The organism is Robinsoniella sp. KNHs210 (genome assembly GCF_000686105.1).
GTDB classification, from domain to species: domain Bacteria; phylum Bacillota; class Clostridia; order Lachnospirales; family Lachnospiraceae; genus Robinsoniella; species Robinsoniella peoriensis.
In genome coordinates this window covers 3,921,100-3,978,770 of sequence record NZ_JMLZ01000002.1, presented here as the reverse complement: position 1 = coordinate 3,978,770, position 57,671 = coordinate 3,921,100, and the positions used below count along the sequence as shown (strand labels likewise).

Annotated in this window: 41 protein-coding genes and 3 pseudogenes; 5 read left to right on the top strand and 39 right to left on the bottom strand. The window is 39.0% G+C overall.

Features of this window, described 5'->3' with window-relative positions; translation table 11 throughout:
• Nucleotides 1–2 precede the first annotated feature (2 nt).
• The 4 genes from CD03_RS0123750 to CD03_RS0123735 form a co-directional block, all read right to left on the bottom strand.
• A complete protein-coding gene (locus CD03_RS0123750; protein ID WP_027295755.1) occupies nucleotides 3–6,197 on the bottom strand; it encodes a glycoside hydrolase family 2 in 6,195 nt (2,064 codons plus the stop codon).
• A 34-nt stretch (nucleotides 6,198–6,231) separates the two neighbouring features.
• Complete coding sequence (locus CD03_RS0123745) at nucleotides 6,232–7,065, bottom strand: carbohydrate ABC transporter permease (RefSeq protein ID WP_052377947.1); 834 nt, start codon at nucleotides 7,063–7,065, stop codon at nucleotides 6,232–6,234.
• A 2-nt stretch (nucleotides 7,066–7,067) separates the two neighbouring features.
• Nucleotides 7,068–7,958 (bottom strand): carbohydrate ABC transporter permease, encoded by an 891-nt coding sequence (locus tag CD03_RS34610; protein ID WP_052377946.1) that lies wholly within the window; start codon nucleotides 7,956–7,958, stop codon nucleotides 7,068–7,070.
• Nucleotides 7,959–8,107: 149 nt separating this feature from the next.
• Nucleotides 8,108–9,445, bottom strand: a complete 1,338-nt coding sequence (locus CD03_RS0123735) for an ABC transporter substrate-binding protein (RefSeq protein ID WP_027295753.1) — start codon at nucleotides 9,443–9,445, stop codon at nucleotides 8,108–8,110.
• A 169-nt stretch (nucleotides 9,446–9,614) separates the two neighbouring features.
• Here CD03_RS0123735 and CD03_RS0123730 point away from each other — a divergent pair, with 169 nt between their 5' ends.
• Both CD03_RS0123730 and CD03_RS0123725 read left to right on the top strand, forming a co-directional pair.
• Nucleotides 9,615–11,327 (top strand): cache domain-containing sensor histidine kinase, encoded by a 1,713-nt coding sequence (locus CD03_RS0123730; protein ID WP_027295752.1) that lies wholly within the window; start codon nucleotides 9,615–9,617, stop codon nucleotides 11,325–11,327.
• 110 nt (nucleotides 11,328–11,437) lie between these two features.
• Nucleotides 11,438–12,955 (top strand): response regulator transcription factor, encoded by a 1,518-nt coding sequence (locus CD03_RS0123725; protein ID WP_027295751.1) that lies wholly within the window; start codon nucleotides 11,438–11,440, stop codon nucleotides 12,953–12,955.
• 949 nt (nucleotides 12,956–13,904) lie between these two features.
• Here the strand turns inward: CD03_RS0123725 and tnpC are convergent.
• From tnpC to tnpA, 3 genes are all read right to left on the bottom strand, one after another.
• Nucleotides 13,905–15,521 carry an IS66 family transposase gene (tnpC, locus tag CD03_RS0123720; RefSeq protein ID WP_027292110.1) on the bottom strand — a complete coding sequence of 539 codons (1,617 nt, stop codon included), beginning with the start codon at nucleotides 15,519–15,521 and terminating at the stop codon, nucleotides 13,905–13,907.
• A gap of 152 nt (nucleotides 15,522–15,673) precedes the next feature.
• On the bottom strand, nucleotides 15,674–16,018 hold the full coding sequence (gene tnpB, locus CD03_RS0123715; RefSeq protein WP_027292109.1) for an IS66 family insertion sequence element accessory protein TnpB: 345 nt from the start codon (nucleotides 16,016–16,018) through the stop codon (nucleotides 15,674–15,676).
• Entirely contained in the window at nucleotides 16,012–16,419 is a 408-nt protein-coding gene (tnpA, locus tag CD03_RS0123710; RefSeq protein ID WP_027292108.1) for an IS66 family insertion sequence element accessory protein TnpA, read from the bottom strand. The genes tnpB and tnpA overlap by 7 nt, the downstream gene beginning before the upstream one ends.
• A 686-nt stretch (nucleotides 16,420–17,105) precedes the next feature.
• Between tnpA and CD03_RS0123705 the strand changes: the two genes are divergently transcribed.
• Nucleotides 17,106–17,420, top strand: coding sequence for a plasmid mobilization protein (locus CD03_RS0123705; protein WP_027295750.1), 315 nt, complete (start codon nucleotides 17,106–17,108; stop codon nucleotides 17,418–17,420).
• Nucleotides 17,399–17,950, top strand: a complete 552-nt coding sequence (locus tag CD03_RS0123700) for a relaxase/mobilization nuclease domain-containing protein (RefSeq protein ID WP_027295749.1) — start codon at nucleotides 17,399–17,401, stop codon at nucleotides 17,948–17,950. Before CD03_RS0123705 ends, CD03_RS0123700 begins: the two co-directional genes overlap by 22 nt.
• 236 nt (nucleotides 17,951–18,186) lie before the next feature.
• Here CD03_RS0123700 and CD03_RS0123695 read toward each other — a convergent pair whose 3' ends face one another.
• The 12 genes and pseudogenes from CD03_RS0123695 to CD03_RS0123635 form a co-directional block, all read right to left on the bottom strand.
• Entirely contained in the window at nucleotides 18,187–18,504 is a 318-nt protein-coding gene (locus CD03_RS0123695) for a type II toxin-antitoxin system RelE/ParE family toxin (RefSeq protein ID WP_027295748.1), read from the bottom strand.
• A complete protein-coding gene (locus tag CD03_RS0123690; RefSeq protein ID WP_027295747.1) occupies nucleotides 18,482–18,772 on the bottom strand; it encodes a type II toxin-antitoxin system Phd/YefM family antitoxin in 291 nt (96 codons plus the stop codon). The genes CD03_RS0123695 and CD03_RS0123690 overlap by 23 nt, the downstream gene beginning before the upstream one ends.
• Before the next feature lie 452 nt (nucleotides 18,773–19,224).
• Nucleotides 19,225–19,443 carry a recombinase family protein gene (locus CD03_RS37405; RefSeq protein WP_027295746.1) on the bottom strand — a complete coding sequence of 73 codons (219 nt, stop codon included), beginning with the start codon at nucleotides 19,441–19,443 and terminating at the stop codon, nucleotides 19,225–19,227.
• A gap of 200 nt (nucleotides 19,444–19,643) precedes the next feature.
• Nucleotides 19,644–20,132, bottom strand: coding sequence for a recombinase family protein (locus CD03_RS34600; RefSeq protein ID WP_081820359.1), 489 nt, complete (start codon nucleotides 20,130–20,132; stop codon nucleotides 19,644–19,646).
• Between the two features lie 13 nt (nucleotides 20,133–20,145).
• Nucleotides 20,146–20,910: pseudogene (locus CD03_RS37400) on the bottom strand (IS5 family transposase).
• Nucleotides 20,911–20,984: 74 nt separating this feature from the next.
• Nucleotides 20,985–21,164, bottom strand: a complete 180-nt coding sequence (locus CD03_RS0123665) for a recombinase family protein (RefSeq protein ID WP_027295743.1) — start codon at nucleotides 21,162–21,164, stop codon at nucleotides 20,985–20,987.
• 34 nt (nucleotides 21,165–21,198) lie between these two features.
• Nucleotides 21,199–22,071: a DUF5688 family protein gene (locus tag CD03_RS0123660; RefSeq protein ID WP_027295742.1), complete on the bottom strand. Its 873-nt coding sequence runs from the start codon at nucleotides 22,069–22,071 to the stop codon at nucleotides 21,199–21,201.
• 99 nt (nucleotides 22,072–22,170) lie between these two features.
• The gene (locus tag CD03_RS0123655; protein ID WP_027295741.1) at nucleotides 22,171–22,983 is read right to left on the bottom strand and encodes a recombinase RecT; all 813 of its coding nucleotides are present in this window, start codon (nucleotides 22,981–22,983) and stop codon (nucleotides 22,171–22,173) included.
• 92 nt (nucleotides 22,984–23,075) lie between these two features.
• On the bottom strand, nucleotides 23,076–24,002 hold the full coding sequence (locus tag CD03_RS0123650) for a YqaJ viral recombinase family nuclease (RefSeq protein WP_027295740.1): 927 nt from the start codon (nucleotides 24,000–24,002) through the stop codon (nucleotides 23,076–23,078).
• Between the two features lie 197 nt (nucleotides 24,003–24,199).
• Nucleotides 24,200–25,135 carry a DUF932 domain-containing protein gene (locus CD03_RS0123645; protein ID WP_027295739.1) on the bottom strand — a complete coding sequence of 312 codons (936 nt, stop codon included), beginning with the start codon at nucleotides 25,133–25,135 and terminating at the stop codon, nucleotides 24,200–24,202.
• A 216-nt stretch (nucleotides 25,136–25,351) separates the two neighbouring features.
• Nucleotides 25,352–27,526: a DUF4234 domain-containing protein gene (locus CD03_RS36430; protein ID WP_052377944.1), complete on the bottom strand. Its 2,175-nt coding sequence runs from the start codon at nucleotides 27,524–27,526 to the stop codon at nucleotides 25,352–25,354.
• Nucleotides 27,527–27,678: 152 nt separating this feature from the next.
• Nucleotides 27,679–28,332: a zinc ribbon domain-containing protein gene (locus tag CD03_RS0123635; protein ID WP_027295738.1), complete on the bottom strand. Its 654-nt coding sequence runs from the start codon at nucleotides 28,330–28,332 to the stop codon at nucleotides 27,679–27,681.
• Between the two features lie 239 nt (nucleotides 28,333–28,571).
• Here CD03_RS0123635 and CD03_RS0123630 point away from each other — a divergent pair, with 239 nt between their 5' ends.
• Nucleotides 28,572–28,856, top strand: a complete 285-nt coding sequence (locus CD03_RS0123630; RefSeq protein WP_027295737.1) for a helix-turn-helix transcriptional regulator — start codon at nucleotides 28,572–28,574, stop codon at nucleotides 28,854–28,856.
• 117 nt (nucleotides 28,857–28,973) lie between these two features.
• Here the strand turns inward: CD03_RS0123630 and CD03_RS0123625 are convergent, their stop codons facing one another.
• From CD03_RS0123625 to CD03_RS39025, 20 genes and pseudogenes are all read right to left on the bottom strand, one after another.
• Nucleotides 28,974–29,159: a hypothetical protein gene (locus tag CD03_RS0123625; RefSeq protein ID WP_027295736.1), complete on the bottom strand. Its 186-nt coding sequence runs from the start codon at nucleotides 29,157–29,159 to the stop codon at nucleotides 28,974–28,976.
• A 204-nt stretch (nucleotides 29,160–29,363) separates the two neighbouring features.
• A pseudogene (locus CD03_RS40170) lies at nucleotides 29,364–29,907 on the bottom strand (transposase); the annotation flags it as partial.
• 184 nt (nucleotides 29,908–30,091) lie between these two features.
• Nucleotides 30,092–30,196, bottom strand: a pseudogene (locus CD03_RS38645) (IS200/IS605 family transposase); the annotation flags it as partial.
• A gap of 162 nt (nucleotides 30,197–30,358) precedes the next feature.
• A complete protein-coding gene (locus CD03_RS36425) occupies nucleotides 30,359–31,384 on the bottom strand; it encodes a uroporphyrinogen decarboxylase family protein (protein WP_052377943.1) in 1,026 nt (341 codons plus the stop codon).
• Nucleotides 31,385–31,524: 140 nt separating this feature from the next.
• Nucleotides 31,525–32,175 (bottom strand): uroporphyrinogen decarboxylase family protein, encoded by a 651-nt coding sequence (locus tag CD03_RS34580; RefSeq protein WP_442969729.1) that lies wholly within the window; start codon nucleotides 32,173–32,175, stop codon nucleotides 31,525–31,527.
• Nucleotides 32,176–32,253: 78 nt separating this feature from the next.
• Nucleotides 32,254–32,535 (bottom strand): hypothetical protein, encoded by a 282-nt coding sequence (locus CD03_RS38340; RefSeq protein ID WP_197041693.1) that lies wholly within the window; start codon nucleotides 32,533–32,535, stop codon nucleotides 32,254–32,256.
• A 170-nt stretch (nucleotides 32,536–32,705) separates the two neighbouring features.
• Entirely contained in the window at nucleotides 32,706–35,459 is a 2,754-nt protein-coding gene (galA, locus tag CD03_RS34575; protein ID WP_156043015.1) for a beta-galactosidase GalA, read from the bottom strand.
• Nucleotides 35,460–35,474: 15 nt separating this feature from the next.
• Nucleotides 35,475–36,416 (bottom strand): hypothetical protein, encoded by a 942-nt coding sequence (locus tag CD03_RS0123600; RefSeq protein ID WP_027295734.1) that lies wholly within the window; start codon nucleotides 36,414–36,416, stop codon nucleotides 35,475–35,477.
• A 97-nt stretch (nucleotides 36,417–36,513) separates the two neighbouring features.
• A complete protein-coding gene (locus CD03_RS0123590; RefSeq protein WP_027295733.1) occupies nucleotides 36,514–37,443 on the bottom strand; it encodes a type I phosphomannose isomerase catalytic subunit in 930 nt (309 codons plus the stop codon).
• Complete coding sequence (locus tag CD03_RS0123585; protein WP_027295732.1) at nucleotides 37,440–40,289, bottom strand: alpha-mannosidase; 2,850 nt, start codon at nucleotides 40,287–40,289, stop codon at nucleotides 37,440–37,442. The genes CD03_RS0123590 and CD03_RS0123585 overlap by 4 nt, the downstream gene beginning before the upstream one ends.
• A gap of 12 nt (nucleotides 40,290–40,301) precedes the next feature.
• Nucleotides 40,302–41,285 carry an HAD family hydrolase gene (locus tag CD03_RS0123580; RefSeq protein WP_242849144.1) on the bottom strand — a complete coding sequence of 328 codons (984 nt, stop codon included), beginning with the start codon at nucleotides 41,283–41,285 and terminating at the stop codon, nucleotides 40,302–40,304.
• Nucleotides 41,286–41,561: 276 nt separating this feature from the next.
• A complete protein-coding gene (locus CD03_RS0123575) occupies nucleotides 41,562–43,481 on the bottom strand; it encodes a DUF5054 domain-containing protein (protein WP_027295730.1) in 1,920 nt (639 codons plus the stop codon).
• Nucleotides 43,474–45,849: an AraC family transcriptional regulator gene (locus CD03_RS0123570; protein WP_027295729.1), complete on the bottom strand. Its 2,376-nt coding sequence runs from the start codon at nucleotides 45,847–45,849 to the stop codon at nucleotides 43,474–43,476. Before CD03_RS0123570 ends, CD03_RS0123575 begins: the two co-directional genes overlap by 8 nt.
• Nucleotides 45,850–46,028: 179 nt before the next feature.
• Complete coding sequence (locus tag CD03_RS0123565) at nucleotides 46,029–47,567, bottom strand: ABC transporter substrate-binding protein (protein WP_027295728.1); 1,539 nt, start codon at nucleotides 47,565–47,567, stop codon at nucleotides 46,029–46,031.
• Between the two features lie 76 nt (nucleotides 47,568–47,643).
• Nucleotides 47,644–48,531 (bottom strand): carbohydrate ABC transporter permease, encoded by an 888-nt coding sequence (locus CD03_RS0123560; protein ID WP_027295727.1) that lies wholly within the window; start codon nucleotides 48,529–48,531, stop codon nucleotides 47,644–47,646.
• Nucleotides 48,532–48,543: 12 nt separating this feature from the next.
• Nucleotides 48,544–49,458: an ABC transporter permease gene (locus CD03_RS0123555; RefSeq protein WP_027295726.1), complete on the bottom strand. Its 915-nt coding sequence runs from the start codon at nucleotides 49,456–49,458 to the stop codon at nucleotides 48,544–48,546.
• Between the two features lie 260 nt (nucleotides 49,459–49,718).
• The gene (locus CD03_RS0123550) at nucleotides 49,719–56,306 is read right to left on the bottom strand and encodes a discoidin domain-containing protein (RefSeq protein ID WP_027295725.1); all 6,588 of its coding nucleotides are present in this window, start codon (nucleotides 56,304–56,306) and stop codon (nucleotides 49,719–49,721) included.
• A 264-nt stretch (nucleotides 56,307–56,570) separates the two neighbouring features.
• Nucleotides 56,571–57,089, bottom strand: a complete 519-nt coding sequence (locus CD03_RS36420) for a DUF4982 domain-containing protein (protein ID WP_304413416.1) — start codon at nucleotides 57,087–57,089, stop codon at nucleotides 56,571–56,573.
• 80 nt (nucleotides 57,090–57,169) lie between these two features.
• Nucleotides 57,170–57,340, bottom strand: coding sequence for a hypothetical protein (locus CD03_RS38045; RefSeq protein WP_156043012.1), 171 nt, complete (start codon nucleotides 57,338–57,340; stop codon nucleotides 57,170–57,172).
• A complete protein-coding gene (locus tag CD03_RS39025) occupies nucleotides 57,321–57,452 on the bottom strand; it encodes a hypothetical protein (RefSeq protein ID WP_255348113.1) in 132 nt (43 codons plus the stop codon). The genes CD03_RS38045 and CD03_RS39025 overlap by 20 nt, the downstream gene beginning before the upstream one ends.
• Nucleotides 57,453–57,671 lie beyond the last annotated feature (219 nt).

Sequence of the window (57,671 nt, the reverse complement as noted above, 5' to 3'; positions counted from 1 at the left end):
ATCTACTTGATTTTTACAGCCTTTCCCTGGCCTTTGTTTTTAAAGATTTTTTGGTATGTTCTTTTCCTAGATGAGGGGACATCAATTACTGCTTCTTTAGAAATCCCCTTGTATGCCTGACTTCCCACTTTTTTTAACTGTTTTGTCTTTACTGTAATGAGTTTTAATTTTGCATCATCATAAAACGCCTGCTTTCCAATACTGGTTACATTAGAACCGATTGTTATTTTCTGAAGTGATTTAAATTTATAGAAAGCTTTTGTCCCGATATCTGTGACTTTACATTTCAACCCCTTTAAAATTACAGTAGATGGGATTGTGATACTCCTATATGTTTTCCTTTTTGCTCCAACTACGGAAACAGTCGCTTTTCCCGGTGTTGCGTTCAAGACTTTGTATTTTAGCCCTTTAAAAGAAATGATATCACCCTTTTTTATTATTGGTGTGACTGGCTTTGGTGCCGGTTTTAGTTCCAAAGCAGTTGCTGCCGATATTAACCTTGCCACTGCGCTGTCTACCTTATCCTGTGACACATTTTTATTCTCTGCAATCCTTGCAACTTCCGCCAGCGCATCTGCAAAAATCCGTACACTTGTTTCGGTATACCTGCCTGTGTTCAGATCTCGATACGCTTTATAGATTACCTCTGCCATAGAGTAATCTACTTCTTTTTCTGCCGGCTTCTTCTCAAGGCCTGCAAGGGCAGTTAACAGTTCTGCCTGGGCCAGGGCGATTTCCTTTTTCGCTGAGTTTTCCTTTTCTAACGCTTCCTTGGCCATCGACAGTGCTTTCTGTATTCTGGCTGCGCTTTCCTTCGTATATATATTCAAGTCCATGCCATGGATAGATTCATAAAGTGCGGACAGAAGCTGCCTGTCTGCTGGAATTTCCACTAAAGCACCTGCCGCTTCTCTAAGGTTTGCTAAGCAATCGTCTACCTGTTGTTGGGTAGCTGTAACCTCACGAAGAATATCACCGGCAGCACAGAGCGCTTCAGTAAACTTACTCCATGTATTATCCATATAGTTATCCTGATCAAAATCTTTGCATTCATCATAGAATTGCTGCAATAGGCTTTTGTCTACATCTTGTTCCGATTCATCTTCCAAAGAATACGTTCTATTATAATTATTTTTTGTATCAGCAAGTTGAACTACAATTTTATTAGTATACCCAGGAGTCACTTTTACTACCTTGTTGCCAATACCTGCCAACCCATTAACTGGATATCCCCATCTATTATTAATATTCAGCCGTACTGTTGAATCCTTATTGAGATTAGCGCGCACTGACCCGTCTCCGTCCCCAAACACAGAAACAACTGTATTAGATCCTGATATCCCCATTTCAGCATAGTAGATACCAATCTTAGATGATCTGAAATCATTGGTTCCCAGCCCGCTTCCATCTTCAGGCCAGAAATTGTAAAAATCTTTGTCATCATCCTTCCATTCCATAGTTGGTTTTACACCATATTCACGTTTCCAGTTATTTTCCTTTACGGCTGTTCCTTCCAGCCTCCCCATCTGAATTTCAGGGTAATAGCTTAAATATCCCTGACGCATCCAGGATAGGGTGTCTGCATTGCTTGAAAGGTCATAGGCGATACCAAGCTCATAAGCATCTATATTAGAAGTATTTTTAATACTATACACTGTCTCCATTCTTGCTTCTGAATCAATGCTTATCTTAAAATTGCATCCCATAGTGCCATAAGCTCCATCAATCGTGACTATAGCCTGATTGTCTTTTATTTCTCCTGAAATTTTGTTAAGGCTCCAGGTCCCCAGGTTGTTCATTCCCATATTTAAGTGAGGTCCGCCAGTCAGGACCGTCTCTTCTTTATAGGTTCCAATGGTGATTTTACCAGTCGTCTTACTGAATGTAACTGCAAAATCCTTACCCTTTACCTGAATTATACTATCATTCTGCTCTATCTGCGGAGCAGCTCCTGTGGGTTCTGCAAATGAATAGCAGGCTTTTCCAACAGTTACTACATTGGTGTATACATTTCGGCGGATACCAGATGTTGTCTTATAAAATTCAAGCATAATCTTGTCTCCTGCTTTCCAGCCCTCTTTAGGTGCCGGCACAGATATATTATCTGTCTGTTTCGGAGCAATGTTACTTGTAAGATTACCTTCTGAACCTCCATTTATAGTATATATAATCTCAAAATCATCATCGCTAAAGCTTACCGTTTCATAACGGTTCTCGTATGGCAAAAGCAATGAGCCCTTCATCTGCAACTTCGTTATCTCATTTTCACCTTTATATTGCACTGGAGAATATATATTTTTAGTTGCCCAGATTTCTGGTTTATCTCGTCCCCATACATCAATCTGCCCCCAGTTCGTATTTCCCAACATACGGTTTTTACCCTCGTAGGTATTATCTGTAAAATCCCAGATTGCTCCTCCCAAGCATCTTGGATCTTTATAAATCTCCTCCCAATTTTGTTTGATTACCTGATAGTAATGTTCCCTAAATCCAGGGTCAAAACGCATATCTCCTTCATTTCCATGACTGTATGAATGTGCGTATTCATCCCAAACGGTTGGTCTCCCATTCCGTCCTATTCCATCCATTTTATAGTGATTACTGTGAATATCGATCTTCGCATCATCCGGTACATTACCTCCCCATGAGAATTTTATAGGAATAGATGGATTGACTGCCTTGATGTAACGGCTTGTCTTATCGTGATTCGATCCCCATCCAGATTCATTGGAAATCGACCACATCACAATACTTGGATGGCTGCGATCTTTTTCAACCATTTCACTAACTGCATTCAGAAGATATCCCCTGTAAAACTCATGATGTTCTGTCCATGGTCTTTGAGAACCCAAGGGTCCTCCAGAAAAACAGATGGAGTTTTCTTGTTCTACAAAGATACCCAGTTCATCACAAAGATCCAGCGTCTTATCCGAAAGTGGATAGTGAGCCGCACGTATGTAATTAAAATTATTTTTCTTTATTGTTTCTAAAAGTTGTTTTTCTTCCTCAAGCCCATAAGCAAGAGAATCTGTCCCATAAACGGTATGATAGTTAACACCTCTAAGTTTTATTGGAACTCCATTGATCATATAAGTAGTACCATCAATCGTTATCTCTCGGAAACCGATCTTTTTGCTTACTGTCTCCACAGACTTACCATTTACTATAAGATATGCAGTCAATTCGTATAGATTCGGATGCTCCGCATCCCATTTTTCAGGATTCTTTATTGGAAGTTCTACGCTGTAGTCTTGGAATGATTCTGTAATCTGGATTTTGTCTTGGGATAGCTCTACATTTTCACCGTTCATATCCTTTAATTCCAACTTTATCTCGGCAGTTTTTCCATCTTCAAGAAACGCATTGCCCATCACAGTAAGAGTAGCATCCTCATACTGATCATCCAGATCTACTTCTGCATGCAGACGGTTTAAATAACTCTTCGATGCCGCATACATTGTAATATCACTTAAAATTCCTCTGAATGATTGCAGCTCTACAAACCCAAGGTTATCACTCCACTCATCTACTAGTGACACCGTAATCCAATTATTTTCTCCCGGATTTACATAATCTGTAATATCTGCATCCCATGCGGTATATCCCCCCCTGTGCTCACGGACATATTGACCATTTACCCATATACGTGAGAAGTTAAATGACTTATCAACTCGAAGGAAGACTTTTTTATCCTTATAATCTTCTGGAACCAAGACCTGCTTCTTATAGGCGTATTCCATATTGGTACCATTACGGAAATGTACTGCACTGCCATATGTTCCCGTCCAGTCTGGATCTTCCGGATTAAATACGGGATACCCCTGTGCATCTAATTCTCCTGGAATACTCGCCTGATCCCATCCTGAGACATCAACAGAATCTCTCCAAAAACCATTCTGCGGATACATTGTAAAATTCCATTTTCCGTTAAGTGTCACCTGCGGATTAGCAACTCCCTCAACTTCAGTCGGCAGTGGATTGACCACCACCCTGTCATAAAGATCAGTGTCTGGTTCATCATACATTGGAATTTCTGGAACCTCCTTGCTTTTCCCCCCCATCAATTCTATTTCCCTAATGCCATAGGTTTTGCCAGTTGCCGCTTCCAAAACCTTAATTCTAAAATATCTGCGATGATTTTCCAAATTCGGTATTACATGCTCCTTGGTAGGAGTTACTCCGCCTTTATTTGAAAAATAAGTATACCACATATAAGTATCTGAAGATGTTTCTATCACATATTTATAATTCGCATCATCATCTGCCCAGATAATTTTCATGCAATCAAAATCATAGTAATTTCCCAGATCAATTTTAATCCATTCACCGGATTTATTATTGGATGCCTGCCACATTGTATTCGGATCACCATCTATTGCTTTGGACGCTTCGAAATTTGGTTTCGCAGAAGATGCCTCAATCTTTTTTCCTTCCACAAGATTTTCAGTGGCATACAAGAAACGATATACCTGAGATCCCTGAGAACCATCGTTGAGCTTGCAATATGCATAAATATCCGTATACCCTTCTACCGTAATGGGCTGTGTATACTCTTTAGCGGTTATTGATGATACTGGATCACTTCCATCTGTAGTAAAATAAATTCTCGAATTCTCTAAATGATTGGTCAATGCAATCTCTGTACCAGCAGATACAATTCCTGACATAGGCGAGGCATCTATGTACCGCACCTGATAATCATAAACTATCACGTCCGAATCACGCATTCCTTCTTTTGCCGCATATGCCTTAATCGAAATATCCTGATTCACTTCTATTGGTTGACTGTAAATCTTTTTTGTCCCCGAAGTAATCGGATCACTTCCATCATCTGTATAATAGATAGCCGCATCAAAAGGCACCGTCAAAAAAATCTTATCCCCTTTTCCCAGCAAACTACCGCTTGCATAATTACTCTTTACCACAGGGAGTTTCGAAGTGTCGTAAATCTCCAGTTCATTAACCGCCATCCACTCTTCTGCTTCTATCATTTCAAATTTTACATAAGCTGCTTCCACCGGTTCAAATACTGCTGCTATATCACTATGTAACTCATTGTCCCCAACCTTGCGTTGACCGGCTTCCGTCCAGTTCTCTCCATCCTCAGAGACTCCTATTTTAAAGTGCCTGATACGCTGCGGTTGAGTGCCACTGCCAAACCCATAATATTTCATAATTAAGGTATTAATGGTGGTTTTTTCTTTTAACTTTAAAACCAGGTCAAATTTCTGCCCATTGCTAGCCTGTGCATAGGTATCAAGCTTTCCATCTATCGCCTGCTCAGCAGGACGTCCGTTGTATGATGGCTCATTCATGGATGCTTTTGCCCCTTTTGCAAGATTCTTGTATTCACTCAAGTCCGGGACTTCCGGTATTTCCTCTGTTCCTCCATCGTTTTTTTTCTGATAAGCTTCAAGTTCGGCTGCAACAGCCCAATTACTTGCCTGCGGAAGCGTCAGTTTAACATATCTGGCCTGACAGGCAACATCGGGTACAAAATACATATCATCAAAGCTTGGTTCTGCTTCTTGTACCATTTCCCCTAATTGACACCAGTTATTGTTATCCTGTGATATAGAGATTCCATATATGGCAGCATTATTATTGTCATTCCCGCCGATATTAAGTTTACGGAATACTAGCATATCGATGGACTGCGGCTCTAGTAAATCTATCACTAGCTCCCAGTCATTTTTTCCACTTACAACCTCTCCATTAACCTGTACAAAACTATCAAGCTTTCCATCTGTTAGATTTTTCTCACGGTGGTCAGCCTTATTATATGTTTCCAGGTTTGACCATACAGGTCTATTTAAAGATATATTGTTATATTTTGATAGGTCAAGAAAATCTTCTGGAAGTTCTTCCTCCTTGTAGATATTTGCTTTTATTACTTCAGGTTCTTTTTCTTCCTGAATTAATTCTGCCTTATTATCATGGCTTTTTACTTCATACTGATCTATAGATTCCGTTTCAAACTGCTCCGTTACTATTGTTTCATCTTCACCTTGCTCCGTTACTATTGTCTCATCTTCACCTTGCCTAGTTGCATTCGTTTCCTCCTGCTCCGTTACTATTGTTTTTTCTGGCTCTAAATTTTCCGTCGTAACCTGCTGTGCTGATACCGGAATAGACGAAAATATCATAGTGATTGCCATAACAAATGCACATACTTGTTTACAAAAATTTCTTCTCATTTTTCTTCCCCCTGCCTAAATTTCTTCTTTTGTTTTATCCTTTAACCCCTGATTGTGTTATACTCTCTACAAACTGCTTTTGAAAAAGAACAAAAAGGATAATTACTGGTATCATTGCAATAACAGATGCTGCAAGCAGCTCTGAAATCTTTATCTCATTTGTTGAACTTATTGAAAGTGTAGTAAGCATAATTGGTATACTTAATTTGTCCGGAGTGTTCAATACCAGCTTAGACCAGGCAAATTCATCCCATATAAACGAAAAGGCTAATATTGTTAATGCTGCAACTGCTGACTTTAGTAGTGGTACTGCAATCTTTATAAATGCTTTGAAATTACCACATCCATCTATTCTGGCCGCTTCCAGGATTTCTTGCGGCACATAAGCAGAAAACTGCCTCATAAAAAAAATACCGAATCCACTGATACAAAAAGGAAATACAACTCCAATATACCGATTTAATATTTTCATGTTTTTGGCAAGTCCATATACAGGGAAGAAAGTTAATTCTTGTGGTATCATCATTGTCAAGAGTACCAGCATAAATAAAATATTTTTTCCCTTAAAATTAAATTTAGCAAACACATATCCAATCAAAGTACAGCATGATACATGTAACACAATATACAACACTGAAATACATATACTGGATATAAATGCACTACCCATATTACCCAATTTCCAAGCTGTCACATAATTACTGAATAACAAATTCTTCGGAATCCACTGGAAGGGAATTTGATAGATTTCACCCGGCCCCTGGAACGATGCCGAGACAAGCCATATCAGAGGAAGCACCATTGCTATCGCTATTAATGAAATAACAATATATTTTGAAACACTCAACAAAACTCTTTTCTTTTTCATCGTCAGACCTCACTTTCACCTTTTAATGCACCTGAAAACCTCATCTGAATTGCGGTCAGAACCAGAATAATAATAATTAGGGCAATAGAAATAACAGACGCATAACCCACATTACGGGACTTAAATCCCTGTTCAAACATATACATCATAACAGTCTGTGTGGAACTGTAAGGACCTCCCTGCGTCAATACCAATACAGTAGGATATGAGCGTAAGAATGTAATTGTGGCAATAATCGAAGAATATATAATTGTTGGCATCAGCTGCGGTATTGTAATTGAAAAGAAACGCTGTACCCCATTTGCTCCATCGATCTGCGCCGCTTCATACAAATCTGTATTTATATTAGAAAAACCTGCCAGAAATACCACCACATAATAACCGATATATTTCCACACAGACAATACAATAACTGCCAACATTGCAGTACCCGGTTGTGAAAGCCACGGAACTTTTTCCATTCCAAATTGTACCAACAAACCATTTAGGAATCCCAGTTCAGAGCCGAACCAACTTTTAAAGACAATAGCTGCCACCACCAAAGAAGTTAAATAAGTTGCAAAAATCGTACTTCGAAAAAAACCACTGAACTTGGTAATGCTAAATAGAATCATGGATATAAGCATTGCAATAATGATCACTAGAGGTACACTGACAATTGTTATAATAAAGGTATTTTGGAAAGCTCCCAGTGCAATGCTGTCATTAAAAAACCTCATGATATTTTTAAGCCCTACAAAAGTTGGTTTTTTAATCAAGTTATAATCACAGAACATATAATACACATTCATAATTGTAGGATAATAATATACCATAGCAAAATATAACATAGCGGGAGTGAGCACCACTGCCACGAACCCTATATCCGAATTTTTCCTCTTTTTGAGTTTCATAATACCACCTGTTTCTTCCTATATTACTATAAGACTGCTGCATTAAGTATTGTACTTTACAAGTTTTAGCATGCAGCAGCCCCATACGTTTGATCTTGGCGATCCATGTAATACACGACCACCATCAAAAATTATATAAACAGCCTAATTTAGTTAGCTTCCGCAAGACCTGCGTTAATTTCGGCCGCTGCTGCTTTCATGGTCTCTTCTACTGGATCCATTCTTACAAGAACTTTTTCCAATGCATCGGAATATATTTTAGATGCATCCGGAAATTTATAAGGTGCTTCCAAGAAGTTATATTTTGTATGTTTGAGTTGATCTCTTTGAACTAATTTAGCATCTAGAACACCTTCTTCTTCCCACACTTTCTGTCTTTCAGGATCGTCATAAAACGACAAATTTGTCACTCCTCTTCCAGCCTCATAGGCAAATTCTTTTGATACCATGACATTGATAAAGTCCAGTGATTCCTGTTTATGTTCACTGCCTTCAAAAATTCCCCATTCGACACCGCCAATACTTACCGTATTTTCCCCCGTTGAACCAACAGGTGTCGTTGCTATACCATAGCTGATTCCCGCATCTTTGGTCCCTTCAAGATCCCATTCACCGCTAAATAGGAGTGCCTGTTGACCATTCAGCCAAAGTTGGCTTCCAGTGCCATCTATTTTAGGAACACTTCCATTTTTCACAAGGTCCTGCATATAGGTAAAAGCTTTAATGGATTCTGGTGAATCAATAAGGGTTTTAGAATAGTCTTCATTCATCTGTTCTCCTCCGTTTGCCCATAACCAGTAATCCGTAGCCCAGTTTCCACCTTCAAAGTTGGTCAAATAGATTGACTTACCATCAATGGTCTTTAAGTCTTTTTCTTTAATGTCTTTGGCTAGCTTTGTTACCTCATCAATTGTTGTTGGCGGTTTTTCCCATCCAGCATCTTTCAAAATATCTTTATTGTAATACATATAAATACAATTATTTCCAAAGGTCATGCCAAAGTTCTTTCCATCATAGGTCATACGTTCCAGCTGTCCCTCGGATAATTCTGGATAAATCTCCATCTGCTTAATTTCATTCGTCACGTCCATCAAAAGTCCTTCTCTGGCAAATTCCTTTCCCCAAACCATCTTTCCAATGTCAGGAATGTCACCGCTGTTAAGCAAAACTAATTCTTTTTCACGTGTTTCACTTCCACCATCACCCCAGGGACTTGTGATAATTTCAAATTCGGCATTTGGATATTTTTCTTTATAGATACGCATCGCAACATCAATACTATCTTCCTTTTCTCCAGCCCCAACAATTTTCAACGTAAACTTTTTGTTGTAATCCACCTCTTCACTAACATTACTAGCAGATGAAACTTCACTTGATTTTTCTTCTTTCACTTCACTATCAATTGTCTCCTTACTCTGTCCACATCCTGCCAACAAAGTCATTCCCATAGTACCAAATAAAAGAGCTGCCAAAACTTTCTTCCTCATATTGATATCCTCCTTTTTTCTAATAATTGGATTATATCGTACATTTCTAAAATACGATATAGTCAGATATTCAGATTATGTTCTAATCACCCTGTTTATGTTGAATTCTACCATCTCCTATATTATAATACAATTTAAGTAATTACTAAGTATTGTGAGGGACCGCTTTATGCGTAAAATAAAATTAAGCATTTCTACTATATTAATTCTTGTATTGACAACTTTTAATACCTTGGCTTTTCTTTGGCTCGGCTTCATTATCAGTCAACACATGGAAACATCCATAGAGGAAACATCCATGAGCTACAGCCACCAGATTATAAACCAGGTACAATACAATCTAAATACTTTTTTTGATGGAATAAATAATACTTTATATAATTTTGCTACTACAGATTCATTAATAGACATTCTTAAAAACCACGATAAAGTGGATGATTACACCCGGCTTCTTAATCATAAATCCATCAACCAGCTGATCTCTTCTAATATTAAAGCAAAAGAAGAGATTTCTAGTATTTTCGTGTTCAACCAGGATACATTCTTTACGGTTCCTTCTATTCAGTTTACTCCCGATGAATTTATACATCAGTTATTGAATAACTATCCTGACTTTGAACATATTAAACCCCAATATTACCCAATAGACTATCCAAACTATTATAATCAACTATCAAAAAGTAAAGAAATTATGGTTGCACTTCCCATTAGAGATTATAAAAACCACAGCAAAAATAATTGCGGTGTACTACTTATGAGTATCCAGACAGTTAAACTTGACCAGTTATTCACCCCTTTAAAAAAAGAGGGGTTCGAGGTTTATATATTGGATAAAAGTAACAATATTTACTATAGTTCGGATTTATCCACTTTAAAAGAACCTTTTAAATTCAACAAGACACTGCTTGAAGTCTCTCTGCCCTTATCTTTTAATGATTGGCAGGTTGTAATTACTTCTGATATGTCAGACATGCAAATTCGCATGGAGAATGTTCACAAGACAATTTATACAATTATTACATCTGCTGTCATTATAACCATCTTAATTATTATGTATCTTTCAGCAAAAATCACTTATCCGCTGAAGTTCATGGCAAACCAGATGGAAAACATTAACTATGATAATCTAACTAAAAAAATCCACCCTGCGGATTCCTACAAAGAAATTAACCAACTATACAATGGATACAACCAGATGCTAAATCGAATTGAAAATCTTATTGATTCCGTTTATTTTGAACGTCTCCGTCAAAAAGAAGCGCATTTCGAGGCACTGCAATCAAAAATAAATCCTCATTTTTTATATAATACGCTTCAATCAATTTACTCATTGGCTATCCTGGAAAGACATTCTGATGTTCAAATAGTGACAATAGCACTTAGCGACATGCTAGAATATATTACTTACGATAATTCAGATCAAATTCCTTTTTCAGAAGAACTAGCTTACATACACAATTATCTTGAGATACAGAAAAGACGTTATAGTAATAAATTTATTATAGAATATCATATTGAAAAGGATGCCGAACTCTGTCTAATTAATAAACTTTTGATACAACCAATAGTCGAAAATGCAATAAACCATGGATTTTCTCAGCTGACTGCTAATGGACAGCTCATTATTTCTGCTAATATCCTTAATGGCATGTTGACTATTGAAATAACCGACAATGGAAAAGGTATTGATTCAGATATTTTGGAATTGCTGACTAAACAAATGAATGCGCCACAAAAAGATGAGAAACATAAAAGCATTGGCCTGTCTAATATCCAGGAACGTATCCATTTGAAATATGGACCTGGTTATGGAGTAACTGTACATAGTAAAAAGGGGTTTGGCACTAAGGTAATCCTAAAAATTCCGGCACACATTTTTTGAGGCTTCTCTAGCCGTTGTGTTTGCATTTTCAGATTATGGCTTAACCTCTATTGAGCGATGCAGATGCAGAACACGAAAAATATCGGCATAATGCCAGAAGGAGAAATATAATGAGAATTAAGATTTTATTAGTTGATGACGAAGAACTGACCACATTAGCGCTGAAAAAGATTTTAAGCCACTACCCAGATTTATATGAAGTTATTGGCACTGCATCAAATGGGGCAGAAGCCTTAACAATTCTTGAAACCGACCATCCCCACATTGTTGTGGTAGATATCCGTATGCCTGTCCTCGATGGAATTGGCTTTCTAAAAGAAATAGAAGTAAAAAACATACCGCTCTATACCATTGTTCTTAGTGCCTACCGCGATTTTGAGTATGCACAGCAGGCTCTGCATTATGGCGCAAGTGACTATCTTTTGAAGCCTATTTCTCAGGAAAAACTATTGGGGGCCCTTCAAAAAGCTACTGAAAAAATAGAGGAAAGGGATGTACTCGCAAAAGTATCCGTCGAAAACATTCAACAAAAACGCCAAAGAGTGCTTCACCGCTTTCTACAAAAAGGAACCATTTCTTCTGATTATAGTCCGGCTACCGAACTACAGATAAACGGTTCTTATCAAGTGCTGCTGATGTATTGTCCCGAGGAACTTCCTCATGCATTTGTGGAAGACTGTACTGACTTTAGATGGATGCCCTGCACGGTTGATAGAATGATCATCCTTATCTCCAAGAATTCTAAACCGGATGATATAGTAGAACTCATAAAAAAAACAAATGACAAATCAAGGGAATATTTCCTTCCCTATCTCATTTTTTCTCTCAGCAATGAGCGCTATTCATGGGAATACTTACCTGATGCCTTTAAAGAATGCACTTTTTCACTAGATTATTACTTCTATCTTTCTAGGCAGTCGTACATTCCCTATTCAATGATACAAAATATTAAAAAGATTACATTTAAATCCTTGCAACCTCATTTTGACCACTTGCACGAATACCTGAAATTGGGTGCCGAACAGAAAACTTTTGAACAGTTAAAACAAATTTACAAAATGCTCTCCAAAAACATGAATGCTAACCCTCATGTTATTCATCAGTTGTTTTATGAATTTCTTCTTCTAACACTTGATACCCTACAATCTGCAAATAAAGATAGTGGTATTACGGATTATGTAAAGAACATCACGTTACGTAATATGCAAAACCTTCCAACCCTGGATTCACTGTATCAATATATACTTACACAATTGAATCACTACTTCAATCACATCGAATCTCTTTACCTACAGAGTAATGAGCGTATTGTGGAACGTGCTAAAAAATTCTGTGAGCAGAACTACAACACAGACTGCAGCTTGGATGATATCGCAAACAGCGTTTATATCTCTAAAAACTATCTAGCTCAAGTATTTAAAGAAAAAACCGGAATCAGCCTTTGGAATTATTTCACAGACTTACGTATGGAAAAAGCCAAAGACCTGCTTGCGTCCAAACATATTAAGGCAACTATAGTAGGTGAGATGGTTGGCTATAAAAACCCTAGCCACTTTGGGCGTGTCTTTAAAGAGCGCGTGGGGTTGACTCCCAAGGAATACCAGCAAAGAGTCGTTCAATCCACATAGCACAAGTATGTTACTGGTAATTACACATTAATAGAGATTTCCTCAGGAGCACATTATTTTTATTCAGTAAGCTGCCTATTCACGAAAAATAACACACCACCTTTTTAGACTCTGTATTGTGTAATCTTTTCTATATAGTAATATGGTTAGTAAACCTTTACCATTACAACCTAATATTAGTTCAAATCATTCCCATCACGCATCTGCAACTAATATAAAATGACCTTTACTTCATTATTATTATAATAGAGACTATTCGATAATATTTCTTCAGGCTCCACAACTGTAGCATTAATTTCCTTAACCATTTAGATTTAATTGTTCTTCAGTATACTTAACTGCCATAACCGAACCTCACTTTCCTGAGTGGTATTATAGCAGAAACCGCAGATTTTAGCCATTTTTGATTTGTGTCATCTTCGTCATTTTGACGGTGGATAACAGTCATGAAAACCTGAAAAGAAACGCTGAAAATTCAGATATTTATGACTGTTATCCACAATCCGAAAAGTTTTTGAATCATGTAAATATAAAAACTCACATGAAACTTTTATAATGTGAATAACTTCAAATTTTAATTGCACAGAATAAATCAATATGAATAAAAATGATTTTATTTTCGCTTTTTTGCACAAATTACATGGAAAACGCCGGATCCGGAACTTCCTCAATCGGACTTCTGGAAATGATTTCCAAGCCCTGCATCAACATTTGATACTGGTCTGCGGTAATCTCCAGTGCTTCGTCTTTTGTGCGCGGCCATCGAAAGTTACCAAGCTATCAAAAATCGCATGTAATTATAGTGAATTACTCCAACTCGCAAAGGGCTGGGGTAATTTTAAATTTTACCGCATTATTATTTGGCGCTTACATTGTAAGCGCAAAATAGTCTTACGCTATTAATAAATATCGCTTGCACCAAAGATAGATGCAAGCATTTTACTCTATTTTAGTTTTGACAGCTAGCTTTGGCAGCTTCGCTCCATGGAGCAAGTTGCTCTAACTGCTCATCTGACATGGTTTCAGTTGGCCGCCCGGCCAATAGATAAGTCAGATATTTATAGATGTTCAGATCATTCGCTTTCGCCATCTCAACCATGGTATATACCATAGAACTGGCGGCTGCACCTTTGGGACTGGTACTGAACAGCCAGTTCCGGCGCCCCACTGTGAATGGGCGGATGGCATTTTCGCTGAGATTATTAGAAAGACTGCAGTGTCCATCTTCAAGATAGGTAATAAGCGTATCTTTCCGGTTTTGGGCATAGTTCACCGCTCTATCAAGGCGGGTACCCTTGTTTGGTTTCTGCTGATCCAGCCATTTCCAGAATGCTTCCAGTACTGGCTTTTCTTTTGCGAGCCGGAATTCTTTTCGCTGCTCAGCTGAATGGTTTTTGGCTTTTGAATACCGTTCGCATTCAAAAAGTTTCGAGCAGAATTGGACGCCCTGTACTGCAGGATTGCTGTAATCATATTCCTTGCCTTTTGGTACAGCATCTATAAAGTAGCGTCTCGTATGAGACCAACAGGAGCATCGCTTGATACCGGGAAGATTATTATATCCCTGATATCCATCCGTTTCCAGATACCCGGCAAAACCATTCAGGAATCTCTCAGCATTATACTTGGCTCTTGTTTCTGTATAATGATAGAGCACAATCGGCGGCAGTTCATCTTCCCCACTGCGGAACAGCCACATCCAGGAGTCTGTTTCTGGATTCCGTTCCGGCTCTCTTAATACCTGCACCCGAGTTTCATCTGCCATAAGATACTGTCTCTTAAGCAACTGGCGATGAAAGTAATCATATACAGGGCTAAAATAGTGCTCCGCACAGTAAATGACCCAGTTCGCAAGTGTTGTACGATTTAAGGCAACCCCAAGCTGCGCCCAGTCCTGCTCCTGCCTTTTCAGCGGCATACCATTCTGGTATTTCTGGTTCATTACCCAGGCAACTACAGATTCCGATGCATAGCTTCCAGGAATCAATGCATCTGCGACAGGCGCTTTCACAAAGACCTGTTCATCCGGATTTTCCTCTGATATAACACACTCTGGACATTTGTAGGTCTCCCGGTAAATATTTACAACTTTACCCTTTGCAGGTGAAAAACGAAATTCGTGACGAACGAATTCTTTGCCGATATATTCCATCTGTGCACCGCAGGAAGGACAGTTTTTCTCTTCCTCTGGCAGAGGGATAATCTCATCACAGGATGGGATATTTTTAAAGAGCTCTGCATGCGTGCGTTTTGCTTTACGTTTATGCGTTGGAACAGTGATATCATCTGGCAGTTCGGGATTCCAGTTATTGTCAGCTTCCTGCTCAGCTTCATCAAAAAGATTCAGCTGACCCTCCACATCCTTGCGTTTTTCACTGGAAGTGCCAAAGAGTTTCTTCGTTAGATATTCAATCTGCTGACGAAGATTTTCTTTCTCAAGACGGTCTGCCTCTAAGGTCTTTTGCAAAGACTTGATGAGTTCTGTCTGTGCAGCAAGAGTTGTATTCAATTGACTGATGGTATCCTTATATGCAAGGATTTTTGAATCTTTTGAATTGCCAGCCATAGGTTTTCTGCTCCTTTTTCTATGCTTTTATTTTACCATAAAAAGCATAGAAAAAGAAGCGGAAAATCCAGTATTTACAAGGGTTTGAAGCCTATCCCGAGTAGTGGAAAATGATCCACTTCCCGACAAAAAAATGTGGATATTTTCCACCGTTAGTCAGTAGGTTTGAATGCTTTGGGCTGTTCGATTTCAAGACCAGACATGAGCCAGTCGAATTGCTGCCAGGTAAGCTGTCTTACTTCAAGCTGATTTCTTGGCCAGCGGAACCTGCCCTGTACTTCCATTCTTTTGTAAAGAAGTACAAAACCGTCAGTTTCCCACAGTAATGCTTTGATTCTATCACAGCGTTTGCCACAGAAAAGATAAAGTGCACTCCGTCTGGGATCCATATGCAGCTGTTGTTCCACGATTGCACACAGACCATCGATGGATTTTCTCATGTCCGTACGGCCGGTAACAATAAAGATTTCATCGGCAGCTGTGATATCCCCTAGCATTCAAACTCCTTCAGTACGTTGAATACCTGTGCGAGAAGAAGCGGATCGGCTCCATTGGGGATGGATAAAGTGCATCTGCCTATCGAAAGATTCATGGATGGTATATCTGGAACTGATACGCGGGTGCATGAAGTATCAAGCATAAGATCATTCTGGCTACATGAAGCTTGATTTTTAAAATCGACTTTTACTACTTCCTGTTTTTCAGGAGCGTTACAGCTGCGTCCGGTAGCTGGTGGAAGATCAGAGCAGCCTTTTTGGCGAAGTCTTTTCACCCAGTTGTAAAATGTCCCTGGTTTAATATCATGTTCCACACACCATTGGTGATCAGTGAGACCACTGCTGCGGCATTCCATAATTAAGCGATATTGTTCGTGTGCTGGTATTCTGGTACTTCTCATGAGCAATCCTCCATAAATGTAAGTAGAGTAAAATGCTCGCATCTATCATTTCTATCAATAGAAAAATGAAGTAAAATGCTTGCATTCTCTAACTATAATTATGGACTGGGTTTTAGGACAAAACAATCCGTGGAATTATTTTGCGCTTACCTTACATTATATCATTCAGATCAATAACTGAACTTCAAATTTTATAATTTAAAATGTTAGGAAATGGAAACTCCTCTCGTGATACACAGTTAGAAATAAAAACAAAAAAAAGACCGGAAACCCTATATAACATAAGGTTTCCGGCGCCCCTGCCAAGGAATCGAAGCGACGGGATTCGAACCCACGACCTCTGCGTCCCGAACTATATGCGGTGTGTACCTTCTATATCCTTTAAACGATCTGGAGTGTCTTGAAATGCCCATATTTCAAAGGAGCCGAATGATATATCACATCTAATTCAGCAATAATAATAAATCGATTGATCAACTAAGTGTTAGAACAGTGTTAGAACAACTAATAATGATCAAGGGCAGATAATAGAATAATTAATAGCTGTTTATCATAACTAAAAACTTTCTGTAATGTAACTTTAAACAGTTACATCAACATTATTGTAAAAATAGACTTGTATATAAATGTATGTACAAATGCTATACTGGCTAAATACCCCATAACAAGATAAAGGAAAATTTAATATGAGTAAAGTAGACGATATAAACAATATGAACAAAACCAAAAGATTAAATTTGCGATTAAATGATAAAGAATACAATGAGTTATTAGAAAAATCAAAGCAACAAGGGATCTCAATGAGTAGTTATATTTTGAGATCTTCTCTTAACCCAAATGATATATCCAATATTTATTATAGTAAAGAATTAAAAGAACTATTAGAATATACAAATTATTTATTAGATGCTTTAGCAACAAAATATTTACCAGAAGATTATGACATGTATCATACATTATATAAAAAGGTAGGTGAATTATGGCTATTTTTAAATTCATAAACAAAAAATATCAAACTACCACTGATTTATATAATCTAATTAATTATGTAATTGAAAACGCCAGTTCTTACTATTCTCCGAATATGTTTCATTCCTCTCCTGATATTATGTGTGCTCAATTCCAATATTATAAAAATTACTATTATAAAATAGACGGCAACCAAGCTATTCACTTTTGCCTAAGTATTGATTCTAAAAAATGGGAAAAAGATGTAACCTTGCAGAATTTCTATAAATGCGGTCTAGATATATGTAATATATTTAGGGATTATCAGACTATAATGGCTCTTCACACAGATAAAAAATCTCACTGGGACATTCATTTTGTCTGTAATTCCGTAAGCTTTATTACAGGTTTGAAATACCATAGCTCTCCTACCGATTTTAATTATATAATGCAAGAAGTTGCAATCTATTTGTCTCGTTACCATATGGCACTTCAAACTATTAATTATTATGATGAAAATAATAAATTACGTAGAGGTAGTGAAACCAGTTCCTTCCTGTATCAAAACAAGGATTACTTTTAAAAATGAGCCCACATAGACTCTAGTCTATGTGGGTTTACATTTTGATATGCGTTAATTTTCCCTTCATTTAAAAGTTTATAAACGTCATCATAGTCCTCAAATATATCTGTTTTATCCTCACTTTTATTTTACTATACTATTAGTTATTAATGATTATGGAGGCTTTTGCATGTACCATTTTGCATGTACCTTAATCATTAAACTTCAAGTCTAGTCAAACCCTTGGAAGATATCCACTATCTCAAAAGCCAAGAATAATTCTGCCTACAATCCACAATATACTCTACATTAACTGTCTGCTCTTTAATCTGATACAAAACAATATAGTTTCTCTCTACATATAGCCTGTGATATTTATTAGCCGGAATATATTCGGCAATAAAATAGGGACAACGTTCCGGCATAGCAGAAAGTGAGCGCATTGCTTTTAGCAATTCACTCTTAGTCTTTCTTGCCGCTTTTGGATCCTTTTGGGCTACAAATCTTACATGTTCAATCAACATTTGCCTTGCACGCTCTGAAACAATCACATTATACGATAATATCTTGTTCATGCTCCACCTCATCTATAATGCTATCTAAGCAATTCTCTAATTCATCCAGCGTACACCCCATGCGTCCTGCCTGTCGATCTTCTTCTACTGAAAGCAACTCTTCACGTAATTTCATCATTTGTTCACGCCGATTGAATGTATCCATATCCATGACAACGAGGTCACCTTCACCATTTTTTGTCAAATAAACCGGCTCTCCTGTTTTCTTACACAAATCCGCAATTTCATTATAATTTTGTCTTATCGCTGCAGATGGCTTTATATTCATATTTTTGTCCTCCATTAACATAGTCATATTTTATCTATATTATACTTTAATTATACTATGTGTGCAATACTTTTTATTTTTGTCAATTAATACACATTTTTTAATATACTACGTTTCAAATTCATTCACCAACTTATAAAAGCTCGACTTCTTTAACTGTAACTGCCGCATTATTTCCGTAGCTGTAATCTGCCGCTCCTTCCACATCTGATAATATTTATCCCAATCTTACGAATATCTGATCTTAGGCCTTCCCAAACGCTTCCCCCGCTTTTTTCCCCGCTGTGCTTCCTTATTAACTCCCGCTCTTGTTCTGCCATACTGCCAGCACTTCGATTAGAATGTTATTAATCATATCCAGAATCCATTCCTAACTGTCAGGAACCTGAATCAACGTTGTCGGTAAGTCAATAATCATCAAACGAATATGATTTTTCTTATGCCACTCAAGCTCATTCTTGATATCTGACTTTTATAACCAAAGTATCATCACTCCCCAATCCAAGCACTCCCTTTAGAGCATCATAACCAGGTCTGTTAACGTCTTTACCACTCCCCTTATCTGTTACAATATTTTCCTCAGGAACATATTGTATTAGCTCCACAAGTTGTCTATCCAGATTTTGTTCTGACGAAGAAACTCTAGCATATCCCATAATTTTACTATTCATTCTTAACTCCTCCAAAAAATAAAATATGTCCGAAAAGGCTCCGTCGTTTTAGATATATCCATAAATAAACTTTTGACCTTCCCAGACATTATTTTTCTTCTTATTTCCTATTAATATAATCGTTCGTAAACCTCTACCTTTTGGGATAGCTGAGATAGCCTATCATACATATCCCAAAAGGTCATTTTTAGATTTTTAAACTATGGATCAATACCAGATACTTTTTGAGCCACCTTTTTCTCATATGTCTTTACCATTCTATAGAAACTACTCCTTTTCATTTCTACATTAAGCATAGCTTCTTTTGCCGTGCATACTCCACTTTTCCATTGTTGATATACTTCTTCAAAATTATTTGGCTCATTAATTCTGTGTCTGCCCAAATGCTTGCCCTTTGTCTTGGCTGCTTCTATCCCTTCCTGTTGTCGCTTTCTGATTGTCAAGCGTTCCTGTTCTGCTATACTCGACAAAACCTCAGTCAAAATGTTCTGGATCATTTCCAAAATCCAGCTCTGACCTGGTGGTATTTCAATCATGGAGGTAGGCAGGTCAAGAATTTTCAAGCGTATTCCTTTTTGCTGAAACCACAAAAGTTCGTGTTTAATGTCTTCCTTATTTCTGGATAATCTGTCCAATGATGTAATAATAAGAGTATCACCTGTCCGAAGTCCTAGAGCGTGTTTTAAAATTACTGCACCTTGGTCATTTTAACCAAATTAATATTGAAGCGATACACAAAAATCCTAGATAGGTGAATGCAAGTTTGTCATAGCGGGTGGCAATTCTACGATATGCCTTTAGCTTTAAAAAGAGTTTTTCTATCAGATGTCGCTCTTTATATAGCCACCAATCGCAATGACGTTCAAACTTTGCTCCCTTTCTGGATGGAATTGTTGGTTCACCACCTTGCTCATAGATATAGTCAATCAGTTTATCACTGTCATATCCACGATCAGCAAGTATGTTGCTTCCTTCTAAATTTACATGTTTCAATAAGGGAATCGCGAAATTAATATCGTTGCGTTGTCCTTCACTGATCATGAAATACACTGGATTTCCATAAGCATCCACAATTGCGTGAATTTTTGTACTGGCTCCCGCCCCGGCTGTGTCCTATTTCGCTGGAAGGCCCCCTTTTTTTGCACCGGCACTATGCTGGTGCGCTTGAACGATGGATGCATCTAACGAAAGTTCTTCCAATTCGGCTTCAAGGCTTAGAACGCGAAAAATATTGTCCAGTACGCCAGCATCAATCCACTTACGAAAACGGCTGTATACACTTTCCCATGGCCCATAACGCTCAGGAAGATCACGCCAGGGGGCTCCGCTTCGCGCCAGCCAAATCATTGCATTAAGCATGGTACGGTTTTCTTTTGAGGAACGACCTGGTTTTCCTGTGTTTTCAGGAGGAAGTAAAGTTACTATACGATTCCATTCATCATCTGTTAATTCATATCGTCTCAACATATAAAACACCCCTTTTTCTTTATTTTACCATAAAACGGGGATGCAAAACATTTGTTTTGTGCAACTTTTAATTTTCAAACACGCTCTAGCGCGCCTTTCAAGGCCTGATAAGAATTCCTATCCAGATTCTTTCCACTTGCTTTATCTACCAGAATATTTTCTTCTAAAACATATTCTTTTAATGCAATTATCTGACGGTCAAGGTTTTGTTCTTTGCTGCTCACCCTGGCATAACCAAAAAATCTTTTTTCCATAAGCTCTCGTTTCTCCAGATATTTTAGTTGTAGACTAAAGCTCTATCTGTCCTGTTTCACAGTTATACCGATAAACGCTGTTTGATAACTGTTCATCCCTCCTGACCTGTGTCTCATTCACTTCGATCACCATCTTTTTCAATTCATCTGCACAGATCTCTTTATTAACCGGCACAAGTATCACCTCATGGATAGAACTGGGTAGAATATAAAAATCTCCTTTGATTTTGGTGGAGAATTTTTCCATTAAATCGTGTCTCAAGATTCCGGTTGCCCCGTTGTATAACTCTTGGTTTCCCAATACATACATCCTGCAGGATTCATTCTCAATTTCTTCTCTAACGTCTATAATATCTGCCAGGACATCCCCTATCCCATTTATTGTATAAACTTCACTTTTCAGGTTTTTCATAGCCGTCTCCCACAACTCCTCTGCCGTAATTCCCCATCCATTAAGCATTGGCTCTTTAATCAGTACTGACGCCACGCAATTACTATCTTTGCACAATCTAACTTGAAATACAGCCGCTAAATCCAATATTTTTTTATGTGGCACAGTTTGTAGCATTTGACTGTTCCATTCATAATTAATCAGCTTTATGAAAATTAGCCCTTGTACCCCATCCCATGACCCAATAATCTTTTTTCTGTTAATATGTGCTTTTGTCTCTAAAATCTCCAAAATCATTTGCACCACCTTTTTCATGTTCTCGTCTTTAAGATATTCTTCGTACAGTTCATCCAAATGAATTGCAGGCATCATATTTATTCCTGACTCATAAAAAGTCAGTACTTCCATTTCACTCCGATTATTCTTTTTAATTGTATCAAGATTAACCTTTATCCCGGTTTTCATACTTTTCTCTACTCTTTCTTTTAGCTCCATCTTAAATTCTTCGTATCTCATACTTTTCTCCTTATACTTTATCCTATATTAATTTATAAGTTCCTATATAATAGCTGTCACTAAACAGCTTAAAATACGTAGCCTTGTTACTACATAATTCTACGCACTCTCTTCCATATAATCCGTGTCAAAAATAATCTCACCATGAATTTCTGACATATTTTCGCTGATTTCATTTTTAATGGTTTCATCTGAAGATAATGCCTTGCGGAAATCTGCTTTAATCGGAGCATATTTCAGCACCTGCTTAATAACTGTCTTTTTCGCCATTCCGTTGTAATTGCTCTTCCATGGGCTGAAGGAAGAATCAATAGCTTTAGAATACGCTTTTGCGTAGGCATCCATTTCTTCTTTTGACATCACTTCAAATCCATATCCACCATTAGTAAGTTTGAAAAGGCCGTAGAAAAGTATAACTTCTCCACGGCCTCTCAGAACTGGGCGGTGTATCAACGTTGGATTCAACCCTAACTCATATTTAAATTCATCATTTTCATAGACTGCTTGTGCCGATATCATTTGCATTTGCGGATTCCGGTAGCTTAAATCAATCATACCTTTATAGCCAATCTGAAACTGGCATTCCATTGTGCCCTTATTATTAAATGGGATTAAATAGGCTTGTCCCAGCGGAGTGTTTGGCTCCAAGCCAAGCTGTGCTGCATTCATCATGGCCGCTAAAAAGCTGATTTGCGTACACTCTCTTAACTTTGGGGTCGTATTAAGTGCAGACAATGCCATTCTTGTAAATCTCTCCGGTGTAATCACTTCTGGCAGGGCTTTCTTAATCTCCGGTTCCATTGCTTTAATTAAGTCAGCAATGCTCATAGCTTTTGTTAATCTCGTATCACCATTTGTGCCTTCTGCCTTTTTTGCCAATTCCTCTTTTATATTTCCTGTTCTCGTTGTCATAACTTGTATCCTCCTGTTTCCATATATTATGGGGCTTTGCATATAACAGGCAAAATATATACTCTCTCTAACCGCACTCTTTATGCCTTTTTTTATGCTGCCTTTATACTAAATCTACGGGTTGTACTCAGCTTCTTATATTTCTCATATATTTCCGGTTGTTCCGCTTTCAGGCGCTTTTCATCTAGTCTGTTACTTTTTACAGATTTCCATGACACCAAAAACTGATCATTTTCGGCCTGTTCCATCTCTCCCAAAAACATTTTTAATTCCTGCTCTATCTGTTTCTTTTCAGTTTCCATCTTATCCATGACCGTCACAAGTTCCTGCCTACGTTTTAATTTTTCATCAAATCCTTTCAGTGGTACTACTTCAGGCTTGGAATTATTAAAATATTCTGCTATTACACTGTCCGCCACTTTAGAGCCGTCGGGATCAGGAATCACATTATTCATCACATGTTTCTCCCAAAAATCCTGTTCTATCTTAATCAAGTTGGATATAATCTGTTCGTCCCGTTCCAACTTATAAAATTTGAACTCTCTCCCATAAATCAGCACTGCAATATACCAGGCATCTGCATTGCAAACGGACATATAGTGATAACACTGTATCTGATAAGACATCGGTATTTTCCCATCCTGCCATTTGTCCGCCATGTACGGGCTGGCCGTTTTGCATTCCAATCCTGCATTTTCTCCCACAATCATCCGGTCTATATCCGCGAGCATGAAGGGATATTCCATGTCTCCAAAGATGGCATTAGCCCGTCGCACTTTTTTGCCTGTGATCTGACTGAATCGAAATGCTACATAATTTTCAAAATCTCTACCCTGTCGCATCGCTTCATTATCTATCTCCTCCACTTCATCTGAGATCTTATCCTGATAGACCTGCATGGCTGTTCTATACGGATTCAATCCGCACACTGTGCCTGCATCGGAACCACCTATTCCCTGTTTACGGTATTTTAACCATTCCTTTTTATCCAAACTTAATGTTGATACTAATCTTTTCATACAGTCTGCTCCTACTTTTCCTCGTTGTCCACTTTATAATGAGTTTCTTACAATCCCCTAATGCAGTTTTGTAGTTCCACTACATATAAATGCTCTTCTTTCAACCGCTTCCCATAAAGAAAAGCCAGGATGCTGGGTCATTCAACTTCTTTAATGATAATTTCCCAATTTCCTGGTTATTCCTAAAAATGCCTTCATTATGCCACAGTACTCATTATCTGATATGCCTTATCAATCAAAGGATTACCCTCCATTGTTCTTGAGAACATATTCTCCTTATAGTTGGCTGTCCGGCGGAGTGGTTCAGCATGAGTGGCAAAATCAGAAACTGCATTAATAAAGCGATACGCATTATTACCCACATCCTTTAAATCAGGAGCCTCATAATATCTCAATTTGATATCTTCCTGTAACCGTTTTATGTTCTTAATTTGTTGGGGGGTTGAGCCATCCTCCACTGGCAATAGGTTTTCAATGTATTCCAGCACCTGTTTATCCGTAAGCTTTTTCCGACGAAGGTTTTCAAACTCTTTACCAAGCTCACCCATGTATTTCTCCGCCCTGAATAATGTATCTTTTGCTTCTTTCACCTTCCCCTTAATATCACCGGTATGAATCATAGACCAGCAACGCATAGCATTAGATAATGCCAGATTCAGTGTGTTTTGGCAAACAACTCTAATAGGGGTTAATGCAACCTTAATCGCCCCAGAACCATCATGTGTATTAGAGAAAACAAGATATGGACTGATTCTTTCCCCAGAAATTATGTATTCGTGTGGCAAATGTGCCAACAACCATACTTTTTTCCCTCCCTGTAAGCTTCCGGCCGTTTCATAACGAACCCCCTCACCTAAAAGCTCATCCGTAAAAGCAAAGGCTTCTCTGTTTTGAATGATTTTGTATCGGTCGGTAACTACACCAAGCACTTTTCTATCCGAATCCCGTATATTTGCTTTGTAACCTTCAATAAGTTCATTCGTATCCGTATAGATTGACTCCTGCATTACATTCCAATTCAGGCCTGCTACGACTAAAGCTTCTCTGGAGTCTGGTGCTTCCATAACTCTAACCCCTAAACCATGCCATGGTTTATTTCTTATATAAAACATTGTTTCTACATTTGCTGCCATACTTTCTTCCTCCTCTACTATTTTTATTTGTACCATATACAACCGAACAGATAGAACACAACCTTGCCTAAAAATTTGAATACAAATTCAAAAGTTTTCATTCAATAGACCCCCTTCCTTATTTTTACACAATATAAAAGAAGTGAAAACATATATTCACTTCTCTTACTATTATGATATATAATTATAATTTGATGTTTTTCCACATACAATAATTCATGATGTATGATAATACTCCGAAACCATATAGCTTTTATTATCAGTAATTTCATCTATATCAGGAAATCCTGTTGTTCCCTCTCTGGTAATCAAAACCTTTGCTGTATCCTCCCATATAAAAGTCAGTGTTAAACCATTCAGATAAAATACAACGGTATGGTCATCCACTATATCTCCAGTACCACTTGCAGAATTGCCGCCCCCGTCAAAGCAAAGTGTAAAACTAACGGTTGTGCTACCAATATCTGTTATATTAACCATTCCAGCCCCTATATTTGTACCGTTTCTATATGAGCCCGTTATCCCGATAAAGTTTTTATGACTCTTTTTATCGCTCATAGAAACTAAGTTTTTTATATTGCTCTTTTCAAACTGATTTAGCAATTTATCTTCATCGAAATCCTCAGCGTCAATTGTCCCTTTATACCAACTTTTTGAATTAAAATAAGCTTGAATATTACTATCTTTAAACTTTCTTCCATGACGTGCATATATTTCATTTATTGCCATTTGCTTATTTTCATCTGATAGTTGCTCTATTTCATCTGCCGATAATTCTCTTATATTACTCTCTGATAATATATATTCATTATCTAACGGATTTGTTTCAGCTACGCTTTGTGTTTCTGGCTGTCCATTTGCATTTATATCTCCACTTTGCAAAATTATACATTTAGCTTCAATACTTTCACCAACTCCAGCTTCGCTTTCTTTCCTGTAAGTGCCTGCCACATAGACCTTATCACCTTCTATGACATTTTCTATCTGTTGACCGCGATCATCAATTATTAATACATCTTCATCCTCAATGGTTATAGTTGCATATTCTGTACTAATATAATAAGTCTGAGTGAGACTTATGTAATGGATTAAAGATTCAATTATTATTTCCTTACCTTCGTATATACTTGAATTTCTAGCCAACTCTTCCCCATTTACTTTAGCACAACTGTTTATATAATTCTGTAATACTTCTTCATTAGATACTTCCGTTTCACTTTCTATATCATTTTGTCCAGACATCCCTTTAGTAAAATAAGCAATTTCAAAGATTCTTTCATCAACCTCACTAAATTCCAAAGATATATAGGTATTCAATACATTATTAAAATAAGTTAAATGTCCTTTCTTTTCTTCTTGGAGTAGATAATCATCCTTTAGTTTTTCAGTTGCTTCCGCTTCTGTCATACCTATTTCTACTCCATGAAATCCAGGTTCTTTACCTCCTGCATCATCAATTATTATATATTCTATAATTTCCGATTCATCGTATGACACAGCTACTTTACCGTCCAATGCTTCATATTCTAAATTACTTTCATTATAGACAAATCCAGCTTCTTCTAGCTTTTTTACAGGTTTCGAGATAAACTTTTCCAAGTCCAATCCGGATAAATCTTCTACTTGTGTTTCTAGCACTTCTTTCTGAATCCCACTATCTTCTGAGCCACTAAGCATAAATAGAAATCCAACTATTAAACTTAATAAAAACGCCCACATAATGGCATACATAATAACAACATTCCTTATCAAATGTGGGTGGGGCACTTCCATACGCTGCAATTCTTCATCGGATACCTCATGATTATAGCTAAGAGCAATCCGATTCATATTATCAAACATAATATATGTTGCCACCAAAATACCCACACCGGGCAATACTGTACATCCAAGGATATACCAAATTAAAATTGTCGTTCCATTTTCACGTATTTGTACACCATACCTAGGGGCTGCCTCATGTATACGATTTCCCTGCTTGTACCACCAGTAAAACGCGTAAATCCCGCAGGTAACCATTCCAAGTAATAATACAACAATGTAATTCGAGCTTTTCTTCCCGTCATCTTCACATACATCATTGATATCCTTAACAAAACTATACAATACATAGATCCCATATATTCCACAGGTTAGAGTGGATAGCAACAAGTATTTCCACAAACTTCTATGCTTAATCCTTCTACCACCCTCATTTTTTGGTGGCCGATCACTTTTAGTTTGCTGTGTTTCGCTATCCACTGAAATTTGTTTCTCATTGCTTTTATCTATGTCTTTTTCTAAACCATGGGTGTTGTTTACCTTTACAGCCTCGTTATTTAAAATAATTCCACAATATGGGCATTTAATCCACTCTTCTTTTATTTCTTTTCCACAATTCGTACAAAACAAATCTTTGCCTCCTCTGCATATGTCTTTTTAATTTGTATATATGATAGTTATACATTACGTAGTAATATCTCTGCCACAGTTTGGACAATACTTTCATCCCGGTTTAACTTCTTTTTCAAGTTTTAAAATATCTTTGCCCTTCTCTTCTAAAATCAAGCATTGTTCTCAACACTTTCTTTTTCATTAACCAGCATCCTTTCATCGAAAAAATATTTGACGACTCCTCCTATAATTAATAAAACTAATGGCCCCTTTAAAGTGATTAAGACATCTGCTATCGAGTCATTTGCAACTGCCGCAAACAACGCCAATTCTTCTGCGAGCGAAGGGGTTAAGAAGAAAATTCCACCCAAAACAACCATAATAATGTAAGCGCATTCAACTAACAAAATTACTTTACAAGAATAGTTGTTTACAATCCGGTTTTTCTGTAGCTTCACAAGAAGTTCCAGTTCGTCAGCTATAAATCCCAAAATAAGATATGGTCCACACGCATATAGAAACCTTATCATATATAAAAGTATTTTGTAGCCTTCGTCAGCTTTGATCTCGCTGTATATGTATGAAATTATCATGCCACCTGCCCATATTCCGAAAATGATCGTTATAATATGAAGGGCGAATTTTAATTTTTCTCTTCCACTCCCATAAAAACTAGGAAGGAATACATATTCATCTTTTTTGTCGTTTACTTTCTGTTGTTGCGCCATAGGCCGTACTTCCTGTTTTCCTATCAAGTTTTCTCCACAATATGGACAGGATGTCCACTCCTCTTCTATTTTGCTTCCGCAGTTATTACAATACATCCTTTTGCTCCTTTAGAATTTTAATTTTATTTCACTGCATTATCGATAATATCAACTTTGTTGCCTTTAGCTAAGATAGAGAACTTTTTCTAAAGCGAGTTCCTCTTTATCTTTCAAAAAATCCCTCCTCTTAAGTTTTTTATATTTTTCTTTATTTCTTTTGTCCATTATAGCAATACTTTAGTATTTAGTAAATAGGATGTTTAGCAGTTAATCTAAATAAAAGGAGGAGTTTACAAATGTTTGGTGATATAATTAAAAATCTACGGCTTCCACGCAATCTAAGCCAAGTTCAATTAGCAAGCGAATTGAATGTTTCAAAACAGACTGTATCTAATTGGGAAAATAATAATATACTGCCGTCTATTGAAATGCTAATTAAAATATCACATTTCTTTTCTGTAAGCACAGATTTTTTATTAGAATTAGATGATAGACGTTATATTGAAATAACCAATCTTACCGATAAACAATTAGCCCATATCCAGCAGATTATCAACGACTTAGCCAACAGCCCAAACTAGCGAAAGGCTATTACAACAGTACTGGAAGCCAGTAAAATGTAAAATTCCATTCCACTTGCTTCCAGTATTCTGATATCGGCAAATTATGTATGTCTTTCATGGTAATCCTTTAAATCTTTATTTCTTTTCCACCTTACTATCTTCTAATATTGTTATTGCATATTCATATCCGCTCATAAACGCTCCCCTTTGTACTTTTTCCATTACCTCTGTAATGCATTCTTGAAAAGATGCCTGATTGTCTCTCATAACAAATCTTTTCAATTTTTCTACCTCTTGATAACAGTTTTCTTCTTCTCGCATCGAGAACCTCCTTGTATTTTCATAATAAGCAAAAACCAGAACATTTCTGCTCCGGTTCCTATTTTCTGTATCACTTTTATAATATATAATTGAAAACACCCTAAAATACCATTAGTATAACGCTTGTTAATGATTACCAGATATTTTTAGGATCACGACTACACCCGAAAAATATGAATGGATATCAGAAAAGAGACCTTAAGAACATTCCGCATTGAAATCAGCAAGTTTTATCAGAAGTTTTGCCTGATTCTTGGTTACAGCTTTTTTCCAGGCAAAAGTATATTTATTAGCACTGGCTCCAATTTTAGTGCCATCGATAAAAATAGCTTCACCTGAGATTTCACCAAGTTCAAAAAGAGTGTTTGACATTTCTGCAAGAATACGCTTGGAACAGGGCAAAATGAATGCTTCTGAATCTAGCAAAGGTTGCATGATCCGGAGCTTTTTCACCCTCTAAGAGGAACATAATATTGATATCTTTTTTACAATTCAGTTCCATAGAACATGAAGAATAATCACCGTTTATATAAGAATAGAGTACAATCTTTAGAAGTGTTATCGGCGGTACAGAATTTATTCTTTGGTAAGTAGAATACAGGTCAGTCAAATCCGTTGCCTCCGCAAACTGACTTAGTAACCGCACAGAATCATCTTCCGAGATGATTGTTTCAAGATTTAACGGAAGTTTTAATTGATATCCGTCAGAGAATTTCGTATAATCTTTATGTAAGTTAATGTATTTGATAAGGATAAGCCAGTTAATAAGATAACCTCCAAGGATATCCGAAGCTGGCAGAATGAGCTGATTCAGAAAGACTACAACTCCTATCTGGACAGGATTTAGAATATGATGACTGCACTTTTATCGACTATACTTGCTTTATCTCACGCAACTTTTTGATAATCTCCACCAAATCCTTCTTCGTCTAACCATACATTATTTTCCTGCGATATTTTGGAATAAATACAATATGATACGTGCAATTCTATCGCGTATATTGTATACTTTGATTATCCGTTTGGGTACTTCCTATGCTTTCGATATGGACTGCAAAACCAATATCATTATAGCATAGGAGTTTTTAGTACTCTAGGTAACGCTACGGCTTTGCCTCGGCCCCCATTTTAAATGGGGGATATATATCTTTATTTATTATGTAGTTGATTAATTTAACTTACCTGAGAACCCCTTCCTACTATTCTTTATCAAAGAAATACATAGCCTTGGCATTCTCCACCGGCACTGCATCCGTAAGGATATTACAGGTAGACAGGATGAACCCGGTATTTCCCATGTTCTCTACAACTCTTTTTACCTCTTTTTTTACTTCCTCTGGGCTTCGAAAGGGTAAGAGTTCATTCAGGTCGATGTTACCGATGAGACAAAGTTTATCACCATACTCCTTCTTTATTTTCACAATGTCCATGCCCGCTGACGGCTGAATGGACTGAATCGCGTCAAACCCACAGTCGATAATATTCGGTATCTCATTGTAGAGATATCCGTCACTGTGAAAAATCACCGGTATATCTTTATATTCTTTGATAGCGCTGACAACCTTCTTATAGTAGGGATAGGCCACCACCTTCATGGTATCCGGGGGCAGAAGCAAGCCGGTGTTGTAAGCAATGTCGTCTGTCATAAGAATTGCCTCCGCACCGTGGTCTAAGAACTTCTTCGCCCTTCCAAGCTCAAACTTCATGAGCTTGTCTGCCAGCTTCGCAACCAACTCCGGCTCTGTCATGCAGTAACACATATAATCCTCCATACCAAGGCACCAGTCCAGAGCACTCACTGGCCCGTTAATTTGAGACACCAGGAAAAAGTCTGTATTCTTCCTGTAAAAATCCAGCAGGTGTGTAGTAGCCACAGACAAATCCGCCGGTTCATAGTCATCTACATCCTCAATATCTTCAAGGGCCGGTTTCAGCATCTGGAAGCTATGGGGCGTCTCCTTAAAGATATCTCCGTAAGGACTCTTATAAATGGGGTAGCCATCCTCTGCGTATCCCATCAATTCTCTCGGAAATTCATGCATATCTATCCAGTCGAAACCCAGTTCCTTTCGCACAAAAATTTCTTTCTCCATGGCAGACATGGGCTGTTCTACATCCTTTATAAATTCTACGATAAATCCACCTTCAATTGCAATTTCTCCTTTTGGAATCCGATCCACCGGCTGATGATTTAAAGCTGCAAGCATTCTTTCCTTCTTCGTCATGACATTGTATTCCTCCTAATATTAATTTTTCATTATCACTTTAGTATATCTACACTTCTGATTTCAACTTGCAAATGTATACATTATCAATAAAAATGCATGGGTTTCCCCATGCATTGATAACATTTTCCTGTTTCAAATTAATCGAACGCATTCAACAGTGCTACCAGATTCTCCAATGGTACATCCCGATTTACTTCGCTCTGGCCAATCAATCCTCCCCCATTGACCCAAAGATACTTCTTCATGATATCTGCGCATTCCTGAATATCTTCCGGTGTTCCCTTGGGCAGTGTAGTCTGGCGGCTGATTTCTCCCCAGAAGGTGATTTTTCCTGCATATTCATCTGCTACTTTTTCTACACCCATACACCACAACTGTGAATTAATGGCATCAACGCCCAGCTCAATGAAATCCGGATACAACTCATATATCCAACCGTCGCTGTGGAAGAACACTTTTTTTCCGGCAGCCTTAATCATATCAATCAGTTCTTTGTACAAAGGTTTAAAGATCTCTCTCCATCTGTCCGGTGATATCAGGGTGCTGATCTGGCTTCCCCAGTCATCCCCAAAAGCAACTGCATCGATATCAAGCTCCACCCATTTTTCCACATATGCCCGTTCAAAATCCATGACATAATCAATGACCTTGTACATGTCCTCTTCATCCAGTGCAATATCACAGTACAAATTCTCTGTGCCACGCAAATACTGCATACGCTCAAAAAGGCTGATCCAGCCGCCGATTATGAACTTCCCCTGCTTCCGGTACTCAGCAGCCTTCTTCATAAGTCCGTCCTTAGCTTCTTGCCACTCTCGCAAAAACTGCTCTGTCGGCGGCTGATAAGAATCCACGTCATCATATTCTTAAAATACCGGAGATTTCACCTCACCGATGATACCCGGCTGAATATTTTTCCAGCCACATCCCCATGGATCCACAAATTCGCCCTGTTCATAATATCTCGGTTCCAGTCCCATATCAAGAGGCCCCACCAGGGAAACAATATCACATTCCTTTTTCGCCTGTATCTCATCCAGCTTCTCTCCATATTCATTTCTTGTAGCCGGAAGCGTCCACACATCCCGGGGAATTCTGTCCGGATTTCTAAATTCCAGGGTTGCCAATACTCGTTCTCTGCTATCCATTTTCTCATACCTCTATTCCATTTTTATTTTTTTCTGTTATAATTCATTTTATCATCATCATTTTTATACCGCAATTACGTTTGAATGCCATAGAAAATTAATAAAAGGTTTCATATGTCAAATCCTGTTTGTCATTTTAGCTTCTCTCCTTTTTTGTACGACTTTTAATTTTACAGCTTCAAAAGAACAGCTTCCTGGATACCTGCATACGGAATTGCCTTATTATTGCTCTTTATTATCACAGTTATTTCAACATCAGTTTCCGGTTTTTGATTAATCGGAATTTCAAACTGTCCTCCGAATATACAGTCCTTCTCACCGGCATACGCTCCGTTAAAATAAACCCAGACGTATCCGGTGACTTTACTGAAATAAAGGGAATTGGCTTTTTCCAGCTGTTCTACATTCACTTTTGTACGATATTGTACATAGCACCCATACTTCTCGTCCAACTGTGGTAGCTGCTTGCCGTTAAAGGATACCGGTTCCAGCGTATTCATATCGCAGGCAGCCAATGTAATAGTCGGATCTGGTTTCTCACTAACTGCTGTATGTGATACCCTCCAGTTTGAAATCACCATATCCTTTGATGTCTTCACATACGGAATGAATTCTGTATTCAGAATGTTCAGAGATACTTCGGCAGAAACAAGACCTTCGGCCACGGCCTTCACTGTTACTTTATCCATACCCATATTGTTTCGGATAATCACCTGGCATCTTCCATTAAACAGACTGCGCTTATCACTGAAATCTTCTTCATGGCAACTTGGATCACCGTTTCCTACTCCGAGAATTTCACCACTCCCTGTTATCTCAAATTGAATCATATTATCTGCATCTGGAACTGGAATGCCATCTGGATCAACAACACTTACATCTATGACAGCCGCATCTCTTCCATCACAGTAAAGCACATCCTTTTCACAGGTAAGTACAATCGTTCTCGCCGCGCTTGTTGTGATTCTTTCCTGTACAATTTCTTTTCCATCCTTAAGACCAACTGCCCGAAGAATGCCGGGCTGATAAGGTACCTTCCAGGTGCACTGCTGATACATTTCATTTTTCTGTTTTCCTAAAGATACCTCGTTTAAGAAAAGTTCAATTTCATCACAATTGGAAAAGGTCATCACGTTTTTCTCCACACCTTCATCCCCCAGAAAGTTCCAGTGGGGCAGGATATGAAGAATCGGTCTTTCCAGCCAATATGCCTGATACAGAAAATAAATATCCTTGGGGAACCCACAGGTATCCATAATTCCAAAATGGGAACTGATGCTCGGCCATTCGCAGGGGGACGGTTCACCGCGATAATCGAAACCTGTCCATGCAAACATTCCCATCACATAAGCTCTGCTGTTCACCGCTTGCCATGTACCTCTGACGGAATCTCCCCATGGAGCACACTGCACGTCATAATTATCAAACCGACATTTCTCTATATCTGTTTCATATACGCCTCTGGTCACAAAATGAGAATTCGTCTCGGACCCCACCAATGGCTGTTCTGGGTATTTCTTATGAAATTCATCATAGCTGTCCGTAAAGTAATTGAAACCTGCAACATCAAATACGGTAGCACAACCTTCCTCCTCCATAAATCCACCGTTCATGGCTCCAAGCAGCGGACGGGTGTCATCTAATTGTTTCACCTTCGCGGCCAGACGTGACGCAATGCGTCTGCCCTGAGCCGTTCCCTGCAATGGTTCCTCATTGAATACGGAATATAGTACAACCGAAGGATGATTTCGGTCTCTTAATACCATATGGCTTATCTGTTCAATGCCTTCCTGTGCGGAATTAAAATTTCGGTTTTCATCCATAACGAGCAAACCATGCTTATCACACAAATCTAATATTGTAGTAGATGGCATTCCATGGGCGCACCGGTATGCATTGCAACCCATCTCCTTTAGCTTACCAATTCTATATTCCTCCACCGCATAAGGTACGACTGTTCCAACGCCCGCATGGTCCTGATGTGCACAAACTCCTTTTAACTTCGTTGGATGTCCGTTTAAGAAAAATCCTTGATCAGCATCCACACAAATTGTCCGAAATCCGAAGTTCGTATCCACACAATCCTTCTCCTGTCCGCACATTAAGACCGTCCTTAACCGATACATGACGGGATGTTTGTCACTCCATAATTTCGGCTGTTTCACATTCAGCTTCTGGCATACTGTTTGTCTGCTGTAACCTTCACAACCCCCACTGCTCTCTTCTCGGGCTGCTACATTTCCCTCTTCATCCATAATTTCTGTAAGTAATGTATATTCTCTGTTTCCTGCAAGGCTGTTCTCTACAACGGTCTCCACCGGAACCGTCCAGTCACCTTCTCCGACTTTTTCCGGTTTGACCCAGATTCCATTATATGCAATATGTAAAGGTGCTTTCTTCACAAGCCAGACATCCCTGTAGATACCTGCACCTTCATACCACCAACCTTCCCAGGTTTCAGCATCCACCCGTACTGCCAGTGTATTAGTCTGCGCACCAAAGGTAACAAAATCTGAAATATCCACTTCAAAGCCTGTATACCCGCAAAAATTTCTCTTCACAAGCGTACCATTCATATACACCTCGGTATGTGTTGTCACTCCGTCAAATTCTAAAAGAAGCTGCTTGCCCATATCCTCTTGCCCCAGCGGAAACTGTATGCGATACCATGCCTTTCCACGAGCCTTACTTCCATGTGCATATGCTTCCTCTTTATCAAATGACTCACTTACCACCCAGTCATGGGGAACCTCCACTGGTAACCAATCATCCATTGAATAGGTCCGTGCTGCCGGTCCTTTACATCCTCCTTCTTTTGCAAAAGAATACAAATCGGTATGCGTCCTCTCCTCAGGCAACACGCTCAGATCACCTTTATGAAACATCCATCCCTTTTCTAAACGCAATTGTTCTCTATTTTCCATTTCAGTCTCCTTCACTTACATAGCAGTCTCCTTCAGCACGTTGGAATAACTGCCGTAGTAATCTAATATTTTACAGTAAATATACCCCGTCTTATTTTCTTTATCTGTTGCATAAATCTGGTGTTCATCCTTCCTTACCACAGCCGCTTCTGTTCCATTTATAAGTACCTTAATCCCGCCATCGCCCTTCACTCCCCGATAATCTTTTATCTTCTGAGTATCTGGTAATTCACGGTTCGACTGCAGAATTTCGTTTGATTCCAAATGATAATATATATTAATTCCCTGCTCTTCATCTTCAAATGATACCGGTTTACCCGTATAAACAAGAACTGATTTTGGATAAGACATCAGATTTTCAATAAATTCCTCTTTGCTGCAGAACCATCCCAGATCCCATGAGAGCGTCATTTTTTCTCCCGGCATCAAATGGAACTTTTCCGGATGAAGAATGATACAGCCTCTGTCATTACTACTACGCTCAAGATCTCTGAGAACGCTGTATCCGTCTATACTTCCTTGATTTAGGAGCAGCCCCAGATGCGGTGGTTCTCCTCCCATTCTCAGACAATAGATGTATGCCGTGTTTTTTCCGCACCAAATATGGGCATGGCACCGTTCTTTCATACAAATATCGGAAGATTCATAATTGTCCGGAAAGGTAGTATAAATACCAACTTCATTTTTTCTTGTAAAAATGTCAAACTCTGTTTCATTTAAAAAGGTATAAGACTCTCTCAGTTTTCCTTCCGACGTAAACATTCTTTCAATACTGACAGTCAAAGTGTCCGGACCGTCAACTCTTCCCCAGATTTCCTTACCGTTTAACCAATTCATCTTATAACTATCATCTTTATGTACCAACGCTGTCAACATCCCAGATCCGTTTATTTTATATATAAACTCCTTGTTAAATCCCTCATTTTCCACTTTCGTATTGTAACTAATGTTGTTCACTTATATGCTCCTTTCTGATATATTCCATCTGCACGTTCATACCACAGCGGGGTGTGCAGATCAGTACTGATACTATGCTTACTGGTCGGATGGGTCATTAGATCTGCGTACACAAAATTTCCATCCTGCCCTCCAGCTGGTATCTCCCTGATTCAGCGGTAAGCAGCATACTGTCACCTTTTTTCAATGTATAGCTGCTTTCTCCTAATTCCAATATTCCTTCTCCTTTAATGATCAGCAGCGAAAGAAACGAATTTTCTCCAACTTCTCCCTGGTAATGATCAAATATGATATACTTATCCACATTAAAATATTTGCAGGATGCCAAATGTTCAACCCGAAAACCTCGTTGAACTTCGGTAGATTTTAAGTTTAACACATCCAGTGCTTTTTCTATATGCAGAGGACGTTTCCTGCCTTCTGCATCCAAACGGCCATAGTCATACAGTCTATATGTAACGTCTGAATTTTGCTGAATTTCTGCCACTACAATTCCCTGACCGATTCCATGTACCGTCCCTGCTTCGATAAAATAAGTATCTCCTTTTTGAACATATACTTTATTCAGTACTTCCAGAAGAGTATTGTGTTCGATTCTGTCCCTTACCTCCTCTTTTGTTACTTCTTTGGCAAATCCATAATATAAATACGCACCTTCTTCACAATCCAAGACATACCACATTTCTGTTTTTCCATGCTGCTGTTCGTGTTCCATAGCATAAGCATCATTCGGATGAACCTGAATGGAAAGATTTTGTTTTGCATCAATATATTTGATTAATATCGGAAACTCCTGGAAATTCTCAAAGTGTTTTCCCAACAAACCTCCTGGGTTTTCCAGAAAAAAACTCTCCAGGCGTTGTTTCTGTTCCTGATTCGTAATATAATTTACACCGTTTTTGTGACAAGAGAGTTCCCATGATTCCGCAAGACATTTCCCTCTATATTGTTTATTATATTCGCTCACAAGCTTTGTCCCGCCCCACAGGTATTCTTTGAATACTGGTTCCAGACGCAAAACACTCATCTCTCCACCGCCTTTTTGCTCTTTTCCATCACCAGTTCCCAGGTTGTGATTTTATTGCTTTCCACTATGATATCCGCTTCATGCCCTTCTTTCACCTTCTGTCTGGAAATTCTCTCTTCATTCAGGCTGCATTCCCACAATTCAGAGATTTCTACATCTTCAACCATCATTTGAAAAGAACTTTTTATAATGGAATGAGTTGGGTTAAACACACGCAGTATTATGCTGTCTCTGTCTTCTGCTCTTTTTAATGCAGAAATAACAAGGTTTTTATCGCACAATTTAAAAAATCCCTGCTCTGCTGTAAGTGTTCCATTGGATCTGCCACATATCTGGTAAGCAAAAACCGGTACATTGCGTTCCGCTGCCTGGGCATATACATGGCCTCCCGCAAAATCCATCTGATGCGGATAGATGGAATATTCAAATTCCATTGTTCTCAAAACCTGACTTCCTTTCTGCTTCGGAAATTCTCCTACTGCTTCCCACCAAGTCACAATCATATTGCCCATAGCGCGAAACAGCGTAAGGTACAGAGTATGTTCACCATCATTTTTTATCTCATATTCGGTAAGCCCCTTATTCAAAAATGCTATTCCCTCTATGCCGTCTTGCACATCAACAAAGTTCTGCATAGGCAGGGTCTGCATTTCCGGATAAAACATCCCGCCCTCATCTTTAATGGGTTCCACAGGTCTTGCGTCCACCGTAAAATGACCTTGAGCATCTGCATGATCACAGTCAATCCCAGTTGGGAACGCAACTCTCAGACGATGATTCTCCACATTATTTGTCAGGCTTGTCTTAATATCCAACCTCTTTGATCCCTTGTTTAATGTTATTTGTGAAACGATATCAAATGTCTGCGTCTCATCACTTCTTTTTCCTTCTCCCCGTACACCACATTTTGACTCATAACCTTTCCGGGGCAGTTCCAAATGATAACCTATTCCTATGGTTGCAGAAAGGGGACCATTATCTTCCAGCCAGACATCTGCACTCTTTGTCAGCGTGGTAAACGTTTTATTGTGATAAGGCGGGTAATACGCCCAATAGTTTCCAACATCCCCCGTATCCTCAAAATAATGCAGATTCTTATAGACTTTTCCATGTTCTTTTTCTACAAGATCAAATGTTCCATTCTCATTGACGCTAATTCTCAGGTATTCATTCTCCAGTATATTATCTGCGGAACAAATATCCTTACCTAGGCTTTTACGCATAGGCATCCAGTAAAAATGGGTACGCTGCAGTGTCTGTTTCTTCCTCAAGCCGATAATTTTATATCCCATGGCTGGAATAATACCAGTTTCCAGATAGAGCATATGACGGTCTGCAGCATATGGCCAGGGACGTGCTTCAACGTCATGAACCGGATAGACTTTTTCATCACGAGAAATTTCCTGAACCATCAACGGGTTGCCTTCTACATCATATGCTATAAAATCCCACGCATTTTCTTCCTGGGGGCTTGTCACACAAACTTTTACGATCTCTGACAACTCGTATGGATGCGGATTAAAAACAGCTATCAGCTGTTCTCCCTCTTTATAACCAGTTGTATCAATCTGCTTTATGATATGGGAAATTGCTTTATCGCATGCGGTCTGCCCCATTTCCAGCGCCTGGCTGAGACGGTATTCTACATCGTCTGCCGTCTTATCCTGTGTAACACCATTAATGGAATCATGAGGATGTGCTTTCAGCAAATATTCCCAGGCACAAGACAAATATCCTTTTAAGTCATCTCCTCCCAAAAGACTGCTGAATACCAGGTACGGTTCCGCTTTATGCAGAATCAAATTTTGTGCCTGTTTATTCAGCTGCTTTAAATAACATCTGGACGCCAGCGCATTCCCGGAACAGTCGCAGGCAGGACCATCCCTAAGTTCCCCTTTAACCGTGTGCAGCCGGTCTTTCCTGATGCATTTATGAACCTGCTCCACATATTCCTCCAAACGGTCGTTTACGAATTTTGTGTCTTCACTAAACAGGTTCAGATCTTCTAACATAGCGGAAAGCTCAGGATGGGGTGTTGAAAAATCCGTTCCATTTAAAAACAGACGAACATCTTTTACTGTGGTATCCTCAGTTGCATCCCATGCATCCCGCATTCCTTCGGAAAGCAAATCCCGGTTATAGGAAGTTTTGGGGCTGATCACGAAATAGTCTTCATCTGCACTGGATTCTGCTGCATTATGTATTGCCATGCCCGAAAGATCCGCTCGGTAGCAAAATTCCTTACTGAGGCAATTAATTCCATACTTCGCCTTCAGATAAGTATGAAAGTAAAAATTAGCACGGGCATGTTCTCCTAAACGGCTTGTTAGCACTTTTGTCCCGTCCGGAGACTCCCACATAAATTCACTTTCAGGAGCCCTGTCTTTTGAGACTTTTTTTGCACATATAATAAAATCCATACCAAATCCCGCATATATTTGAGGAAATTGAGCTGTCTGCCCCCAGCCAAAGGAATTGTATCCGACTTTAAGACAACCTCCATACTGATTTGACATGCGAATTCCTTTTAGCAGGTTTCGGATTAAGCATTCACCATCTACAGGGTAAAGATCCGGCAGTGTATACCAGGGTCCAATTGCAATTCTCCCTTCACTTATATAGCGGCTGACTTTTTCTTTTTGCTGTGGACAGACCTGCAGATAATCTTCAATCGGAGCCACTTGCCCATCCATCAGAAAGCAGCGGTAATTTTCGTCCTGATCCAGAACCTTAAGCAGCTTATCCATAAATTCCATCAGCAGCATCCTGTTCTTCCATATGGGATATCTCCATTCTCGGTCCCAGTGTGTATGGGGAATGACATATGCTTTTTTATTTTTCTTCATGATGTTCCTCCTCTATATAATTTTTATTATCTCTTCAAAATTATGACAATAGTGATTGCAGACTCCTCTCGTACCGCTGGATTCTATGTTTCCTCCGGCAATTCCAATGGTGCTAAAACCGCCTAGCCGTATTGCGCACACCCCGGCACCGCTGTCCTCGATTCCCACGACATGGTTTCTTTCTGTAAATGGAATGCCAAGTCCAACCGTGGCAGTTTCTGCGTACAGCCATGGATGCGGCTTTGCTTCCAATTCACCCATTGTTCCGGCTTTCCCTTTCTGCAAAGGGAAGCCTGCCGTGATAATACAGTCAAAGAAATCCGTTGGTTCCCCCATCTGCATAGACTTAAAAGCGGACAAAATTTCCGGGTAAGCCTTTTCATACAGCCCCGATGTGACCAGACCTATTTTTATTTGACGCTGCTTCAGCTCCAAAAGGAAATCCTTTACCCCCTCTGTGGGCGTGAAAGCATCCTTTCTTCCTCTTCCCTCCATAATTTCCTTCATTTCTTCATTTGTGTGCTGGAAATAGTATGCTCTGGCTTCTTCTATCTTCTTATTGGGACAATATTTTTGTATGCAGTACTGTAGATGTTCTGATACGCTGTGTCCCGATACATATGGAATGTCGCAGTTTTCCAGTTGAAATTGTCTATTCCCCAGTAGACTCTGTATTGTTTTTTCAATAATCCAGATCCAGAATTCCTCACTCTTTACTGTGGTTCCATCTAAATCCATAAGAACTGCTTTCACCGGTTTTTCTTCCCTCACGGGAAGAACCGGATAATATGCCGGGTATCCCATACCCGATTTTACATACGCCAGTGTACGGTTTTCTAAACAGATAAACTCCACTTTTCCATCTCCCGTAGACAAGATCCACTTTACCCCATCTTTTCCTGATGTATAATAACCATCACTGCACTGTGTTATCTCATAAAATCCGCTTTTGTCCGTAATATTGCCTAGAGCTTCTACATATGCTTCCTTCATCATTGTTGTTTTCCTTTCCTGTTCATACTCTTGATCACTTAAAATGTATCAGCCTGTTTTACATATATCAACTCGCAGATTCATAGAATTCTACTAATCTTATACATATCCGTTTAATATCTCAGGTGTTTGATAAATACTCATTTCTAATTTTGTAAGATTCCTGCCGCTTATGCACACTAAAAAAGCATCAGAAAGTGCTTTTTCCACTTCCTGATGCTTCTATATTTACATAAATGTACGTATTACATGAATTAACTTATTTGCGAGAAGCAATTCTCATAACCACTCTAATACAAATCGAAATCTGGCATCCTCATCATACCACATTGGAAAATTTGTTCCCCAAATATTATTATAAAGATTCACATACACACCTTGTTTTACACACACGGGTTCATTGGTAAAATTTAAAAGTGAAGGTTCTCCCATATTCACAAGAGGCGCATCCAAAGTCTTTAACACTGCTTTTTCCAAGCGGACCTCTTCGTCTGCCGCATGCATCCTTTTATTTCCTCCATCCACTACATCCTCTGGATCTATCCAGGTTCCCAGTTTTTGGATACCCGTAACTCTTCCAATCGGGCAAAAACCGATCCAGAAGCTCTCCGGACACCTGTTTGCTTTTTTGCCAAACCAGGCAAAATCAAATTTTACGGAACTCTCTTCAAAAATGATTCTCATATCAGCAGATTCAAAGCCGCCATACCTGGCAGCGGTGATCCCCGACATAGTTAATTTTATAACCAGTTCCTTGTCTTTTCGAAAAACCTGAACACGATCCATCTGATACTTCTGATATTTCCTGACTACTTTTTCCACACCTGTTTTCCCGAAATCTTCCAAAGCCCAGGTCTCATCTGAAGTCACATACTGTTCCCTGAAACGATCGTAATCCTCCTGGGAAAATATTTCATAAATTACATTCCCAAGCAAATGATTTTCATCGGCTATGATCTCACCTTCGTGTTCCAGTCTGCATATAGCTCCAAATTGATTGATCTGGACCAGATATCCGTTTATAAAAAGGTTCTGATCCGGTTTCACTGTTTCATAACCCGATGTCTCCACCGGATCTCTCTTATATTCGCTAACAGCCAATGCAGCCCTGTTTTTCTCTTCTCCCTCAAGCTGGTTTACCGCATTGTTCAAATATTCTCTCTGTTCCTCCCAGGAGGCTTCCATTATCTGAAATTTGTCTGTATATCTTACGTGTTCAAATTCTTTCCGGATAAAGTATCCATGTTCACCCTGAATATATCCAATCTCTCTGGTCATTCCCAAATATGTTTTTTCATCCAATCCCCAGGTATGCTCTGGGATCAAGATTATTTTCTTATAAATCTTTTCCATTTCAATTGGTATTTCATCATTCTTTAAGCGAAGCAATGCACGATACTGGCTGATCTTTTTGGGATCTGTTCCGGAACCATGTATCCATGTATCTCCAATCTCTGACCGGATAACCGGAAGATCATGTTCCTGAATGGCAATTTCTGCAACATCTTCCAATGTCCCGGGGCATAATTTCGCATCCGGATATTTCTCATGTAATTTTTTATAGATCTCTCTGATCTGATCCGCCGATTGTGGACCGCTGTTATCACCTGTATGTGCAAAACAGACAGCCGTTTTACTGTTTCCTATTTCCGTCAATTCTCCATAATCATTGTGGTACATTACGATCAATTCTTCGCCGCTGTCAGCGCGCCAGCGAAACAGGTCCGGTACATCCGGACGCGTGGATGCCGGATTTACTCCAATATGCAGAAATTTAATCCCTGCATTTACCAGATATGGAATCATTGCTTTCGTATGTCCCGGTACATCCGTCATCTTTGCTGCTATCGTCTGCTTTCTAAATCGAATATCCAGTTTTTTAGATATTCCTAATCCATATTGAAATAACTCCGCATCCATCAATTCCGTATGTGTAGTAAACGGCAAACCATGCCATCTCACCTCACCATGTTCGATAGCATCTGTCAGCATATTCCGATCATTACTTTCTTCAAGATATTTTTCTATCAGCCAGGAACCCGTTGTCCAAATAAAACCTTCCTCCTCGTCCCGCATCTCCCGTGCCACCTTCATTGCATTCGGAAGATAATTCTCTAAATAGTTATCCACCACATGCTTCGCAAAATCTGTAAAACCAATATCCAGATGTGTTTTAAACAGTACAATTATTTTATCCATGACTTTCATCTCCTTGCTTTCTATGATATCCCGCATATTGTTCTAAAATATATGCCTTTGGAGTAGTATCAAACTTTTTCTTAAACAGCCTGTAATACTGGCTTTCGCTCTCAAAACCGACCTTATCCAGTACTTCATTCACATTGCATCCTGTTACAGTCATAATTTCGATTGATTTTGCCAATCTGAAATTGTTAATATAATCAGCAACAGATTCCCCTGATGCTCCCCGGTAAATTCTTCCCATATATTGAGCTGACATTTTAACCATACCCGCAATCTGTTGCACGCAGAGGTTGCAATCCGCATAATTTTCGCTGACAATATTCTGTATCGTATTTACTAATAAGCTTGTCTTCTGCACCTGCTTATCCTTTTGAACCATAACTGTTTCAATTGCATTCTCTAATTCTGATACGATTCCTTCCCAGGTTTCCAGCGACATAATCTTTGTATACAACTCCAGAAACAGGCTACCGCCATATCCCTTATTTGCTTTATCCTTTGAGGCAATCATATGTATAATCTGTACCTCACAGCTGGTGATGACTTCCGGTAAACTTCCACTGCTCAGCATGAAAATAAATCTTCCCAGGTTTTCTAAATCTTTTTCGACCCCCACCTGATTATTATCCTGCATATGTCTGTGTAATTCTGCCAGTATACCAGAGGCCTCTTCCATATCACCATCTATCTGACTGTTATAATCCCGATACAAGATTACAGACTCATGCCCCTGTATATAGCGGTATGCCAGGTAATCATCTGCAATACTGTACAGTTCCCGCATTTTGTCCATCCCCTTCCCATAAGGGCTGACTGCTACTGTAAATGTAATCTGAAAGAACTTTTTTGCATTCTCATTTGCAGTTCGAAAGCACTTCTGCAGAGTTTCTATATAAGATTTTTCATCTGCTGCCTCTCCATGCAGAATAACGGCCATCTTATCCGGCGTAACCGGTATAATCTCATTCCTGTAGCCACTGCTTTCCAATACCTCCGACAAGATATTTTCCACCGCATATTTAAACAGTTCCTGATCCTTCTGGTCATATTTAGCCTGAAATTCCTGATAGTGATCCAGCTGCAGGATACAGACTCCAAATTCATTATCTTTCTGAAATAATTCCAGATTCTCGCCCTGAAGTGTTTCTAAAGTCCCCGCATCCATCTCATTGCCGTCTATCAGCAGGCTTCTTAAATTATAAGACAGCAATATCTTATTCTGTTCCCCCATTTTCTGATGATTCATTGCTTTTTGTATAAGGTTCTCGTAGGCTCTGTTCAGGAACATAATATCATTCAACTCTTTCCCATCCCCCGGCTTATTCCCTTTTACTTTTTGCACCAGCTGTCCAATAGGGCTATAGATTTTTCTAGCCAGTCCATAGGTCAGGATAAGCATTATAATGCAAAAGACCATGGAAACAAACAAAATCATAAACTTCTGATTATTGATATTACGGAAAACCTCTTCATAGGATTGAATCTTTACAATAACCCAATCCATGGAAGCAACGCGGCTGAAAAAAACGCCATATTTTTCGCCAAGCAGTTTTTCTGTCTTTAATATAAACGGATTTTCATCCGAAAATTCCATGGCATTCAGCATCTGCTGAACATCTCCGATCAATTCGTCGGGGACATCTTCTGCCTTTTGATTGAAAGCGATATTGTCCTTCTTATCGAATATGAGAATTTTGCTTTTTTCTTCTTTTGAAAAAGTAATCAAATCTTTAATTTCATTACTGAATTTATCAAAATCCACATTCACAACAATAGCCCCATCCGGCTTGCCGGTGGAGTCCATAGCATCATATAAAATATACGTAAGTACCTTTGTCTTCTTATTCTGCTTACTGCCCGGATCTTCAACATAACGTACCACAGGGGTCAGTAGCGGAGCTACACCTTCTGTATCAAACAATCTTCTTAAATACTCATCCTGAAAATTCAGGTAACGAAAAGAGGAAAAAAAACGGTTCATCTGTCTGTTGTAAACATAAATAGACTGCACCTCTGGATTGCTGAGTAAAATAGGATCACAGAGATTCCGGTATTCCTGAATCCACTCATAGATATCCTCATCTCCCATATTGGAATACATCATTCTGGATATTCCCGGGTTCACAAACAATGACTTACAGAGGCTTCGAATTACCATATCTGACTGCTCCACATTATTAGCGATCTGATGGAATATCTGCTGATTCATTTCATAATTACTCTTTACCTCTAACTGATTGGTTGTCACAAAAACTGCTGTTGAAAACAAGATCTGGATGATGATAAAAAATATGCTGATCCGCAAATATATACTTTTTAAGTATCTCCCTGAATGTGACATATAATGAAATCTCTTTTTCATACTTTTCCTCCAGACTACTTTATACAACTTTTATAAATGTATATCGTATTTTAATTATACTCTTTTTCACCTATGTTCGACAAGTAGCAACTTGAAAACCCGCTCATATAAAAGTAATGCATGATGAGAAACATCCTTTGTATTTATAAAGGATGTTTCTCATCATAATGTAGTGCTTTCTATTTCTTCCAGGCAGCCAGCTGCTCATCTGCATCTTTTTGAATTTTATCCATACCCGCAGCATTCATCTTATCAATCAATTCCGGAATCTTCTCTTCCGGATTAACACTTCCGCTCATCAGACCCGGGAGGTATTCTGTCATTAATGCCGTAATCTGAGCTGATTCGTTCTTTACATTACCAGCATCATAGACAAATCCTAAAATCGGTGACGTAAGAGCTGTAGCATTAATCTCTTTCATCTGGTCCCAGAGATCTTCCGGCTGTCCTTTCAGAAGCTTTGCATTAAACCAGCTGCCAAACTCCCATGCAATACCCGGATTATATCCACCGCCTTCTATTACTTCGATGGAATAGTCATTGACTGCATTATAATGTTTTCCTTCGATTCCATAGCACAGCATATTATAAGTATCCTTATCTGTGAAAAGGTAATCCAGCACCATCATGGCACGTTCCGGATTCTGGCAATTGACGCTGATCGCCGTCAGTGCTGCCTGTATAGATCCCGTACTTACATGGGATGGTATGGTTTGAGCCTGTACTACCGGGAAGCCTGCGTTGGCAGTCTCTACCTCTGCTGATCCCGGACCCACTCCTGTCGTGAATGCCCCATACTGATGGGTCTTTGCCTCACCTTTGAAATCAGTGATGCTTGCCAGGTCTTTTCTTACATAACCTTTCTCATACCACTCCCTGGTCATCTTGCAGAAATCCATAAATTCCTGTGATTCAACTGCATTAAAAGTTTTACCCGGATCTTCTTTTCTAACAGCTAAAGGGCCCTGCAGATATGCAATTGCATATCCTGTATCATCAGTTAGAAGTGCCGGCATCTCCGTTGTTTCACCCATACCCAAGAACGGAACCATATCGGGCTTCTTCTCCTGTACGGCTGCAAAATAAGAATCCAAATCTGTATAAGATTTAATATTGTTAACATCATAACCTATCTCATCTACTACATCTTTCGGGAAAGACACGCCTTTAATTCTGGCCGTCACTTGATAATTAATAACACCAAAGATCTCATCGCCCACCTTTGTTGCATCCCAGTAAGATTCCGGAACCTGTTCCTTAATATGCTGGCCATATTGATCCAGGAGGTCATTGATTGGATAAAATGCCCCTTTCTGAGCATTCGTAATATAGGGGTTCGTCCAGTCCGATGTAAAGCAGAGATCAAAAGGTTCATTTGTTGCTATGCTGACTTTCATCTTCTCATCATAAGAACCCCAGTCAATGATATTAAATTTTATGGTTGTATTCAATTTTTCTTTTAATATCTTATTTACTTCTGTAAAAACTGTCTCCTGATCGTCCTGGGGTGTTCCCACCAAGTTCCATATCAGTTCAACAGGCTCTAACTCTCCTGCTGTGCCCTCTGTAGAAGAGGATGTACCTTCCTCCTTCTTTGTCTCCTGCTTTGTCTCTTTCGATGTGCTTTCAGTCACTTTTGCCGCATCCCCGCATCCCGCGAAGAGTGATGCTCCCATCAGTGCCGCCATTCCTAACGCAATTACCTTTTTCGATTTCATATGTTCTCCTATTCCTTTCTTTTCCGGTTATACCGGTTATTAATTTATTCCTTCGTGGCAATATTGCCGCGCAGTCTTATTCTTTAACTGAACCGATTGCTATTCCCTTCACAAAGTATTTCTGGAAGAACGGAAATACAAACAACATTGGTCCCGCTGCCAGTACGCACATTGCCATACGAATGGACTTTGCAGGTATCTGAACGCCGGATAACATTCCGGCTTGTGCAGCCAGTGCACTTTTGAGGAAATCAATATTGGACATCATTCTGTACAGCATAAACTGAAGTGAAACCATTTTACTGCTCTGAATAAACATCAGACTCAAATAATAATCGTTCCAGTACATAAGCATGATGAACAATCCTACTGTTGCAAGACCCGGTTTTGCCATTGGAATAACAATTTGAAAAAACACCTTAAATTCCGATGCTCCATCTATCTTTGCTGCCTCTATGATAGAAGGAGAAATTTCTGCAAAGTATCCCTTCATCAGCATTACGAACCACGGTACTACCAGATATGGCACGATCAGGGCAAATATCGTATCTTTCAAATTCAGTGTATTGCTTACCATCATATACCAGGGAACCAGCCCTGCTGCAAATAACATTGTCATATATACAAATAATGTCGTGGCTTTAGCGAATGGATAATCCTTTCTCGATATTCCATATGCCAGCATGGCAGTAATTAACAAGCCTGCCAGCGTACCTACTACTGTGACTAACGTTGTCACCCCATAAGACAATATGAGCTGTAACGGCTTTTTAAATATGTAAACATATGCTTCCAAAGTAAAATTCTTTGGAATGAAGGCATATCCATATTTTGCAATCTCCGCATCTGAAGTAAAGGAAGCAGAAATTACCAGTACCAGCGGCAAAAGACATGCAAGTGCCACAAATATCAGTACAATATGCGGTATTATATTATAAGTCTTAACTCTATTTTTTTTCTTCATCCCTCTATCCTCCTAGAAAAGTGCATTGTCTTTATCTACCTTCCTTATTACTGCATTAGCCGTAAGAACTATAACAAATCCCACAATCGACTGATATAATCCTGCTGCCGATGACATTCCAAGGTCACCCATTACTTTCAGCGAACGGTAAACATAAGTATCGATCACATCCGTCGTCGGATACAAAGCTGCTGAGTTCATAGTCAGGTTATAGAACATGTCAAAATTTCCAAAGAATATTTTGCTCAGTTGTAAAAGAAACAGGGTAATAATAACAGGTTTCAGCAGCGGAAGCGTGATATAGCGAATCTGCTGCAGCCGCGTTGCGCCGTCGATCTGAGCTGCTTCATAATACTCTTCATTGATTCCCAGAAGTCCGGTATAATAAATAATTGTGTAATATCCAACATTTTTCCATAGATTCGCAATGACCATTATAACCGGCCAATATTTAGGTTCATTATACCAGAGTATCGGTTCCTGTCCAAAAAACTTCAAAATAGAGTTCAAAAGACCGTTATCCATATCCAGCAATGCCAATACCACGTAACTTGCAACTACCCATGAAATAAAATATGGAAAAAACAGCACTGTCTGGTATGTCTTAACAGAGCGCTTGGATAGTTGGTATAAAAAAAGCGCACAAATAATAGAAAGCACTAACACCGTAATGATAAACAGGAAATTCAGGCATACCGTATTTCTGGTAATTCTCCATGCCGCATCGGAAGAAAAGAGAAACTTAAAGTTATCCAGCCCCACCCAGGGACTCTTCCAGATTCCTGTCTTGTAGTTTACATTTTTAAAAGGGAGAACAAATCCCATAACCAGAGGTGCATACTGGAAAGTTAACACCAGCAAAATTCCTGGCAAAGTCAAAAAAAAGATACTCTTATACTTTACTAACTGTTTTAATTTACATTTCATTTTTATCAATCCTTTATTCTTTTTATGAAACCACTGTCAACTGCTTCAGAATTCTGTATTGACATCATAGCCTGATTTCTATTGAAAATTCAACTTACAGATTAATACTTTTCTGTCAAATCCATAGATTTACATCTTTTTCTGTTCCGTTTAAACCGGAAACACCGCGTAAATCCAGCCTTTCGACGTAAAAGGAGCTGCCTTCTACTATTTAAGGCAGCTCCATGCAAAACATGATATCAGCGTTCATGTCCCATACATTATTTACTGATTTTTACGTCTTTTCCCTGACCCTTTTTTGCCAGGAGTTTTTGATAGGTTCTGAATTTACTGGATGGCACTTTGATCACTGCTTTTTTATCAATTCCCCGAAATGCTTTTTTTCCAACCTCTTTTACCATTTTCGAGGAGATCTTTACGTTCTTCAGACTTCTATCTCCATCAAACGCATAAGAGCCAATCTTCTTCACATTTTTGCCAATCACAATTTTCTTCAATGATTTATTGTTTCTAAATGCTTTGGTCCCAATCTCTGTCACTTTGTATGCATAGCTTCCAATCTTTACACTGGACGGAATTGTAAGCGATGTAAAGCTTCTCTTTGTCGGTGCGGTAAGCCTTACGGTTCCCTTCTCTGTGGATGCATCTGTAACAGTATATTTGAAATTTCCTACTGTAAAGGACTTGTTCTTAGCAGCTATTATCTCAAATGTTCTGTCTTCCTTACCCGTATACTTTCCTCCGACTCCCTGGATTGTTACGGTTGCACGCCCCGGTTTCATGTTGTTCACATAGCGAACTACATAATGGATATTTTCTTCCAACAACCGATTGCCATCCTTTACTGTAATTTTAGGATATACTCCTTTTCCAGTGTAAATCTGTGTTTGGATGCCTTTGATGTCAAGGGTACCAATATCTTTCACTGATTTCTTATTCCATTTTGCAGTAAGGTTTATATCTCCTGTAGTACCTTTGATGATCCGTTCCACTCTGGTATTTCCCATATACCAGCCAGTAAATGTAAATCCTTCCTTTACAGGGTTGCTTAAAGTCACCATATCCTCCACAGTATAGGATGACGGATTGTGGTTAGAAACTCCCTCAATATCCCTATAGAATATTCGATAAGGAATTTTTTCATAGGTTGCACATACCGCCAGATCTTTCGTTATGTTCGTAAATTCTTGATCCCAGCAGACAAAGCGATATCCCGCTCTCTTTGGTGCATCCGGTGCATTGGCAGATCCTTTCAACGCTATTGTCTGAACTTCTCCGATCACTCGGTTATCTGCATCCAAGAATGCAACCCGGCAAGAAGGCAGTTTTTCAATTACGCAAGTTTCTACTTCCTCATCTCTACTACAGATACGCTCTTTCAATCCTTCTTTGAAGATGGTTGCTTCTTCTTTTATTATCCATTCCCCAAACACATGTCTCAATGCCGGTATCGATTCTTGTGTAATAATCTCGCCACATAACTTGCATTTCACAATACTTAGCCCATCTGTACTACAACCAGGTTCTAATAAAATGATTTTTTTCTTATCCATATGCTCACATGGTTTCTTTTCTAAAGCCTTAATGGCATCAATGACCGCCTGTTTCTTTTCATTGATTACATCCATGGTTAAATCAGGATCTTCCAGGGCATTCTCTGCATCCTGTATTTTCTGCAAAAGTATGTCATAACTCTCTTTGGTGTAATCGTCACCGGCGATACCTTTTGCATCGGCCACTGCCTGCCTTAATGCCTGCAAGTCTTCTGGTGCGGGTTTTCCCTCTTCCAAAACGATGATATTGATACTTGACTCAAGGTTCTCCGGATTTTCCATTTCCCCTATATTTAGGATTCCCCTAAACAAATAGTTTCCTGCCAGATTCGGGTCATAGCTGTGGCTTACCCAATTTACCGGTAGATAACATACCTGACCTGTTTTCAATCGTACTAATACTTCGGAAGGTAATTTTTCAATTAACTCCTCCTGTGTCGTTCCAAAAGCGGTCTTCACATCCTCCAAAATATTCACTGCGACAATTGTCTGCGTTGTACTAACCGTTATCTTTATCGGAACAGTAATATTATTCGGATTATCATACAACTCTCCCAAATCAGGTGTCCCAAGCAGCATATAATCTCCCGCCTTATTACCGTCATAATCTCCTGCCCAGATTACGTTTACTTCCTGTTCAGAGCCGTCATCCATAACTGCTACCACAGACTGTGGTAATGCAAGGTCTTCATATGCAGTTCCAAGACCTACTTTCAGATCATCTACCGGACTCAAAGATACAACCTTATACTTTTCAACACAAACTTCGATCGATGCTTCTTTCTTTTCTTCATTTAATACAGAATCAGGAAGGTTAAGTATTCCCTTTACTTTATATGTACCAGGGATTTCCTTATATTCTGTTGTATCCCATGCAACCGGAACCATTGCTGTAAACTCATTACTCAGGCTAACCTCCACTTTTTTGGGAAGCAATGCTTTCAGTTTTTCAGCTGTTGTCCCCGGATAAACTTTTACAGGCTTCTGCTCAGAGACTTCTGCTACACTGATATTACTTTTATCTGTTTCATAAAGCAATTCCAGTTCATCTATTCTAGCCATATTGTTTGGCCATTGCCCATTGTAGTTGTCTGCTGTTGTAATGTACAAACGGAAATGAGAAGATGTAACCACTTCTCTTAAACTGCGCTCATTAACCAGTTCCGTATTACCCGAAACCGCATCCACATCTACCCAATTAATTTTGTCATTACTAATTTGTAAGGAGAAATCTCTCGTAATATTTTTTGTATCCCCTTTGGCAATATGTGTAATTTTCCATTTATTAATCGTTATTGGTGAATCAAAATCCAATTCTACCCATTTTGGTTCTTTAAAAGGTGTATTTGCCGATACCCAGGCATTACTGTCTCCTCCGTCACTCGTCTTTCCGTCTGCAATATTCTCTGCTTTAAATCCCGCCTCATGGACAGAGCTGCCGGTAATCGTTGATGCCCTAGGAGAATAATTGACTTTACCGCCTTCTACTGTTACATTACATGCAGACTTATATTCTGTTCCTTCCAGGGAAGCCGTAATTGTAGCTGTACCTTTTGCAATAGCAGTCATCTCACCATTTTTACCCAATAACACTACATTATCATCACTACTACTCCACAGAATTTTCTCTTCTCTATTTGTTCTTACAGTTAACTGTTCTTTCTCTCCTGCAAAAACACAAAGATCTTTCTGATTTATTTCAATGCCTTCAAATTCTACCAACGCCTCATAAGCTGACTTTAATGCGTCAATCTCATTCTGTACATTAACAGGCTCGTCCAAGATACTCTTAGCTTTTTCCAAAGCCGACTGGAATGCATTCCAGCTATCCGATGTATAATCATCTTTTATTAACTGATCATACTCATTACACATATTTTGAAGTTGTTCTACCAGTGCCGGATCAACTGTTACAGTTACCTCGCAGACAGCATATGCCAGTTTATCCCTACTGGTTGCTGTGATCGTTGCTATTCCAGGGCTTACCGCTTTTATCACGCCGCGTTCTACAGATACAACTGTATCATCTGAAGATTTCCACGTTACACCCGGGAAAGAAACATTTTCAGGAAGAACCGTTGCCGTAAGTGTTTCTGATGCATTTTCATACATCATCAGATTTTTTGCTGATAGTACAACTTGTTTAGCCTCCACTTCCACTATTGGGATGGATTTTTCATAAACATTAAATTCGGCTGCACATATATATTTGTTTCTATACGGTACACTGCTCGCTGCTGTTTCTTTTGCACGAATTCTTATTCTTCTGGCTTCTACAATATCAAAAACTGCCTCTTTGCTCTCAATGTTATTTTTCCAGACACCGCTTCCATCAGGTATCTCTATGAAATCTTCACCTTTCTCACTCATGCTGTACCATAACTCATACTTTAAAATACGTCCATTAGGTATCGTATTTGACTGACGCGGAAGGTATTCCAGCTTATTTATACTATAAACATCGCCCAGGTCAATGGTAAAACTATTGTTAATGTCATTTGGGATATCCGGCATTGGGTCATGACTGAATGCACTATGCCATATAGTTGATTCATTTCCATCCACCGCATCGCCTGCCGGACCATTTATTCCTGTATTTTCTTCACTATCTGCCACTCCTGTTAACTGTGAAAATGGAATCTTTCTTTCAGTTAACACATTGACTATACAGGTGTCCTTGATTTCCGTTCCTTCCAAAGTTGCCGTAATGGTTGCTGTTTCTTCTAGCTTACCCGTCACATTGCCATTTTCATCGATCGGTACTGCTATTGGATCATTCGATTCCCAAATGATTTTTTTATCCGAATTGCTAATCACATTGATTTTTACACTTTCGTTTAACAAAACATCCACACGAGCATCAATATTAATTCCTTCTGGAAGTCCCCCTGAATATGCTAATTCATATTGTTTACCCGCTTCTGTATCAAATGTATATACATCACCTAAACTATTTGCTTTTTTGGTTGTTGCAACTTCTTTTCCATCCACATAAACCTTTAATGCAAGACCTTGTCCCTGCCATGGATTCAATACGGAACAGGACCTTCCCTTTTCACTATAAATATTAGCATAAGTAACTTGTCCAAATGCATTCTGGTCTGCATCCACTAAAAAAGCATCTTCTGCGCCCATTCTTCGAAAGCTTGCCTCCTGATCATCAAACCAGTTTGCAAAAATATTTATAAAACCTTCATTACTCTGCAGTAAAGAATCCTGCACAATAGCTAATCTACCGGTTCCGCCGATGTCTCCTATCGTGTTATTGCCGCGAATTCCCTCCCAATCACTTGGTGCCTTATTAATAGATCCTACCTTTAACTGTTCAATAATTTCATGAATATCGTATCCCAGGCGGGTCGCACTGATGAGACGGCGATGATTTCCCATTCCGTTCTTTACATTTAGATAATTAATATATTTTTCTTTTTCTGAATCCGATGCACTCATTCCGATGGCATCAAAATAATATGCAGATTGTATCGTTACCGGATTTCCATCAAAAGTAGCACCGGTATTTTTTTCTGTCCGTCCTTCCACATCACAAATGGTAGTTTTTCCTTTATATAGCATAGTTGGAACATCGCTCATATTATCTAATATGTTTTTCCAGACTTCAACCTTATCAGAATCAGTCTTTAATTGATTTGCGGCTTTAATTGTATTAGCTAACATATATTTACACGCATCAACATCAAGTATCGGATTACGTCCAGGCACATTTTCGTGCGTAGCTCCATACACAACATATTTTCCATTTTCGAATGTAATATAGTTCTCCCAGAAAATAGAAACAGATTTCATAAGAGGATATAGTTCCTCCAGAAGATCTTCATCTTGTGTATATTTCCACATCTTTACAACAGGCATCAACACAGATGTAGCATCTGCTGGCGAATTCCAATAATCACTTCGACCATTGTACTGTTCCGTAGACGCTCCCCACGGTCCAATATGAGTCGGAAATAACGCTCCACCTTCGATTCCGGAATTGAATTTCTCAGGTCTTGGCGTTCCTTCAATGATCCAGTTCAAATCTTTTACACTGTTAGACCGTCTCTCTGCTTCCGGCCAGTACTGATGGATGATGTTTAAATAGTTCTGTATGCCGCTGGTTCTGTTCGCCTGTACTAATGGATGAATTTGTCTCTGGAAATCTGTATTCGTTGTATAATCACCCTGCCATGCCGGATGGTCATTTGCTGTCCAAGGGAAAAGTCCTGCTGCCACTCCACCATTACTTTCACTGGAAATAGACGTAGAGCATCCTAATTGGTACAACATACCATAATACATACGCTCTACGTCGGCATCCTGAATATCAATGTAAGATTTCATCCAATATTCTTTCCAATATTCACGATGAACCTGCTTTGCAATTTCCAGAGAACTAGCACTGGTTCTTGTTGCAAGTTTGTTAATCGCCTTCTGAGTGGATTGTTCCAATGTATTTTCCATTCCTTCTTCTTTTCCACCTTCAATCGCTGAAACCATAGTCACGGTCTGCCCCGGCCGAAGTGTAAATGTCGTTGCATTCTTCTTATTATCAATGTTTTTGGTTGATTTATTAATATCATCTATGATCTTTGATGCCATGGATATATTTACATTCCATCCTTCCCATTTTCCCGTGCCACTGTCCCGGTCTTTAGGCTTACTGATACCTTTTTTTGAAGCTATCATCGTATCACCCTCTACCTTCGCAGAAGTATTTGCATTGGCAGTCCATGCAGATACTTCCATGGGAAGTTCTTCTTCCGTCACATTTGTTATTTCCGATACTATAATATTTTCCTTTGCAGACAGCCAGTTCATTGTTGTGAATCCCAGTTCGGACTGCGCTTTTACCTCGGCATTTTTCATATCCTGTTCATAGCGAAACTCCTTTCCAGACTCCGTATTCTGACCATCACTCTGTTGAATCGTAATTCCGCCAAACGTTGTATATTCCTGCCCGTTATCAGAAGAACGGTCCTGCCACATGTTGCTGTGTGAAATATATAAATTCTGCGCTTTTCGATCACCCGCCATAAACGCATATACCGTTCCATTTCCCATCAGCGGACCATCCGGACTGTATCCTGTATTCCACGGTGAACCTAACTTCGTATCTTTTGTATAAACCCCAACATAATCATCTAAAATCCCTGAGACTTTGTCCCACTGCGTTTCCACGGCTGTGCCCGTTTCCGTTTTGCTTTCTTCGATTACAGCAGCAGATGGACTCAAAGTCATACTGGATGCCACTATACATACCGACATGACTCCTGAGATAATTTTTTTAAGCTTTTGCATTTTTAAATCTCCCTTCTCTCTAAATCCTGTTTAAAAAATTATGATACAGATCTCGTTCCAGTATTTTATAGATCTGCTTTGAAATCGTTACCTTAACCTTTCCTCCTTCCTCACAAATCTCTCCCTGAGACTTTATTTCCATACTATCTATTTACTCTTTTATTAACAACTCACAAAATAATACATTACTTTCAAATATGTACTTTCATTACCGTATCCCCCATGATACAGACATATTAAGTATGTAAAGAAATCTAATTTCCTTTATGTCAGAATCAAATGGCAGGTGGCATCACCCAGATTTTCCAAAGAGGCTTTAAGACAAATCTCCCCTTTTTCTTCTCCTTCCTGCACAATACATAAACATTTCCCGCCAAATACATGCCGCTGTACCGCTTTATCAACTTCATGACTGCTTGGATCTCCATTCCCTCCCCCCAATATTCTGCCGCTGCCCTGAACTGCGAACCGTATCAGATTGTCAGATGTCGGTACAACGCCCCCATTCACATCCAAAATAGACACCCGGATACAAGCGGTATCACATCCGTCTGCCATCAATATATTACGATCCGCCTCCATTACAATGGAATCCGGCTCTCCGGTCGTACAGATGATCTTCTGCATGCATGCTTCACCGTCCAAATATCCAACAGCACGAAGCTGTCCTGGTTCATAAGAAGACTGCCATTCCAAATGGCCATGGGGTTCTCTTTTTTTTCTGCCCAGACTTTTCTCATTCAAAAACATTTCTACTTCCTGAAAATTACTATACACCCAGATTTCTTTTGTTTCTCATTCCTGGTCCTTCCAGTTCCAGTGTGGAAGAATATGAAGTACACGTTCCTTAGTCCATTACGATTTTAAATAGAAATAATTGTCTTTGGGAAACCCACAGGTATCCATAACACCAAAATGCGAATTGACATTCGGCCACTCATACGGCGTAGGCTCCAGCGATAATCAAATCCGTTCCAGATGAAAACACCCGATAAAAAAGGATTTTCAGCAACATCAGCCCATGCTTTTTCCACTGATCAGTTTCCCTCCGGAATATGTGTCATATTCCGGACAATATCCCTTCTCGTCATCTCTTTTATAAATACCTCTGGTTACCGTACAGCGCGCACTTTCACTCCCTATCATTTTCCTTTCCGGAAAAGCTTCATGATCGTTAACAACCTGTCCTCCCCGCTAACCGTAATTATATCCGACTACATCCAGCATCTGACTGTAGCCACCGATTCCATCCATGGTTCATGAATGCTGTCACCGGTCTCTGCGTAATTGACAACTAGGTACACTAGATCGTAAGTATCAGCGAATAGAGCAAAGCATTTGACACTGTCATTAGTCGCTAAAATT

Excerpts from the sequence above, each read along its gene's own strand:
- CD03_RS0123750 (WP_027295755.1), bottom strand. The coding sequence starts at position 6,197 with ATGAGAAGAAATTTTTGTAAACAAGTATGTGCATTTGTTATGGCAATC.
- CD03_RS0123745 (WP_052377947.1), bottom strand. The coding sequence starts at position 7,065 with ATGAAAAAGAAAAGAGTTTTGTTGAGTGTTTCAAAATATATTGTTATT.
- CD03_RS34610 (WP_052377946.1), bottom strand. The coding sequence starts at position 7,958 with ATGAAACTCAAAAAGAGGAAAAATTCGGATATAGGGTTCGTGGCAGTG.
- CD03_RS0123735 (WP_027295753.1), bottom strand. The coding sequence starts at position 9,445 with ATGAGGAAGAAAGTTTTGGCAGCTCTTTTATTTGGTACTATGGGAATG.
- CD03_RS0123730 (WP_027295752.1), top strand. The coding sequence starts at position 9,615 with ATGCGTAAAATAAAATTAAGCATTTCTACTATATTAATTCTTGTATTG.
- CD03_RS0123725 (WP_027295751.1), top strand. The coding sequence starts at position 11,438 with ATGAGAATTAAGATTTTATTAGTTGATGACGAAGAACTGACCACATTA.
- tnpC (WP_027292110.1), bottom strand. The coding sequence starts at position 15,521 with ATGGCTGGCAATTCAAAAGATTCAAAAATCCTTGCATATAAGGATACC.
- tnpB (WP_027292109.1), bottom strand. The coding sequence starts at position 16,018 with ATGCTAGGGGATATCACAGCTGCCGATGAAATCTTTATTGTTACCGGC.
- tnpA (WP_027292108.1), bottom strand. The coding sequence starts at position 16,419 with ATGAGAAGTACCAGAATACCAGCACACGAACAATATCGCTTAATTATG.
- CD03_RS0123705 (WP_027295750.1), top strand. The coding sequence starts at position 17,106 with ATGAGTAAAGTAGACGATATAAACAATATGAACAAAACCAAAAGATTA.
- CD03_RS0123700 (WP_027295749.1), top strand. The coding sequence starts at position 17,399 with ATGGCTATTTTTAAATTCATAAACAAAAAATATCAAACTACCACTGAT.
- CD03_RS0123695 (WP_027295748.1), bottom strand. The coding sequence starts at position 18,504 with ATGAACAAGATATTATCGTATAATGTGATTGTTTCAGAGCGTGCAAGG.
- CD03_RS0123690 (WP_027295747.1), bottom strand. The coding sequence starts at position 18,772 with ATGAATATAAAGCCATCTGCAGCGATAAGACAAAATTATAATGAAATT.
- CD03_RS37405 (WP_027295746.1), bottom strand. The coding sequence starts at position 19,443 with ATGAATAGTAAAATTATGGGATATGCTAGAGTTTCTTCGTCAGAACAA.
- CD03_RS0123665 (WP_027295743.1), bottom strand. The coding sequence starts at position 21,164 with ATGGAAAAAAGATTTTTTGGTTATGCCAGGGTGAGCAGCAAAGAACAA.
- CD03_RS0123660 (WP_027295742.1), bottom strand. The coding sequence starts at position 22,071 with ATGAGATACGAAGAATTTAAGATGGAGCTAAAAGAAAGAGTAGAGAAA.
- CD03_RS0123655 (WP_027295741.1), bottom strand. The coding sequence starts at position 22,983 with ATGACAACGAGAACAGGAAATATAAAAGAGGAATTGGCAAAAAAGGCA.
- CD03_RS0123650 (WP_027295740.1), bottom strand. The coding sequence starts at position 24,002 with ATGAAAAGATTAGTATCAACATTAAGTTTGGATAAAAAGGAATGGTTA.
- CD03_RS0123645 (WP_027295739.1), bottom strand. The coding sequence starts at position 25,135 with ATGGCAGCAAATGTAGAAACAATGTTTTATATAAGAAATAAACCATGG.
- CD03_RS0123635 (WP_027295738.1), bottom strand. The coding sequence starts at position 28,332 with ATGTATTGTAATAACTGCGGAAGCAAAATAGAAGAGGAGTGGACATCC.
- CD03_RS0123630 (WP_027295737.1), top strand. The coding sequence starts at position 28,572 with ATGTTTGGTGATATAATTAAAAATCTACGGCTTCCACGCAATCTAAGC.
- CD03_RS0123625 (WP_027295736.1), bottom strand. The coding sequence starts at position 29,159 with ATGCGAGAAGAAGAAAACTGTTATCAAGAGGTAGAAAAATTGAAAAGA.
- CD03_RS36425 (WP_052377943.1), bottom strand. The coding sequence starts at position 31,384 with ATGACGAAGAAGGAAAGAATGCTTGCAGCTTTAAATCATCAGCCGGTG.
- CD03_RS34580 (WP_442969729.1), bottom strand. The coding sequence starts at position 32,175 with ATGAAGAAGGCTGCTGAGTACCGGAAGCAGGGGAAGTTCATAATCGGC.
- CD03_RS38340 (WP_197041693.1), bottom strand. The coding sequence starts at position 32,535 with ATGGATAGCAGAGAACGAGTATTGGCAACCCTGGAATTTAGAAATCCG.
- galA (WP_156043015.1), bottom strand. The coding sequence starts at position 35,459 with ATGGAAAATAGAGAACAATTGCGTTTAGAAAAGGGATGGATGTTTCAT.
- CD03_RS0123590 (WP_027295733.1), bottom strand. The coding sequence starts at position 37,443 with ATGAGTGTTTTGCGTCTGGAACCAGTATTCAAAGAATACCTGTGGGGC.
- CD03_RS0123585 (WP_027295732.1), bottom strand. The coding sequence starts at position 40,289 with ATGAAGAAAAATAAAAAAGCATATGTCATTCCCCATACACACTGGGAC.
- CD03_RS0123580 (WP_242849144.1), bottom strand. The coding sequence starts at position 41,285 with ATGATGAAGGAAGCATATGTAGAAGCTCTAGGCAATATTACGGACAAA.
- CD03_RS0123575 (WP_027295730.1), bottom strand. The coding sequence starts at position 43,481 with ATGGATAAAATAATTGTACTGTTTAAAACACATCTGGATATTGGTTTT.
- CD03_RS0123570 (WP_027295729.1), bottom strand. The coding sequence starts at position 45,849 with ATGAAAAAGAGATTTCATTATATGTCACATTCAGGGAGATACTTAAAA.
- CD03_RS0123565 (WP_027295728.1), bottom strand. The coding sequence starts at position 47,567 with ATGAAATCGAAAAAGGTAATTGCGTTAGGAATGGCGGCACTGATGGGA.
- CD03_RS0123560 (WP_027295727.1), bottom strand. The coding sequence starts at position 48,531 with ATGAAGAAAAAAAATAGAGTTAAGACTTATAATATAATACCGCATATT.
- CD03_RS0123555 (WP_027295726.1), bottom strand. The coding sequence starts at position 49,458 with ATGAAATGTAAATTAAAACAGTTAGTAAAGTATAAGAGTATCTTTTTT.
- CD03_RS0123550 (WP_027295725.1), bottom strand. The coding sequence starts at position 56,306 with ATGCAAAAGCTTAAAAAAATTATCTCAGGAGTCATGTCGGTATGTATA.
- CD03_RS39025 (WP_255348113.1), bottom strand. The coding sequence starts at position 57,452 with ATGATAGGGAGTGAAAGTGCGCGCTGTACGGTAACCAGAGGTATTTAT.